Here is a 57671-nt window from a genome sequence, read left to right on the forward strand (position 1 = left end):
TTATAGAAGAAATGATTTATTTGTATAAAAGGCAAGATAGGCTGGAGCAGATGGTAGAGAAGTGGATAGGTACAAAAGAGATGGAAAGGTTTGATTAATCTTAGTTAAGGGGTGTTTTTCATGAAACGACGTCATATTCTATTACTTTGTTTTGTATTACTCTTTAGCCTGTTTGGGGGAGGGAGTAATCATCGTGCAGAAGCTAGCCAAACGAGCAAGAAAAAAGCGAACGTTAAACCCGGAGTAGAGGTCTTAATGGAAGACCATTTAGATTGGCTGGAGGGGAAACGTGTTGGCCTCATCACGAATCCAACCGGCGTAGACCATGAATTAAACAGTACAATTGACTTACTTTACGAACATCCTGACGTTAATTTAACTGCGTTATTCGGAGCAGAACATGGCATAAGAGGGGACCAGGAGGCAGGTGAGTATGTCGAATCCTATATCGATGAAGAAACAGGGCTGCCCGTTTACAGTTTGTATGGATCAACCTGGAAGCCAACCGAGGAAATGCTGGAAGAAGTAGATGTCCTTTTATTTGATATTCAGGACATTGGTTCTAATGTGTATACCTATATTTATACACTTGGATTTGCCATGGAGGCCGCAGGTGAGATGGATAAGGAATTAATCGTACTTGATAGACCAAATCCAATTGGTGGAGAGAGGGTTGAAGGGCCACTTCGTTCAGCGGATGCCGTGAGTTTTATGGGGAGATTCCTCCTGCCTGTCAGACACGGAATGACGCCAGGTGAATTGGCAACAATGTGGAACCATGAGTATAGCATGGGCGTTGATTTGAAAGTTGCTGAAATGAAAGGCTGGAAGCGGGATATGCATTTTGAAGATACGGGACTTCCTTGGATACTCCCATCACCAAATATTCCAACACAAGAATCCGCCTACCTTTATGCTGGAACTGAACTTGTCGATGACACAACGCTTTCTACTGGTCTTGGCACTACCAAACCATTTGAACAGGTAGGTGCACCGTGGATCGATGCTGAAGCGCTTGCTGAGGAAATGAAAAGTCGAGAATTAGCTGGTGTAAATTTCCGCCCAGCATACTATACACCGATGTTTGGTAAGTATGAAGGCGAGCGAGTAGCGGGGGTACAGGTCCATATAACGGATCCGTCCTCCATCAATTTGGTTGCACTTGGTTTAAATTTAGTCGATGCCATGAGAGATCAAAATCCTGAGGAATTTGAAATGACAGCAAGCTATACCAATCTAATTGGTGATCCGGAAGTACCTCAGATGATTCTAGATGACATGCCAGTATCGGAAATTATGGCATCGTGGAAAGAGAAACAACAGGAGTGGGTAAGCGAAGTTAGGAACCGATATTTAATGTATGGCCCTTATCCCAAGGGAGCGAAACCGTATAAAAAGCAAGCGGTTCTTGGGATCTTTCCACTTGATTTAACTGCAGCACCAGGGGAGCCTGTGGATTTAACAGTAAAAGGCTATGATAAAAACGGAGAAAAGATGACGATTGCACAAGAGGACGTGGATTGGGAGCTAGATGGATTGGACGGCAATATTGAGAAAGGCACATTTATAGCGGATCAGGATGGGTCGGGAATCGTACGTGCTTTTTATCAAAAGTTAAAAGCAGAACGTCCTGCTGTTATTTCAACGCCTTTGTTGGAAAACATTCGCTTCGGTCTCCAGTCAGGTTATTCTAGAGTTGTGCTCGACCTAAATAAAACAACAACCAATTATGAAATAGAAAGAGGAGAGGATCGCCTGTTTATAAAAGTTCCGTACGGAGGAATACAAGGACAGTTAGATCCGAACGGAGGGACGATCCAGATAAATAACAGTCCAGTGCTGTCCCAAATAGATTTTTATACGGAAGAGGATTTCATCGTAGTAGAGCTACATGTAGATGGAGACGTTGCCTACGAAACACCTGGTTTTTCATCTAGAATCGTAGTTGACCTGCAACATTAAAAAACCAAGCCTGAGCTACTAGATAGTTGCTCAGGCTTGGTTTTTGTTTTGGAGTTACTTTTTAAAAATTGGCTGATGCTGTGGCTTCAAATGTGTCGCTGTCGCTTCAGTTTTTAGCGTTCACGCTTCAGAATGCCTCTTCCATGCTTCGCTTCACGATTCTACTTATTCAAAATCACCAATTGAAATATATTTGGTTTCCAAGTATGGCTCAATTCCTTCAAGTCCACCTTCACGACCAAGTCCACTTTCCTTCATACCACCAAATGGGGCATGTGCTGCAGATGGGCCACCATCGTTCCAGCCGAGAATACCATACTCAAGCTGTTCGCTTAGATACGTACCTGTTTTATAATTGTTCGTGAAGTAGTAGGCAGCAAGGCCAAATGGTGTATCGTTAGCTATTTCAATGGCTTCGTCTATCTGCTTAAAGGTAGTAATTGGAGCAACTGGGCCAAAGGTTTCCTCATGCATAATATCCATGTCGGTTGTGACATTTTTTAAAATAGTAGGGTGGACGAAGAAGTAGCCTTTCTCTTGGTTTGCATCATATTCATCACCAAGTAGTACCTCCGCACCCTTTTGCTTCGCATCTTTTACATGGGCCACGATTTTATCATAGCCATCTTCATTAATAATTGGCCCGATCGCTACATTTTCTTCTAGACCATTGCCAACTTTAAGCTTTCTTGTTTCTTCGACGAGTTTTTCAGCAAATTCGTCTACTACATCTTCATGCACAATAATCCGATTTGCGCTGACACAGGTTTGGCCAGCGTTACGGAATTTAGTAGCAATGGTTTGTTTTGCCGCTAGATCTAAATCTGCATCTTTTGCTACGATAAGGGGTGCATGGCCGCCTAGCTCCATTGTTGCATTTTTCACAGTGCTGGCACTACCCTCGATTAATTTTTTACCGACTGAAGTGGAGCCAGTGAACGTAATTTTGCGCACATATCCACTTTCGGTAAACAGTTTGCCAATCTCACTTCCGGAACCAGAAACGTATTGAATAACATCCTCCGGGATTCCGGCTTCATGTGCAAGCTCAATTACTTTAATGCCGGATAGTGGCGTTTCTGATGCAGGCTTGACCACAAAGGTACAGCCAGCTGCTAAAGCAGGCGCAGCTTTTCGCGTCATCATTGCCGCCGGGAAATTCCACGGGGTGATCGCTGCAACCAGACCGATTGGTTCCTTCTGCACAATAATGCGCTTGGATTCCGTGTTAGCAGGGACGGTGCGTCCATAAATTCGTTTTGCTTCCTCTGCATACCACTCGATAAAGCTTGCCGCATAGGCTACTTCTCCTTCTGACTCTTTTAAAGGCTTTCCGTTTTCTAATGTCATAAGTTCCGCAATTTCTTGCTTGTTTTCATGTAATTTAGATGCCCAGGCATTTAAGAGGCGTGCACGCTCATGGGCATTAACTTTTTTCCATGAAGCAAAGCTTTCCTTCCCTTTACGCAAGGCTTCGGTTACTTCCTCTTCCGTGAATTTTTTTATTTCTTGAATGAGCTCCCCTGTTGCGGGATTCATTACTTTTATCATATCTGCCAAGATTATTCACTCCTTTAAAATTGTTCCTATCCTGTTAATTCCCTTTTTTAAGTAATCAAAAACAAAAAACAGCCCTAAGAAAAGGAGGACTGTTTGCTTATGTTTATAAGACACCACTATCCATCATGTCTACAACATCATCAATGGAAAATTCTTTGCCTTCTAATATGTTTTTCTTCTTTTCTTCAATGGATGAGGGTTGCATTGGTACCTTTAATGGCTGCTTTGATTCCTGCACAAGCGAAATGGTATAAACCTTCCCTTCCATTTTAAAAAGGGCATTATCTTTTTCGATAATTGTTTGTAAAAACTTTTCTTCGTTCTCATTTAACCGCTTCACTTCAGGCACCTTCCCTCTAAATAACTATATATAGTATTAGTTGTTTACCCCAGTTTAGATTTCCTTAAACCTTTTCTTTATACATTTCGTTAAAAACTTTTATTTCTGAGCGTGCACCGACCAATATGTTGAAATGCCATGGAAAGGAAAGAAGCAAACAGAGCACACATTATCTCTATATTTTCATTCTGACTTTGCTATAATGAATGCAGATAAAATAAGAGTGGAGGTTTATGGATGTATAATGCACCGATATTTTTACAACCCGTTTTACAGGAAAGAATCTGGGGAGGACAGAAGCTGCAACAACTCTACCAATATGAGCTTCCATCTGCACAGACAGGAGAGGCGTGGGTGATTTCTGCCCATCCAAACGGTCCCAGTATAATTCGGAATGGACCTTTAGTGGGAAAAACACTTGCAGATGCCTGGGAGAAGCATGGAGAACTTTTTAATAAAAATCAAGATAATGTGGAAGCGTACCCACTGCTAGTAAAAGTATTAGACGCTAATGACGATCTTTCTGTACAAGTGCATCCAGATGATAGGTTTGCTCGTGAGGAAGAAGGGGAGCCTTATGGGAAAACAGAGTGCTGGTATGTGCTAGAGGCAGAACCAGGCGCTGAACTAGTATTAGGCCATCATGCCAAAACAAAAGCAGAACTAGAAGATATGATAGATGAGGGGGAGTGGAATAACCTCCTGCAGTATATACCCGTTACAGCAGGCGATTTTGTCTATGTGCCAAGTGGGACAATCCATGCGATCGGCAAGGGTATTGTAATACTAGAAACACAGCAAAGCTCGGATATCACGTATCGGGTTTACGATTACGATCGAACGGATGCCAAAGGGAACACAAGAGAATTGCATTTAGATCGTGCAAAACAGGTTACTACCGTCCCTCATAAGACTCCTGAGTTGACGAAACAGAAAGAGCAAGACGAAGGGTTTCTTTCCACAAAGCTTGTAGAGGAGAAGTATTTTACAGTGTATCACTGGAAGCTTGACGGACAGGTACAGCGGAAACTGGACGTTGATTTCCTGCAATGCAGTGTGATAGCGGGGAAAGCGGAAATTACCATTCAAGGGGAGACCTTCCCAGTGGAAAAAGGAGAGCATTTTATCCTGCCAAATGGTGTGACAGACTATCAGATTTCTGGAAAAGCAGAATGGATTGTATCCCACACATAATTGTCGAACTCCCGTCACAAAAGAAGCGCCTACGTTTGATAAAATGGAGCAAAGAGATCGCTTAAGGGAGAACAGAAATGAATTTATCAGAACGCATGCAGGAAGCTGACTATTATATTTTTAATGTATATAAAGAGCTCGGTAAAGCAGAAGAGGAAATAGAGGAGCGTCGAGCAGCGGTTCAGCAAGAGCTTAAAGAAACAGGGACATATGTTCAGACGACAGAGGAGCTGGCACAAGGGGCCAAAATCGCATGGCGAAACAACAATCACTGTATTGGAAGGTTGTTTTGGGACAAGCTCGAGGTTGTGGATGCAAGACATGTAACATCTGAGGATGCTGTTTTTCAAACATTGTTTACCCATATAGAACAGGCGACGAATAACGGCAAGATTAAGCCTCGTATTACTATTTTTCCGCCTGAGCATAATGGAGACAAACCTGTGCAAATCTGGAATCACCAATTATTTCGCTATGCAGGGTATCAAACAGAGGATGGAATAGTGGGCGATCCTGCGTCGCTTGCTTTCACGGAGAAGTGTCAGCAGTTAGGCTGGCAAGGAGAAGGTACAGCCTTTGATTTATTGCCAATTGTGGTGCAGATAGGCAATGAAGCACCAACCTATAGAGAAATACCAGAGGAGCTTGTATTAGAGGTACCCATTCGCCATCCGGATTTTTCGATCTTTCATCACTTGGAAGTAAAATGGTATGCGGTACCCATTATATCAGATATGTTTTTAGAAATTGGTGGCATTCAGTACCCTGCAGCTCCGTTTAATGGCTGGTATATGGGAACAGAGATTGGTGCCAGAAACCTTGCAGATGAGAACCGCTATAATCTACTTCCACATGTTGCCAAACAGTTAGGTCTGAATACAAAGCATTTAAACACATTATGGAAAGACCGCGCACTTGTAGAGTTAAATGTAGCAGTATTGGATTCTTATAAAAAACATGGTGTAGCGATTGTGGATCACCATACTGCCGCAAAGCAATTTAAAGTGTTTGAGAACAATGAAAAAAAGGCCGGACGAACCGTTACAGGAAAATGGGCCTGGCTTATTCCGCCACTTTCGCCGGCAACAACGCATATTTTCCATAAACCGTTTGACAACACCGTCAACAAGCCAAACTATTTTTATCGAGACAAGGCTATATATGAATGATGAAAAGACAGCTGCCTGGCTGTCTTTCCTTATTTAAGAATATGAAGTAGAAATCGTACCATTGTTTTAAATAATATAGTAAGATGAGAATATTAAAACAGTTTTTGTGTATTAATACAAAATATCTAAGGTGAATGGGTGGGGGAAGATAATATGTTGGAATTATCAATCAACGAAGCTGAACGGTTAAGGATAGTGGCGCACGCACTATCATCTGAGATTCGATTGCAAATGATAAATTTGCTGAATTCTGGTAATATGAATATCCATCAGTTGGCCGAAGCACTTAACATACCGGTTTCTACTGCTGCCTCTCACGTGAAGGTGTTAGAACAATCCGCATTGATTCAAACAGAATTAAGACCTGCCAGCAGAGGGGCAATGAAGGTTTGTACGAGGAACTTCGATGACATACATATTCAATTAAACGAGAAAACGGGCTTTGATATCACAAATAAAAGTTATGAGCTGGAAATGCCTATTGGTCAATATACAGATTTTCAAGTTGCTCCTACTTGCGGAATGGCAAGTCAGGATGCGTTTCTTATACCAGAGGATGAACCTGTTCATTTTTATAGTCCTGAACGTTCTAAAGCGCAGATCATGTGGACTCGTAAAGGATATTTCGAATATAAGTTTCCGATTGTTATCCCCCATGGAGCAGTGGTGAAATCAGTGGATATTTCTATGGAGATATGCTCTGAAGCGCCGAACTATGATCATAATTGGCCATCGGACATAACGTTATGGCTCAATGGGATAGATATAGGAACATGGACAAGTCCAGGCGATTATGGGAACCGACCTGGAAAGTTAAACCCTGCCTACTGGACGGAGACAACAAGTACTCAGTACGGTACGCTCAAAACCTGGAGCATTACCGAAACGAAGACCATGATTGACAGTTTTCATCTATCAGAATGCGGGATAAAAGACCTTGCACTGCTAGAAAGTGAATTTTTATCGTTAAAAGTTGGAATAAAAGAAGACGCCGTTCATAAAGGCGGAATGAATCTCTTTGGTAAGGAATTTGGCGATTATGCTCAGGATATTAAATTAAAAATTGATTTTGTGTAACACATTATACAATATAAATAAAAATCGACTCTCTATTTTAGGAGTCGATTTTTTTATAACCAAAAGTGTGTATTGAATTGACAAATTTAATGTGGGAAAGTTTTTAACATCCAATCCTAAACCTAATTTATTATTTTAAATATTTATTGACTTTTCAGAAATGTAAGCGTATTATTTGTCTTAAGTTACAGAAAATCAAGTTTAATACATAATTTATGTATTAATGAAAGGAGGGCATTTAATGATAAAAAAGACTTTCCTATTGTTGAGTTTTTTCGTAATGGTACTAATGATCACCGCTTGCTCCGGTCTAGATAGACTCGTAAGTGGGAATAGCGCTGACGTTCCAGAGGGCGCTACAGAAATTGTGATGTGGAATTTATTTGCCGGAGGAGATGCCGCATACATGCAGGAAATTGTAGATAAATACAATAACAGCCAAGATACGTATTTTATTAATAACGTCCAACAGGAGTATGAAGAATATTATACAAAATTACTAACGAGTCTTGGTGCAGGGAAGGGGCCCGATATCGCTGTATCACATGCACATACCTTGCCAGAGTTGGTAAATCTGGATGTGGTGGAAAAGTTGGATAGTTTGGCAGAAAAGGTTGGGATTGACTGGACTGAATATAACAAAAATATTTTGGAAAGTACCATGTTTGATAACCAGCATTATGCAATTCCAATTGATACACATCCACATATCTTCTACATCAACAACGAGCTTGTAGGAGAGGCGGGGCTCTTGAATGATGATGGGACTTTGAAAATGGACAAAACACCTTCTGGTTACCGAGATTTTTTTAATACATTAAAAAATGAGTTGCCTGAGGGTAAGTTCCCGTTTGCCTTTGTGACAGCTGGGGTGGATAGCTTTCGCCATTGGTGGTCGTACTATAGCCAGCTTGGCGGGGAACATATCGTGACAGAAGATTTAGAAAATCCGACTTACGTTCTAGATACAGAGAAAGCAATTGAGGCAGCAGAATACATGCTTAAATTCTGGTATGAAGATAAAGTTATTCCATTAAATCTGGCTGACTTTTATAGCGATTTTCAATCAGGCAAAGCTGCTACGATTGCGACAGGTGTTTGGTCAACTGGTACGTGGGAAAATACAGAGGATTTGGAGATTACTGCCATGCCACTCCCAAATATCTTTGGTGAGAAAGGAGCATGGGGTGGTTCCCATACGCTTGTCATTCCTTCCTATGAAGAGACAGACCCAGTAAAACAAAAGGGCGCTTTAGAGTTTATGAACTATGCAGCGGATGAAGGTGCGATCTGGGCAAAGGCCGGCCATATCCCCGCAAAGGATACAGTAGTGGAATCCGAAGCATTTCAGGAGATGCCCTATCGAGAGGATTACGCACAGACTGCTGACTACATTAATTTTATGGATCGGACCATTTATGCAAGAGCAATTAACGACATCATGGTTCGGAATCTAGATTTAATTTGGACGAAAGAGGTAACACCTGAAGAAGGATTCCAACTTGTTGAAACTGAGGTAAAAGATTTAATTGCCGATTAATTTCACGCTCGTTCCAATTATCATTTCGGAAAAATGAAGTGTAATGAGGGGGTTTAGCTATGAACAAAAAAGCATGGATTCAGGATATGAAAGCGATACCATTTTTGCTTCCGTTTTTACTCGCTTACTTAATCTTTACTATTTTCCCTATTTTCAAGGGACTGGAAATGAGTCTTTATGATTGGAATCTCGTCCGAAAGATGGAGTTTGTTGGATTAGAAAATTACGTGGAGATGGTGCAAGATCCAAATTTTTGGCAGACATTATGGAATACGACGTTATTTGTTATGTTGACAACTCCTACCATGGTACTTCTTGCGCTTGGATTGTCCCTATTGGCTAATTTAAATACAAAGCTTAAAACATTTTTTCGTGGCTCTTTTTTCATTCCGAGCATTCTCTCGGTTGCCGTCATTTCTTTTTTGGCGATCTTTATGCTGCAACCATATACCGGTCTCGTAAATACCGTACTCCAGAGTATAGGGATTAATGCCGAGCCATTTTGGATGGCGGACAAAGGGCTGGCTTGGGTTAGTATTGTTGTGGTGACACTTTGGTGGTCTGTAGGATTTAATATGATCTTGTTCCTTACCAGCCTGCAGGATATTCCAGATGCCCTCTATGAGGCAAGCGAAATTGATGGAGCGTCAAGGTGGAAGCAATTCCGCTATATTACCTTACCGCAACTAATACCAATTGGGCGGGTAGTAATCTTATTGCAAATCCTTGCCTCGTACAAAGTATTTGCTCAAATTCTGTTGATAACCGGAGGAGGGCCAGGTGGAGCAACACGACCACTAATTCAGTATATCTACGAAATAGGTTTTACACAGAATAACCTTGGATATGCGGCCACCATGTCTTATGCACTGTTTTTCATCCTGCTTATATTATCGGTTATTCAATTAAAAAACCAGAGAATGGAGGAAAAATAAATGGCTGCAAAGACTACCTCAAATAGCAGGAGAGCGCTTGATCGAAATCGAGATCCGTTTCTTAAAGGGAAAATAACGATAGGGATCGTTGTCTCCATTTTATTTATTGCACCGATTATATGGATGCTCTTTGTTTCGATAAAACCGGATGGATTTTCTACATCTACACCAATTGAATGGTTTCTTCCACCGTATACCATATCAAACTATATTACGATTATTATGGATAGTTTGATACTGCGCTGGTTGTTTAATAGTTTCTTTGTAGCATTTGTTACAACCATTCTAACATTAATTATTACATCACTAGCGGCGTTTGCTATTTCGCAAATGAAGTTCCGATTTAAGAATTTTATCTTTATTTTCTTTTTATTGGGGCTGATGATACCAGGAGAGGCTACTATTATTCCTCTATATGAAATAGTAAAAAATATGAACTTAATTGATTCCTATAGTGGCCTGATTTTACCAATGATCGCATCGCCGCTCGGCGTAATCATTTTAAAGAGTTTTTTTGACAATGTGCCTAAAGAAATTATTGAAAGTGCTATTATCGATGGCTGCTCTTACTTTAAGTTGTTTTATAAAATTGTCCTTCCATTGGCAAAACCAGCAATTGCAGCGATTGGTATCTTTACCTTTATTGGTTCGTGGAATAACTTCCTATGGCCTTACCTTTCCATATTATCTGAAACGTTATATACATTGCCTGTAGGATTACCAGTATTTAATTCTACCTATTCACAGGCATATGTTTTACCTATGACGGCGAATGCAATTGCCTCGATCCCAGTCATCATTGCATTTTTGCTTTTTGAAAAACAAATTGTTAAAGGGATTAGCTTTACAGGAATAAAAGGTTAAAAAAGAGGAGCGTGTAAATAATGAAAGAAGCAACGATGAAGCCAGGAAAAACGTATCAACGAACAGAATATCCTCGTCCCCAATTTCAAAGGGATGCCTGGATGAATCTAAATGGAAAATGGAAGTTCGCTTTCGACGATGAAAACACAGGTGAGCAGGGAAAGTGGTTTGACGAATATAACTATTCCTCAGAAATTGTTGTGCCGTTTACGTATGAAACAAAAGCAAGTGGGATTGGGGAGGAAGCCTTCCACCCATATGTATGGTATAACCGGGTGTTTTCGATTCCAGAAGAGGAGAAAGGCAAGCGGACGGTTTTAAGATTTCAGGCCTCTGATTATATAACGAAGCTGTGGGTGAATGGTTCCTATATTGGTCAACATACTGGAGGCAACGCTGCTTTTTCCTTTGATATTACAAAAGCAGTGGACAGTGCGAGCGAGAATGAACTTACTGTTAAAGTTGAAGACAGTCAAAGCTGTGTCCAACCGAGGGGGAAACAGAGGTGGATTAATGAGAACTTTGGTTGTTGGTATGTGCAAAACACAGGAATATGGCAAACCGTATGGCTGGAATTTCTTGAAGAAAATAGCTTAGATCATGTGAAGATAACCCCTAAATTCGATTCCAATTCGGTAATATTTGATTATACATTACATGGAGAATTACCAAGGAATAGCAGGTTGGAAACCGTGATCTCCTTTAATGGAAAGCAAGTCAAACAGTTTACTGCGGTTCTTGATCGAAGCACTTCTCGCTTTGAAGTAGATTTGGCGGCTGATATACATGAGTGGAAAGTCCTGCATTGGTCACCAGAACACCCGAATCTTTATGATGTTAAGTTTTGTTTATATGTGGATGACGTGTTAAAGGATGAAGTGTTTTCCTATTTTGGCATGCGTAAGATATCGATTAAAGACGGCAAGGTCTTGCTTAATAATGTACCAATCTACCAAAAGTTACTACTGGATCAAGGGTATTGGCCGGATACCATGCTGACCCCTCCTTCTGATGAAGCGATACTTGAAGATATCGATAAAACGCTTGCGATGGGATATAACGGAGTGCGCAAACACCAGAAGATTGAAGATGATCGATTCCTGTATTGGTGTGATAAGAAAGGTTTGCTCGTGTGGTCAGAAATGGCTGCCACCTACGAGTTTTCCGATCAAGCTGTAGAGAATTTTACAAAGGAATGGCTGGATATTGTGCAGCAACACTATAATCATCCCTCCATCATAACTTGGGTGCCATTTAATGAATCATGGGGCGTTCCACATATTTTCAAGGATAAACAACAACAAGCATTTACGGAGTCCATCTATTATTTGACTAAAACATTAGACGCAGAGCGGCCGGTAATCGTGAACGATGGTTGGGAACACACTGTTTCTGACATTATTGCTCTCCATGACTATGAAGAGTCAGGTAAGACATTATATGAGAGATATAAAGATATGGATGCAATTCTACAAAATAAGATCCCGCATAACAATCATCGCTACGCATTTGCTGAAGGGTATCAATACAAGGGGCAGCCTGTCATGATAACGGAGTATGGTGGCATCGCTTTTCAGGATGAAAGTGGTTGGGGATACGGGAATCAAGTCTCGACTGAGGAAGAATTTCTTAAGCGCTATAAGGAAACAACAGACGCTATAAAAGCTATCCCGGAGATCAGTGGCTACTGTTATACGCAAACAACCGATGTTCAACAGGAGATCAACGGCTTGCTAAAGGAAAACAGGGAACCGAAAATAGCCATGGAAAAAATCAAACAAGTAAATGATGCAACATAATAGGTATGGGAGGACATAGCATGTCAAAGAATAAACCTAATATTGTACTGATTTTAGCAGATGATTTAGGGTTTTCTGATCTTGGTTGTTTTGGGGGCGAGATTCAGACACCCAATCTCGATCAACTGGCTACTGGAGGCCTCCGTTTTACACAATATTATAATTCAGCACGCTGCTGTCCGAGCAGGGCCTCTTTGCTAAGTGGCCTGTATCCACACCAAGCGGGTGTTGGGGAAATGGATGAAGACAGAGAAACACCAGGCTACCGTGGTTATTTAAAGGATCAGTGTGTCACGCTTGCAGAAGTATTAAAAGACAGTGGTTACCATACGTATCTTTCAGGAAAATGGCATGTTGGGGAAAGGGGACCGATTGAACGCGGATTTGATGAATTCTATGGCTTATTTGGAGGCTTTACTAGCTTCTGGAACCAACCGGATTACATCCGACTACCAAAGGAGCGTCCAAAGCGAGAGTATCCAAAAGATGACTTCTATGCAACGGATGCTATCACAGACCATGCCTTGGATTTTATTCAAGATTCACGCCAGGATGAAGAACCCTATTTTCTTTATTTGTCATACAATGCACCCCACTTTCCTTTACAGGCGCCTAAGAAAGAGATAGCGAAATATGAACAGGTATATGAAAAAGGCTGGGACCATATTCGAGAAACACGTCTAGCTCGTATGAAGGAGCTTGGCATTGTTTCATCGGACACGTCACTGACACCTCGTTCAGAGTATTGGGATCGAGATCGCGAAATTCAAGGAGTCAATCCTGCCTGGGATGCCATAGATCCGGACAGACAGAAGGACTTGGCAAAAAGAATGGCAATCTACGCAGCAATGATCGATCGAATGGATCAGAATATAGGAAGAGTGATAGACGATCTAAAGGAAAAGGGAGAACTGGATAACACTCTTATATTATTTTGTTCCGATAATGGGGCTTGTGCAGAGTGGGATCCATGGGGTTTTGATGATTGGATATCAACCTCTAATTTCTTGCATCGCAAAGAGGATTTGGATCGGATGGGGCAGCAAGATTCCTATCACAGTTACGGATCTGGTTGGGCCAACGCATGTAGTACTCCGCTTCGTTTATACAAACATTACGGACATGAGGGAGGTATCAGTACACCACTAATAGCACACTGGCCAGAAGAAGTAACTCGTATAGGTGAAATCGATCATCGTCCAGGGCATTTCATTGATTTTATGGCAACGTTTGTAGATATTAGTGAAGCATCTTACCCACAAGTGTACAACGGCCATAACATCCTCCCTATGGAAGGTGAGAGCATGTTGCCCGCATTTTATGGTGAAGCAGCCGAAGAGCGGATCTTCTGCTTTGAGCATGAGCAACACTGTGGTATACGTAAAGGGAAATGGAAATTATCAAAGATTAAAGAAATGGATTGGGAATTATACGATATGGAAAACGACCGAACCGAGCTTCATAACCTCCGGGATACTTACCCGGATTTGGTGGAAGAAATGAAAAAAATCTGGGATGAATGGGCAAATCGTACTGATGTATACCCTCGTTTTAACTAAGTTTAAGGAAGATCCTTTTAATAAAGGATCTTCCTTTTTTGTGTTTAACAAGCTAATAGATTAATTCAATCCTCAGCGAGTAAATCTCCCATCCTCTCGTAAAATTAAAAAAACGCTTGTAAAACGCTTACAGTTATCTTATACTAAACCTAAATCGATTTAGTAAACCGGTTTAGTAGATATTAACCAATTAGGAGAATGAAAAATGAAAACGATAACGATGGCGGATGTTGCTCAACATGCAGGTGTTTCCAAGAGCACAGTCTCTCAATATGTGAATCAACGTTATGATTATATGGGGGAGAAGACAAAGGAACGCGTGGAAAAGGCCATAGCAGAACTAGGATATAGTCCAAATATTATAGCCAGAAGCTTGAAGCAGAAATCGACGACCACGATCGGCGTTATCGTAGCCAACATTCTTCACGTTTTTTCTACACAGGTTATTCGAGCCATTGAAGACTTTTGTAATGAAGCGAATTTCCATATTATCGTCTGTAATGCGGATGACGATCCTATTAAAGAAAAGAAATATATGGACATGCTGCGTGCCAAACAGGTAGATGGCATTATTGTTTTTCCGACTGGTGGAAATCTAGCATTATATCAGCAGCTTGTGCGAGATAATTATCCAATCGTCTTTGTTGATAGAATGGTCCCAGAAGTTGAGGTTAACACCGTGTTACTAGATAACGAAAAGGCTGTCAGAATGGGGGTTAACCTGCTTGTGGAAAAAGGGTACCAACGAATTGGAATGGTTACCCCGCCACTTGAAGAAAGTGTTACCCCGAGACTGGAAAGGGTCAGTGGATTCAAGCAGGCCTTAAAAGCCAATAATCAAAACTTCGATCCGAATTTGTTGGTCAGTGAGGAAATTGAAAACATCAGAATAAAGCTTGATGAATTGTTGCAGCAACCACAAAGGCCTGACGCAATTTTAGCAGTGAATGACCGTGTGCTCTTTGAGATTCTTCATTATATAAAAGAAAAGAAGTTGAGCATACCTGATGATTTGGGCGTGATTGGTATTGACGATGTCACATTCGCTAGCTTCTATAGTCCAACCCTAACTACGATAGCGCAGCCTGCATTCGAAATGGGGAAAAAGGCTGCCGAGCTATTGTTGAATCGGATTCAAAATAAAACACAGGAAATAGAAACAAAAATATATCGATTTAAACCACTATTAATGCAGCGAGATTCTTGCTAACAACTTTTGGGAGGATGTTTAGGATGAAAAATATTATCGAAACGATTGGCACAGAAATTAAGACAGTTTTAGAGAATGTTAGTCCAGAAGAAACGAAGGAATTAGCCGATAATCTGGAAAAGGCTGATCGCATATTTGTTGCAGGTACTGGTCGTTCTGGACTAGTTGGCAAAATGTTTGCCATGCGCATGATGCACAGTGAATACCCGATCTATGTTGTTGGCGAAACAATTACACCAAGTATTGCCACAAATGACCTTTTGTTGCTCATATCAGGCTCAGGATCTACAGGTTCCCTAAAGCAATATGGCGAAAAGGCAAAAGAAATAGGTGCACAGGTAGCCCTTGTTACGACAAATAAGGATTCAGCAATAGGAAAGCTAAGTGATGTGACCGTAACGATTCCTTCGGCAACGAAGAAGCGGCTTCCTCAAGAACCAACTACCATCCAGCCGCTTGGAAGTCAATTTGATCAATCTGCCCATTTATTGCTTGATGCCATTGTCGTCTATTTGCTAGAAAACAAACCTGCTGGCCAGGATAATACAAAACTTAATCAAGTGCACGCCAATTTGGAATAGAGAGGGTTGAATGTATGAACATTTTAGAGCAAATCAAACAACATAAGATAGTAGCGGTTATTCGACACGCGGATGAACAAAATATCGTTCCAATTCTTAATGCTTTAGCTGCTGGAGGGGTTTTTGCAGTAGAAATCACTGCGGAGACACCGAATGTACAGCGCATTATCGAGGTTGCTGTAAAGGAAGGACCAGATGATATGATCATCGGTGCAGGTACCGTTCTCGATCCGGAAACAGCACGAACCGTCATTATGGCGGGGGCACAGTTTATTGTTTCTCCAACGTTAAATGTAGAGACATTGAAATTAACGAATCGCTATCATATCGAAACAATACCAGGTGTGTTAACACCTACTGAAATTCAAACAGCGTATGAGCATGGGGCAAACATGGTGAAAATCTTCCCTGCAGATACTTTCGGGCCTGGTTATATAAAGAATATCCGCGGACCTCTCCCACATGTGGAAACAATGGTAACAGGGGGAATCAACCTAGACAATATGAACGAATACCTAGCAAATGGAAGCGCTGCAGTGGGGATTGGTAGTAATTTAGTTAATGCGAAGGCGTTAACAAATGAAGAAGCCTATACGGAATTGACGGAACGGGCAAGAGCATTTGTTTTACGTAAGGAAGCTTAGCCAGAAGCTGTAAAGACGTTGCTAACATTTTGCTAAAAGAAGAGCGAATGCGCGTAATTCTTCAGGAAAAAGAGTACGAATCCTACAGGAGAATGGTGCCATGAATGAAGAAGGTAGACACTATTCTCCCTAAATGAACAAGGGGTGTATGGAATGCGAAACAAGAGATCTTTTTTAATCTTAATTGTAATCGCTGCCATTTTGACATTGGCTGGCTGTGCAAATGAGGCTAGTGGTAGTGAAGACGGTAAAATAAAAATTATTGCAGCACATAACCAAACGGCACCAGAAAACCCATACCAAACAGGCATGCTTAGATTCAAAGAAGTAGCCGAAGAACTTTCCAACGGATCGATTGAGGTGGAGGTGCATGCTGGAACGATTGGTACAGAAGAGTCAGAGCTTGTAGAAAAATTAGAACTTGGAGCGGCTGACGTGGTACTCGCATCACCTGGTTTCATGACACAAACGGGAATTAGAGAAGTCGATCTATTTTCTGCTCCATATCTGTTCAAGGATTACGAACATTGGTTAAACGTGGTGGATGGTGAAGTTGGTCAGCAAATGGGTGAACTAATTAATGAAAAGTCCAATAACTCTTTCAAACTATTAGGCTATTGGTCTGCTGGGGTTAGACATTTTTATGGGAAAGACCCGATTGCATCTACGGAAGACCTAAAAGGTGTTTCGATTCGAACACAGACATCTGGTGTAATTGGGGACTTCTGGAAAGAGCTTGGCGCAATCCCATCAAGTATTTCTTGGGGAGAGCTATACCAAGGGTTACAACAGGATGTAGTAGATGGTTCGGAAAATGCGTACCCATTCTTCGTACAGCAGTCCCATCATGCTACACCAAATGGGAAATTCATTACGGAAACAGCACATGATTTTACAACAAGGTTCTTATTAATTAACGGAGAAAAATTTGATGACTACTCACAAGAGCATCAGGACATTATTATGAAGGCCGCTGAAGCATCGGTTAAGGCGGAAAGAGAAGCGACAAATCAACAGGACGTGGATTATAAAGAAAAGGCAATAGAGGAAGGCGCTACGGTGAATGAAATTGATAGACAACCATTTATTGATATCGCCACACCGATTATAGATAAATTTGCTAAAGAAATTGAGGTAGAAGATCTGTTACAACAAATTAGAGCTGCAGAGTAAATGTGGGGAGGTTTGGAGATGAAACGTTTTGTTCAGGCACTGGAGAAAATACAAATCACATTAGGCATCATATTTTTATGCATGTTTTTCCTTGTGATCTTACTACAAATTGCAACAAGGTATATGGGCGTATCTGTCATCTGGACGGAAGAGGTGGCCAATTATACGTTTATCTGGGCAGTATTTATGGGGGCAGCTGTCATGGTGAATCGGAGAGAGCATTTTAACTTTGACATGCTGCGAACAAAGTTAAAAGGAAAAAAACGACTTTCTATAAGCATTATTAGTGACCTCGTTTTAATTGGATTCCATATCGTTTTATTCTTGCTTGGCATCCAAATCGTCATGGAGTTTTGGAATTACACATGGGCAACCCTTCCTGACATGAAGATGGGATATGTATGGCTATCCATCCCTGTCATGGCTGGGACGATGCTGCTTTATTCCATCACACATCTGATAGAACATATGAAAGCATGGAAAGCGAAGGAGGTAACGGAATAATGGGATTTCTTTTATTAGGAATGTTTATCGTACTGATGTTGATTGGCGTTCCAATCGCATTTGTTATTGGGATTGTCGCCTTAATTGGTATTTTCGGTATTCCGTATACACCGGAAGCAACGGTTGCGATGAAGATGGTAAATGGACTCGATTCCTTCGTCTTGCTCGCAGTACCTTTATTTATTTTGGCAGCGAACTTAATGAATTCTGGAAAGATCTCCGAAAAATTAATTCAGCTTGCACTTGCAATGGTAGGAAGAGTTCGTGGTGGTCTTGCTCACGCAAATATTTTAGTATCCATGATGTTTGCTGGAGTATCCGGTGCATCACAGGCCGATACGGCAGGTGTAGGGAAAATCCTTATACCAAGTATGTTGAAAAATGGCTATGACAAGGAGACTGCGGTTGGCGTTACTGCTGCATCTTCTACAGTAGGGGTGGTCATTCCACCTAGTATTCCGATGATCATATTCGCTGGGCTAACAAATGCTTCGATTGGTGGGCTTTTTCTCGGAGGAATCATACCTGGAATTTTAATCGGTCTATCTATGATGGTATTCATCTACATTATTGCGGTAAAACGTAATTACCCGAAAGCAGAGAAAACGGAACTTAAGGCATTTAGTAAGCTAGCTTTGGAAGCGCTCCCGGCACTCTTTACGCCTATCATTATCATTGGTGGCATTATTTCCGGGTTTTTCACTGCAACAGAGGCCGCAGCAGTAGCTTCCCTTTACACGCTTTTTATCTGCATGTTCTATTATAAAACATTAAAGCTAAAGCATTTACCGAAAATTCTGATGGATACATTGGCATTAAGCTCACTTTCCTTATTTGCACTAGCTGCAGCAAGCGCTCTTGGTGAATTAATGAGCTACTATCAGCTCGGAACAATGGCACAGGAGTTTTTCACAAATAATATCGGTGCGAAATGGCTATTTATCGTTGTCATTATTGCATTCTTCCTATTTGTGGGTACGTTTATGGATGCAATTCCTGCCATGATCCTGTTTGTTCCAGTTATTCTACCGACAGCAGTTGAGTTTGGAATCGATCCAATTCACTTAGGATTAATTGTGGTTATCACGCTTGCTATCGGACTCATCACACCACCATATGGACTATGTTTGTTACTGGCAGCGAAAATTGGAAACATGTCGACTGAACGCTCTTTCGTTGCGGTTTTACCGTATATTGCTATTGTTCTTGTCGTGCTGGTGTTTATCGCGTTCTTCCCAGACATTGCATTCTTTATTCCAAAACTCATTAACCCATCATTATTTTAAAAATACTTTCGATACTGGTTTAGAGAGATTGGGACAAGCACGATCTGGTTGATATGCCATATAACAGGGTACATTAGTTTGATAGATAGTAAAACAGTGATAAACAAAAGGAGCCGATGATATGGATACAAATAAGAAATTAGTAGCGGAAAAAGCGGTTGAAGAGATTAAGGATGGCATGACAGTGGGACTTGGTTCTGGCTCGACAGTATATTGGATGCTCCAAGCATTGGGAGAGCGGGTAAAGGACGGACTTGAAATAGTAGGTATTCCCACTTCACAGAAAACAGAAAAGCTAGCAAAAGAACTAGGTATTCCATTAGCAGATTTTTCTTCAGTAGATGGTATTGACCTCGCGATAGATGGGGCAGATGAGGTAGATCCACATCTGAATTTGCTTAAAGGAGGCGGTGGCTCACTAGTTCGGGAGAAAATCGTCGACATTTTAGCAAAGCGACTGATCATTATCGTTGATGAGACAAAGGTTGTGGATTATTTAGGCACGTTCCCCTTGCCAGTTGAAGTCGTACCATTTGGATGGGAGACGACAAGTAAACGGATAGCGGAATACGGCTGTCTCCCGCGTCGAAGAGAACAAAACGGAGAAGCATTCATTTCAGACAATGGGAATTATATATTAGATTGCGATTTTGAAAGCATTGAAAAGCCCGCCGAACTACATGAAAACCTGAAGATGTTAGTCGGCGTGGTGGAAACAGGACTCTTTATTAACATGGCGGACGTCGTAATGGTCGGCCATGCCGGGATGGTGGACGTACTAACAAAAGCGTAATGCGTAAGTCGAGGGGGAGAAAAAATGAAAAAAGATGTTATAACGATCGGGGAAGCAATGATTGCATTCAATCCATCTTCCACTGGACCGATGAAATTTGTGAATGGCTTTGAAAAAAATATAGGTGGGGCAGAGCTCAACGTAGCGATAGGCTGTGCCCGTCTTGGACTCCAAACAGGTTTTATGAGTAAGCTCGGAAATGATGAGTTTGGAAAATATATCTACAATTTTGCCAGAGGAGAAGGGATCGACGTATCGCAAATCGGATTTGTTGATGGCTACCCAACCTCTCTAAACTTTAAAGAAATAATGGAGGATGGCAATGTCCGAACCTTTTACTACAGAGACAAATCTCCTGTACTAGAAATGGAACCAGAAGATTTAGATGAAAGCTATTTTGCATCAGCACGGATTCTCCATTTAACAGGGATTTTTCCGGCAATAAATCCAAAGAATATGGCGATTTTTGAGCGGGCAATCGAGTTAGCAAAGAAGCACGATGTACTTATTTCATTTGATCCAAATATTCGTTTGCGGATGTGGTCAAAAGAAGAAGCTCGGGAAACACTTTCAACCATTCTGCCACATGTCGATATTCTTCTGGCAGGAGATGAAGAAATGGAAATCATCATGGGAGAGAATGACCCAGAAACGATTATTGAAAAGGTGAAAACACTTGGTGTCTCCTACATCGCTGTTAAACAGGGAGATAAAGGAGCAGTTGTTTATCACAATGGGGAACTCATTCACGCACCGGTAGTTAAGGCTTCAAAAGTAGTGGACACCGTTGGAGCGGGCGATGGCTTTGATGCGGGGATGCTTTATGGAATCCTGCAAGGCTGGCCATTAGAGAAAATTGCAACCTTTGCGGCAACGATCGGTTCGATGGTCGTTAGTGTAAAAGGGGATAATGAAGGGCTGCCTTATTATGAAGATGTCCAAGCTAGAATGGGAGAAATTGAACGAATTGAACGCTAGAAAGGATGTGGAGTATGAAGTTACAGCTTGCTTTAGATCGTTTAAGCCGAGAGGAATGCTTTCGAATACTGGAAGAAACGAAAGAGTCAGTTGATATTATTGAGGTAGGCACAGGGGTTATTAAAGAATATGGAATGGAAATTGTACGTCAGGTACGGGCGAGGTATCCTGATAAAACAATCGTAGCAGACATGAAAACATGCGATGCTGGCAAACACGAGGCAAAACAGGCATTTGAGGCTGGGGCAGACATTACGACGGTTATGGCATTTTCTGGCGACCTTACGATTGCCGATACATTGCGCGTAGCAAAAAAGCATGGAAGTCGGATTATGATTGACCTTCTAGAGGTTGATAAAGCAGAAAGAGTGGAAGAATTGGTTGGTTTAGGCGTCGATTTAGTAAGCTTACATGTCGGCAAGGATAAGCAACAGGAAGGAAGTTTTGATACAAGTCTTTTTGCTCTAGTTAAAGATCATAATATCGAGGTAACAGTAGCTGGTGGGATAAATGCAGAGACATTACCTGACATTATAGAAGGAAAACCAGATACTGTCATTGTTGGAAGTGCGATTACCAAGGCAGAAAACCCGCGTGAAGCAGCAGACCAACTGAAAGAGCTGTTACCACAAAGATAGGGTAAGGAGCGGATGGAATGAGAATCGGAACAGTTGGCACAAGCTGGATTACAGAATCCTTTATTGAAGCAATAAAAGAGGTCGATGGAGCAGAGCTATGTGCTGTTCATTCAAGGGCAGAAGTAAAAGCTGAAAACTTTGCCCGAAAACATGGTGCAGCATATTACTATACGGATTTACAGGAAATGGCTGAAAGTGACCATTTGGATTGTGTATATCTTGCTTCTCCTAACTCGCTTCACTTTAAGCAGGCTGTGTTATTTCTGGAACAGGGCAAGCATGTGATTTGTGAAAAGCCGATGTTTACCAGTCTAAAAGAATTTGAGGAAGCTCATCGTGTTGCAGAGGAAAATGGGGTTCGTTTATTCGAGGCAATGCGCAATCTTTATACACCAAACTTTCAAAAGGTAAAAGCAGAGTTTTATGATGTGGGGCAGCTGCGAAATGTGCTCCTTCATCGGATGAAATATTCCTCTCGCTATGATGATCTACTAGCAGGAAAGGAACCAGCCATTTTTTCAGCGAAATTTGCGGGTGGTGCACTGGTTGACCTAGGTGTCTATCCTATTGCAGTGGCTGTCGCGTTGTTTGGAAAACCGCTTGATGTGCAGTATACTCCAGTCATGCTCTCTAGTGGTGTGGATGGTAGCGGGACCTTAGTGCTAACATATCCTGGGTTTGTGTGCACCATCCTCTGCTCAAAAATTTCTACCTCCTATTTGGAATCGGAAATTCAGGGTGAGGCAGGAACCATTAGCATTGATGATATTGGCGCCTTTTCTAATATCCATTACAAGCCACGTTCGAAAGGGGAATGTACCTGGAACGGAGCTACTCAGCGGGAAAATGTGATGGCCTATGAACTTGAAGCGTTTCTGGATTGTATGCAGGAAGGTGATTCACCAGCCTATGAAGAAATGAAGGCGATTAGCCGAGAAGTACTTGCCATTACCGAAACAGCACGAAAACAAGCTGGGATTTATTTTGAAGGAGAGGACTAGCATTGCTAGTCCTCTTTAAATCTATTGAAGTAGCAGCAAAGTCGAGCGAGAATCCAGCAAAGTCGAGCGGGGAACCAGCAAAGTCGAGCGAGAAGCCAGCAAAGTCGAGCGAGCAGTCAGCAAAGTCGAGCGAGAAACCGCAAACTCGTGTGACTAACCTCCTAAATCCCACGCCTCCAGCCCAGGTATCCCTTCCAAATTCTCCACTAATCTATTGCGAATAATCAAAATCGGAAGTTGACTAGTTACCTAGAGTTGATTATCATGAAAGTAATTGAATAGGAAAAAGATGGGTTGGGCTATACCGAGGTATAGCTCATTAAAAGGGAAGTCCGGTGCAATTCCGGTGCGGTCCCGCCACTGTAAATGAGAGTTTTCTATTGCATACCACTGTCACTTGATGGGAAGGTCATAGAAAATGAAGATCATGAGCCAGGAGACCTGCCTGTTTTTTTACACCATTCAAACCTACGCGGATAGGGAGGTGTGTCAGCGGATTTTACAGCTAGAGCTTTGTATACATAATTGTTTAATACGCTACGTCACGCATGCATCTCTTCGGGAAGAGGTGTATTTTTTTGTACATTGAGAAAGTATAAAATTTCAGCAAGGAGGCAAACACGACGCAGTTGAAATTTTGATGTGACAAGTATAAGAAAAACGTACATATTCCCTAAAGGGCAAGCGAATGCGAGTTTTTCTCATGAGTTCATCGGGGCGATAGCGACGTTTATCAATAAAATAAGGAGGTTGGCATATGAAGAATAGAATGGTAAAATACGCTGCATTTTTACTTAGTTTATTACTCATCGTCGGTAATTTAACATTTATACAACCAGTTCAAGCTACAACTATGGATAATGCTGTTACGATAAAGGCAATTGATGAAAACGGTGAAGAAGTGTTTGGATTAACGGCCATAGAAATAGACGAAGGCGACACTGCCTTTGAAGTATTACTGGAAGCCGGCGAGAAAGAAGACAAGGAAATACAATATGATGAGTATGATTTCGGAAACTATGTAACTGGCATCGGTGAAGTGCTGGAAACCGATACCCACTCCTGGTCCTTCAATGTAAACGGGAAGGCAGCAGATGTTGGTGCATCCTCTTTCGAAGTAGAGAATGGAGATAATGTTTTATTTGCATTAAGGGATTTGGAGGACTTTTCACCTGAAGTGTCGATAAATGTGACAGCCACCGACATTAATGATAACGCTATCATAAATAAAGAAGTGGCCATTGCGACAGGGTCCAGTGCTTATGATGCATTGTATCAGGCGGCAGCACAAGAGGACCTGAGCCTCGATGTTTCCGTAGATGATATGTATTTTACTTTTGTAAACAACGTTGGAGAAACAGAGCTTGGGCCGAATGATTATTGGAATGTAGCGGTGGATAATGAGGCACTTTCTACAAGTATTGCTGACCACACAGTTCAGGAAGGTCAAGAGGTTCAATTGCAGGTTACTACATATGAATCTCCTGAAGATGTAGAAGTAGAGGAAGAAACACCATCAGAGGAAGAAGATGCTCCAGCTGAAGAAACCGAAGATGAATCCAAAACACCTGCAGATAAGGAAACACCAGCAATCAACGAGAAGCAGGTTCAAGCAAACGTTGATGATATTCTATCCTACATGGATGCAGCATCTATTGAACTAAGCTATGGTAGTGAATGGTGGGTTTGGGGTGTTGCCCATACGAATCGGGAAATCCCTGATAGCTATGTAGAAAGCATTGAGGCATTAGTGAAAGATAACGAGGGAGAATTTCGTAATCTATTTGAACTTGAAAAAATAATTATCGCGCTTAGTGCTGCTGGAAAAGATGCTTCTGATATAAATGGCATAAATTTAATTGACAAGTTGGCAACTCACTCTTGGATGGAGGAGGGGGATCCGGCAATTAATGCGGCAATCTATGGATTGCTCGCGATAGATAGTGCGGAATTTGCTGTGTTAGAAGATTTCCGTACCATGCTGATCACAAGTATTTTAGATAAAGAGCTAGAAGATGGAGCCTGGTCTTTCTTTGGAAGTAATCCAAGTCCAGACATTACCGGAATGGCACTAGCCGCGCTTGCTCCTTATAAAGAGGATCCAAAAGTGAAAACAGCAATTGATCGCGCTGTAACGTATCTATCAGAAAGTCAGGATGCTGAAGGTGGCTATGATATTGCGTTCAATGGCGGCGATTCTAGTGAGTCTGTTTCACAGGCTATCATTGGATTAGCAGCAGTTGGAGCAGATCCAACATCCCCGTCGTTTACTAAAGAAGGTGGCAACCTTTTACAGCATTTGGTTAAGTTTAAACAGGAGGATGGCGGATATAGCCACCTACTTGATGGTGGGTCTACTGATATGTCCACACAGCAGGCATTATTAGCATTTGTCGCTTATCAAAAGCTAGTAAACGGAACTGGTTCGGTTTATCAATTCTCCGCACCAGTTGAAGAAGAACCACCTAATGAACCTGAACAGCCAGAGGATCCGAAAGATACAGAAAAACCGGAAGCGGATCCTAATCAGCCAGGAACAGATGACGAACCAAAGGATGAAGATCCGAAACCTGAAAAGGGAGACAATACTTCAGATAAAGGGAAAAACAATGAAACAAATGAACATGTAAAGCAACTTGAAAACGCGGGTGATAAACAAACAAATGCATCTGGTGAAAAACTGCCGAATACATCAACTAATACTTTTAACTTCCTAGCAAGTGGTTTAGTGCTTCTGCTTATTGGGGGAGCCATTTTCTTGATGTGGAGAAAACGTCAAGCAAACGAAAGTATGTAAGACAAAAGATCGGGTAATCGATGAATGGTTACCCGATTGTATGTTTAGCCAAGGAGAGAAAAACGCATGAGAAGATATACAAGTCTGTTGTTCATGATTGGTCTTATCGTTTTCATTGCTTTTGGCTGTGCAAAGGATGAAGTAACCCCTGCTAATGGTGAGCAACCTGTAGCAGCTTCTGAAATACCAGAAAAGGAAATCATGCTTCAGGAAAAACAACCAGTAGGAACAGACAAAGCGAAGCAGGAAACCGAGCCAAAAGAGGAAAAGACATCGAAACAAACGAACGCTGATTCCTCCGAAGAAAATTCGGATCAGGAAGAGAAACAGGATAGCGGTTCAAGTAGCACAGATACCAACGCAAACTCCAGTTCAACTTCCAACAAAGCAGAAGCACCTGCTGCTCAGAAAGAAGAGCCTCTTACAGAGAAACAGCAGGATAGCAAGGTAGAAGAAGAAACGAAAAAAACGAAGCAGAATGAGACACCAACAAAAGCGAAAGAGAAACCTGATAAAAGCAAGGAAAAAGAAGAAAAGCAGGATCCCCCCAAGAAGCCAGAAGAACCAGCCTCCTATGTGACGTTCTCAGTTGACGCGCGGGATATAAAAGGTCAAATTGTTCCGCAAACAAGGGTGGAATGGAAGGAAGGGGATACCATACTTGATATTACTCGAAGGATCTTAAAGCAGAAGGGAATCCAATTTAGCGTAACGGGTTCTAACTCCACTGCATATGTTCAAGGTATTGATAACTTGTATGAATTCGATGAAGGGCAAAATAGTGGGTGGATGATCCGTCTTGATGGCGCGCTGATTAAACAGAGTGCCGGGGCAACACCTGTACAGGATGGCCAAGTAATTTACTGGTTTTATACCACAAATTATCTGGAAGAAAGTGGGGCGGAAGGATGAGCACAAGGGGTGTTTGGTCCTTTCATCCAGCTGTGATGCTTGCCTATTATGTCGTTGTCATAATTGGTTTCATGCTCTCCCAACATCCTGTCTTTTTGGCAGTAGGCGTAGGATTTCTACTTGTCTTTCATTTTCTTATAGATAAAGGAAAGCAATTGAAAACCTGGTCAACTATGATTCTTACATTGGCAGTATTTATTCTTGTATTAACCCCCGTATTTAACCGGAGAGGGAATCATATTTTATTTTATTTATTTGGCAATCAAGTCATGCTTGAGGCGATAATACAAGGGATTATGCTGGCGTTAACCTTGGTAGGTATCTTGCTAGTGTTTATAAGTCTGAATCAAATCATTAGCCAAGACCGGTTTTTATACTTATTTGCTCGCATTTCCCCGCAATGGGCGCTGTTAAGTATGCTTGCTGTCCGTTTTGTACCATTGTTAAAAAAACGCTTAAAGGAAATAGAAGAGATACAGAAGGTTAGGGGATTCTCTGTTACAAAAGGGAGCATAAAAGAACGAGGAAAAAACGGCATGTTATTTTTACAGGCCCTGTTAACAGGCTCACTTGAGCAATCCATCCAATCGGCTGATTCCATGTCAGCAAGGGGATATGGTCAGCAAAAACGCACCCATTACCAAGCCTTTACCATGAAAAACAAGGATTGGTACGCATTGACATTTATACTGGTAACAGGATCTTGCATGGTTTTTGGATGGTGGCTTGAAGATAGCGTCCTGTCTCTATTGCCTGTCCTTGAGACATCCCAACTTGAACAGAGGGAATGGGTCTTTATCGCCAACTGGACCCTGTTACTCGCTTTTCCGCTGTGGTTAGAAGGGAAGGAAGTAGCAAAATGGAAATTTTATCTGCAAAAAATATAAGTTTCACCTATCCACTGGAAGAAAAACCAGCATTAAAAGAAGTGGATTTTCACATACATAAAGGAGAGTTTGTGGTGCTTTGCGGTGCATCAGGTAGTGGCAAAACAACCTTATTACATCTTCTTAAACAAGAAATAGCCCCACATGGAAAGCTGGAGGGGAGCATTTTTTATAAAGGAACCCAGCTTGAGAAGCAAAACAAGCCACCAGATGACATTGGCATTGTTTTTCAGGACCCGGAAAATCAGATCGTGATGGATAATGTTATGGAAGAGCTGTTATTTGGTATGGAAAATAAAGGCTATCAGACGGAAGACATGCGCAAAAAAGTTGCCGAGATGACGCACTACTTTGGACTAACTCACCTGCTAGATAAAAAAACAAGTGAGCTTTCAGGAGGGGAAAAGCAAAAAGTGAATTTGGTGTCCGTTCTTTTACTGGAACCAGACCTCTTATTGCTTGATGAACCTACAGCACAGTTAGACCCAATTGCAGCCAAAGAGTTTATCCAAACGTTAACACAGTTAAACCGTGAATTTGGCATCACTATTTTAATGGTGGAACATCGCCTAGAAGAACTATTTGCTGCAGCCGACAGAGTCCTTGTTCTAGAAGAAGGGGTAAAGAAGATAGATGCTCCGCCCCGTGAAGCTGTCGCAATGTTGCATATACATCCTATTTTAAACTATTTTTTACCAAGTGCTTCTAGATTGTTTCTACACTTTCAACCAGAGGTAGCTCCAAGAAGCATCCCTACCAATGTAAAGGAAGGTAGAGATTGGCTTTTGGCAAACAACATAACAGCTGACTCGGATATGGAAGCAGAGCAAGAGGCAACTCCTATATTTACTCTAAAGGAAATCGATTTTCAATATAACAAAGACACAGCACCTGTCCTACATAATCTGTCCCTGTCTGTGAACAAAGGAGAATTGCTCGCTATTCTCGGGGCAAATGGGACGGGAAAATCAACGTTACTTAAAGTCATGGCCGGCATTCTACGACCGCAACATGGAAAAGTGCTTTATGATGGAAAAAAACAGAAAAACCTGGTGAACATGGCTATTCGTTATTTACCGCAAAATCCCGCCCTTTATTTCCTTGAGGATACGCTAATGGCGGAATACAGCCAGATTGTAAAGAAGCACCCAGTTGAGAATGGAGAAGCGATAATTGCTACACTGCTAGATACATTTGGCCTCAAAGGTATTGAGGAAAGGCATCCTGCTGATTTAAGTGGTGGTGAATTACAAAAAGCAGCTTTACTCGGCACACTGCTCGAGGATCCAAAGATCTTGTTAATTGATGAGCCGACAAAAGGCCTTGATCCTTATTCGAAAAAAGTGTTTGGAACATTACTAGGAGATCTTAGGAAGCAGGGTTTGACCATTGTAATGGTGACCCATGATGTTGAATTCGCAGCAAATTATGCAACACGTTGTAGCATGCTTTTTCAGGGGGATATTTCGGTTACAGAGGGTACCAGAGCCTTCTTTAAGGGAAATACCTATTACACAACGGTAATGAATCGAATGACCAGAAAATCCGCAGCACCACTAGCTGTAACATTAGAGGAGGCAAAAGAGAATTGGCGCGTTCAAAGAAAATCTTAATTATCCTAAGTGTCGCTGTATTGCTTTTGCTCTGTTGCTTTCCTTTAATCATTTCAGAACATTATATGATCGTTAGTCTGCTTATCATGGGCATTTCCTTTCTACCCTTTATGTATCGTTTTTCTAAACAGAAATTGACGAGCAGAGAGCTTGTCATGCTTGCGATCCTTGGAGCAATTGCAGCGGTGAGTCGGGTACCATTTGCTTCATTACCAAGTGTTCAGCCAACCACATTCGTCATCATTGCTGCAGCGATTGTCTTAGGCCCGCAAAGTGGATTCGTTATTGGTGTGTTGGCAGCGATTGTTTCCAACCTTTTCTTAGGCCAGGGCCCGTGGACTCCTTGGCAAATGTACGCCTGGGGCATGATTGGATTGACCGCAGGACTGTTGCGCAACACGCTGTTCATGAAACATATGCTAGGTAGATGTGTGTATGGATTTGGGGTCGGTTTTCTATTCGGCTGGTTTATGAATCTTTGGTTCGTCGTAAGCATGATCAACCAAATAAGCTGGACAGAGATTCTTTTATATTACAGTGCAAGTTTTTATTTTGATTTGGCCCATGCGCTTTCAAATGTAATTTTCTTGTTTCTATTCAGCAACGCTTGGATTAAAATTATAAAGCGTTTTAAGACCAAGTACGGTTTATTCGAATAAAGTGTACCTTCATTAAATGGTGGTTTTACTACCAGGTAAGGCGGATAACCATGTATGTTTTTGCCCTGTCCGGCAATAACTAAGGGTAACCGAATCTTTAAAAAGGGCTGATGATATGTGGAAACGTGGCATGATGCTGGCTGGGGCTTTCTTCATCCTCCTAAGTGGAGAAATTTCCTATGCAAAAGTTGATGATGGAACAGTAACCCCAGAAGAGGAAAAGGAACATAATTGGCAAGCGCAGGATACATATACAGAAAAGGTAGACGGGGGCGAGCATGAATTCACCTATTGGAAGAATTTTATGCGTCATACGCGCACCTGTCAGATCATCCATCATATCAAAGTGGTCGTATATTATTGCGATGTCCATGATGAAACAAAGACAGAGAGCACGTTAATTAAAACAGAACATAGTGGAAGGCATAAATAAGTTTACAAGCAAGGGAGGCAGCATACGACTGCTTCCTTTTTTTGTGTTTCAGGGAAAAATCACTCCTCAAGAAGCTTGTATATAATCAATTGTTAATTTTCAAACAAATACAAATTATGGTATGATAAGGGTCAAAATAACAGCAAATTTAAGGGGGATTTTTATGTGGGAGACGCTGCTACCTTGGTTTACGGCCCTGTATTTTCTCTTTTTCCTGATAACAATTGTGATGGCAATATGGAGTATTAGAAGAAAACGACTGGAAGACTTAGCCTATCCTGCATTGGCCATGGCATTTATCACCCCTATTGCAACGTTGTTATATCTCATTGGAAGACCTGAAGGGTCAAATGAGTTGGAGTACTTCTTGCAAAACGTAGTGAAAGGCGATGTCATGGCAATTTTTGTACTTGCACTTTATAGTTACTTGATCTTTTGGTGGGTGGTAACGACAATGAAGTGGAAATCCTCGAAAGCAGTAAATATCAACAAGGAGGCCAACTAATGGAGGTTGCAGCAAATCAAACAGATTGTATATGTGTAGTGTTTGTTTTTCAAAAAACAGAACAGACCGAAGAAGTGCATCTTAATTCTGCTCAATTAACAGCATTACTTAACGCAAAACAGGTTTGGATTGAAAGATTTAGTTCCAACCTAAAAATAGATAGTACTGTCTGGTCCTATGGTAATAACAAAGTTTCTTTCCAAATCTATTTGAAGTAGTAGAGGTTGTTCAAAAAATTCGGTTAAAATGACGCATCGGTACTGATGACCTTCGACTAAATTCCGACACGTCCGTCCTGTGTCGAACGTCGAAATCACCACATCCTGTGGAAGCTCGTTGGCTTGCTTTTCCGTTCCTCACGTATTAAAAGATTTCACTGAACTTCTGTTAAAACCGTCCACGTCCTGTGGACAACACAGAAGTCAACACATCCTGTGTAAGCCCGGTACTCAAAGCTACGACTTCTCGAACTTCGACGCACAGGACGTGTTTGTGTCGGCGTTGCAATAGGACGTTGCGATCTTAGCCGACCTCGGTCCTTTTTATCCTCTTTTTTGAACACGCACTATAAGTAAAAAGAGATTCACTGAGGGGGATTATTTATGCTTTATAATCAAGCGTTGCGAACGATTACGACAGAGCGGCTTGTGCTAAGGTTGTTTGAACAGACTGATGCAGAAGTGGTAGCAAAGCTCTGTAATAACATGAACATCTACCAAAATACATTATATCTTCCATACCCGTATTCCTTAGAAGACGCGCTAGCCTGGATGGAACCTCATCTTGAACGTTTTGTGGCAGATAAATCTTATGAGTTTGCTGTTACAGATAAGGAAAATGGGCAGTTATATGGCGCGATCGCACTTTCAAACCATCACGTACATAAAAACGGTGAAGTGGCCTACTGGATTGGGGAGCCCTTCTGGGGAAAGGGGTACGCGACGGAAGCTGCCCAAGCTATCATCCAATTTGCCTTCGAGGAAAAACACTATCATAAAGTATTTGCACGGTACTTTGGGACAAATCCAGCCTCTGGAAGAGTGTTGCAAAAGGTAGGGATGAAGCAGGAAGGAATACTGAAAGACCATGTGAGAAAAGAAGACCGCTATGAAGATCTTGTTTATTATGGAATTATTCATGAAGGAGATATGGAGGGTAATTAATGTTAATAGTAGGAGTTTTATTAATCCCATTATTTCTTATTTCTCTGTACATTATTTTCAAATTCACTTGGGGAAAAGAAGGGAAAGGAGAACGAGGAGAAGAGATTTTAAATAAGTCAAATAGAGTCACAGTGCCAATTCTTCCAATTGGCTGGCTACTGTTGGAGATTTCGCACTCTATATTCGATATTTCGTATTCGTTGTACCGTGATTCACTGTGGGTATTGGTGTTGATAAATTTTATCGTTCATGGTTTGGCAATCTACTTTTATAAGAATAATAAGCACCAAGCAAATGAGTAGAGGATTAGATTATAATAATAAAGGTCGTTATTTCAGTTGACCTCTCCATACTACAAAAACTAGGAGAATGCTATGAATAATCGAATGAAGCCACAAGTTATCGCTATTGCAGGAGTTTCAGGTGGCGGCAAAACGACGATCGCTAAATACTTACATAGAAAATTTAAAAATCTAAGTGTGGTGAAAAAATGGCATATATTTTTCGTATTATGACACAAGAAGAAGCCGAAAATATCGCCTTTAACTGGCATTATGAAGGAGATTATTCTTTTTATGATATGGAAGCAGATGAGGAAGATATGGAAGAGTTTTTAAATTCAGAGGCTCGTGGGGATTCTACGTTTGTTGTGGAAAAGGAGGAGGACTTAGTTGCTTTCTTCTCCGTTAAGAAGGTAAACGAGTCCACCATTGATATTGGGTTAGGGATGAGGCCTGATTTAACTGGTAAAGGGATGGGAAATGCCTTTCTGAAGGCAAGTTTAAAATTTGTCGAAGGCTCTTATAGCCCTGACCGAATTACATTATCTGTGGCAACATTTAACCAAAGAGCTATTAATGCATATAGAAAAATCGGCTTTAGAGACATGGAGACATTTATGCAAGCTACAAATGGAAGTACATATGAGTTTTTAAAGATGAGTTACACTTGTGCGTGATCATATGCGTTTTGGAGAATAATTGACGTATTTTCAACCTTGACTTCATGGTTCCGTTTCTATTGATCAATTAAATGTTTTCTTCTTCAAGATCGTCGTCAGGATCTGCATTTACTTAGAAAAATGTAGTTAGCGCACGCTTCAAATACCAGTTCCTGCTCACCATTTTTACTTTTCTTCAGCTTCGAAAATTTCCTCTACCGCCTTCATTTCATCATCCTGCAAAAGCATATACAATGTATCACCAGTTTTTAAGGTTAAACTCCCACTTGGTGGAACCGTATTCCCCTCTCGAAGAATCAACGTGATATTGACTGTTTCAGGCAAATGTAAGTCCTTTATTTTCTTGTCTGTAGCATTACTGTGTTCCGTTATTTGGTATTCAGCCACTTCAAGCTCTGTTTTCCCAACAGACAAGAGATCCATTGTGTAGATCGGATTTGTATTGGGAGTTGACACAAGTCCTAGCTTTGACGCAACTTTAGGAATGGTAGTCCCTTGAATAAGTGTGGATGTCAGCACAACAAAGAAAACAATATTAAAGTACAAGGCACTGTTTTCCAGATCTGCAAGTAAAGGAAAAAGTGCAAGTACGATTGGTACGGCTCCGCGCAGGCCAGACCAGGATAAGAAAAGTTTCTCTTTGAATTTAAACTTCATTCCTGTAACAGAGAGGAAGGCGGCTACCGGCCGGGCAATGAACATTAAAATCAAGGACAGAAATAGCCCTTTTACCATAATACTAAAGCTGAATACATCACTTGGTGCAACAAACAATCCCAGTATGACGAACAATCCAATTTGAGCAATCCAGCTAAAGCCCTCATTAAATCGCAAAATCGGACTTCGTTGTTTTAATTGCGAATTTCCAATTACAAGCGCGGTTACATATACAGCAAGTAAACCACTCGCATTCAAGAGGGAACCGATACTGTATGCTAAATATGCAAAGGATATGGCAAGTAATGGGTATAGTCCACTCGAGGATAGTTTGATCCGGTAAAGAGATTTGCTGGCAATTTTCCCAATTAACAGACCAATGAGCAAGCCTCCGCCCATCTGCAAAATAAATTGCCCAATAAACTCCAGAAGCCCCGTTCCTTCTTGGTTCACAACTGAAATTAAAGCTGTAGTAAGGAAAACTGCCATGGGGTCATTGGCGCCAGATTCCCCTTCCAAAGTAGCTTCCAATCGATTGGAAATATTTTTACCTGCAAGCATGGCGAATACGGCTGCAGCATCGGTAGAGCCAACAAGTGCACCCATTAGAAATGCTTCGGCCCAGTTTAAATCAAATAGAAAATAAGCTGCCACCCCAACCAGGGCACTTGTTAGTAGCACACCAACTGTGGCAAGGGATATAGCAGGTGCAGCCACAGGTCGAATCGTTTTCCACTGTGTCTGCATCCCACCATCAAACAAGATAATGACGAGGGCCATCATCCCGACAAGCTGTGCAATTTCTGGGTTACTAAAATTTATAATTCCCAGTATGTCACTGCCGGCAATCATTCCAAATAAAATAAAAAACAGAAGAGATGGAGCATTTACTTTAACGGAAAATTGTACCGCCAGAATACTGCAAATTAATAAAAGTGAAACGATAAGTATAAATAAATTTGAGTTATAGATTTCTTGTATCATAGCTCTCTCCATGTTCTATGTTGTTTTAATAACTTATTTATACCCTTTTTCATTCAGATTGACACTTCAGTAAAGGTTTGCGATTTTCTGACTAGTTCTTATACAATGAAGGTAGAATACTACAATTTTCGAGGAGGATATGCATGATCACAAGCTTGCAGGATACCGTAACATTGAACAATGGTGTAAAGATGCCGGGATTTGGCCTTGGTGTATACAAAGTAGAGGACGGGAAAACCGTGGTCGATGCTGTGAAGGCGGCATTGCAGCATGGATATCGTAGTATTGATACAGCGTCCTATTATGAAAATGAAGAGGGCGTTGGTCAGGCGATAAGAGAATCTGGTGTACCGAGAGAGGATATTTTTGTTACATCAAAAGTTTGGAATGATGAACAAGGCTATCATAAAACGAAGCAAGCCTTTGAGAGAAGTGTACAGAAACTTGGTTTAGATTACCTGGATTTATACCTAATTCATTGGCCAGCTAGAGATCTCTACACTGAGACCTGGAGAGCAATGGAGGAATTGTATAACGAAGGGAAAGTGCGCGCGATTGGTGTGAGTAATTTTCATCAACAACATCTCGAACACTTACTCGAAAATGCAGCAGTAAAACCTGTTGTAAACCAAGTCGAATACCATCCGCACCTTACACAGACAGCCCTTCAGTCGTATTGTAAAAAAGAAGCCATTCAACTGGAAGCATGGGCACCATTAAAAAGAGGTCGCTTGCTTGAAGATCCAACTCTTGCGGAGATTGGGCATAAGTATGGGAAGACTCCAGCACAGGTTATTTTACGCTGGGACATTCAACACGACATTATTACCATTCCTAAATCAACGAATCCAGAACGAATTGCAGCCAATGCAGACGTGTTTGACTTTTCGTTGACTGATGAGGAAATGCGTCTCATTGATGCGATGGATTGCAATGATCGAACAGGGAAAAACCCCGACAACATCTAATTTTTCAGCTTAAAAGAGCAGAGTACATCTGGTGAATCCAAAGATGTGCCCCTGCTCTTTTTATGCCTTTTTCTTTCCACTTTCCAACAGGTAACTTAGTGCCCCAAGAGCCACCCCTAATACAGCACCGCCAACAACTTCAATAGGCATATGACCCAACATCTCTTTCAGTTCTTTTTCCTGTTTTTTGTAATTGATATCTGGATGTTTGTCAGCGAAATGCTCTACTTGTTCGTATAAATCATTTACGGCAATTGCTGTTTGCCCAGCTTGCCAGCGAATCCCCATTGCATCGTACATAACGATTAGTCCGAAGATACTACAAATCCCAAAATCCATCGAAGAAACCCCATTCTTCATGCCCACATATGTAGTAAGGGAAGTAACAGCAGATGAATGGGAACTAGGCATGTCACCAGATCCAAACGTTTTTTTCCAATCCCATTGTCCTGTCTCCACATAGTGAAGGGGGACTTTTAATAATTGAGCAGCTCCAATACCTAACAAAGCAGTCGTCAATCCACGATTTAACATAAACTCACCTCCATCTTAAGTTGGACAGTAGAAGAATATTTATTCATAAATTCTAGGTCGAATCATGTCTGAAATGTTTAAAAGCCATTCATTTTTCTTCGATTTCCATACCTTGTTTTCCCGAAATTTATTAGAAAATAACCTGCCGACAAAAACTATCTCTGAAGCATTTTATTTCTACCATCAAAAAAATTCTCTTTCACAAAAACAAAAAAATACATTGAACTATTAGAAAATTAGGCATATAATGTTTCGAAAGAAAGGTAGGGATACTAGATGGATAAAGATTTGCGAATTAAAAGTAAAGTTTTCAGTGAAGGTGCAATGAAAGCACCAAATAGAGCAATGCTTCGTGCAGTTGGTGTGACCGAAGAGGATTTCAAAAAGCCGATGATTGGGATTGCGAGTACGTGGAGTGAGGTTACGCCTTGTAATATACATATTAATGATTTAGCGCTGAGTAGTAAAAAAGGTGCTCGGGACGCTGGCGGGGTCCCCCTCATTTTCAACACCATCACGGTTTCGGATGGAATCTCCATGGGGACTCAGGGGATGCGTTACTCCCTACCGAGCCGGGATGTCATTGCCGACTCAATTGAAACAGTCGTTGGGGCAGAAAATCTTGATGGTTTTGTCGCGATTGGTGGATGTGATAAAAATATCCCAGGCTGTATGATCGCAATTGCTAATGCTGAGCTACCAGCCGTTTTTGTATACGGAGGTACGATTGCACCAGGCCGACATAACGGTAAAAATATTGACCTTGTCTCCGTGTTTGAAGGTGTTGGGAAGCATAATAATAACGCCATTGATGACAAAGAATTGCATAACATCGAGTGTAATGCATGTCCTGGTGCGGGAGCTTGTGGTGGGATGTATACTGCCAACACGATGGCTTCGGCAGTAGAAGCGATGGGAATGTGTCTTCCAGGAAGTTCCTCAAACCCAGCAGAGTCCGCTGAAAAGCATGCAGATTGTGAAGATGCTGGAAAAGCTGTTTATCACTTGCTCGAAAAAGGAATTTACCCGAAAGATATTATGACAAAAGAAGCATTTGAAAATGCAATCACTGTCGTTATGGCTTTAGGTGGCTCCACGAACGCGATTCTGCATTTGCTCTCTATTGCGCATGCAATGAAAGTAGATTTGACTATTGATGATTTTAATAGAATTCAAGAAAAGACACCACATCTTGCTGACCTAAGACCGAGTGGAAAATATGTTATGCAGGACCTGCACAGAGTTGGCGGAGTACAAGCTGTCATGAAGTTATTGCATGAAAATGGCTACTTGCATGGGGACTGTCTAACCGTTACCGGAAAAACCATTGCCGAAAATCTAGAGGACGCACCATCGTTGTCTGAAGGCCAAGAGGTTATTATGCCGTTTAGTAACCCGAAAAGGGCAGATGGTCCGCTCATCGTACTCAAAGGGAATCTGTCCCCAAGCGGAGCTGTAGCGAAGGTTTCTGGCGTGAAGGTTAACCGACATACAGGGCCAGCACGCGTTTTTGATACAGAAAAAGAAGCGACAGCGGCAGTTATGGACAACCAGATTAACGAAGGAGATGTCTTGGTAATCCGCTATGTTGGACCAAAAGGTGGGCCAGGCATGCCTGAAATGCTCTCGATTTCTGCTATTCTTGTCGGAAAAGGACTTGGTGAAAAAGTAGCACTGCTTACAGACGGCAGATTTTCCGGAGGGACCCACGGCCTTGTCGTAGGGCATATCTCACCTGAAGCCCAGGCTGGTGGCCCAATCGCATTCCTCAAGGAGGGCGACATGGTCACGATCGATTCTGATAAAAAGGAAATTAGCATGGAAGTAAGTGCTGAAGAACTTGAAGAACGGAAGAGCAATTGGACAGCACCACCGTTGTACAAGCGAGGAATTCTAGGGAAGTATGCCCACAATGTTTCCTGCTCTTCCAAAGGTGCCGTTACCGATTTTTTAGATAAATAGTTTGATAAGAAGCTCCCCCCAATAGCTGGGAGGAGCCTTTTTTGAGAACGACTTGGTATTGGCTAAGAGTGTGCACCATCGCTTTTGAGTGTTGTAACATCGACAGAGAGCACCGCAACATCACCTTCCAGCACCATAACCAAACTAACTCCGATTCCCACACAAACACTACCCCCAACAAGATACGATCATCACACCAATATATCACTATATAAAAACAAATAACCCCAAATAACGGCATGAAGTCTAAAAACAACCGACAGCAATATATTAATTAAACAAAATTTAACTTTTAACCGGAACCACAATAATTCAACCAATATATTGCAATGTAACGTAATTGTAACATTCTAGATGTTTCCCTACCTGACAAGCATGAAAGCGCATTCAAATTAACAGAGTTATCTAAACAAATAAAAAACTTCGAAAAAGCTGTTGACTGTTGATTTAAAACGGTATATGATTATCCGCAATATCAAATATTCAAACTTTATTGAACAAAGCAACAAAATGACTATCAACTTTTAAACAAAACAACACAAAACTATAGGTTAACTCGATGACGGGAGCAAAGGAACAAACGCAATGTATTCACAGAGAGCTGGGGTTGCTGGAAGCCCAGAAGTACATTTTGTTCTGACATCTTCCCTGAGTGCCGCGTTGAACGGAATGATTCCAAGTAGGCACGGTCAGGTACAGTGTATGTGCCTGTTATCAATTAGACTGTTTATCAGTCTTAAAGGTAGTATTCGTGAGGATGCTATAAAACCTGGGTGGTACCGTGAAAAGATGGCTCTTTTCTCCCCAATAATTCTGCTAATTTGCGCAGTTTTAGGGGAGAGAAGGGCCTTTTTTTGATAGTAAAGCAAATGGGGGAGGCATGTAGTAGTGAAACTTGATGTAAAACAGGAACCGAAAAGTGAAACAGAATTTATGACAGGTGCAGATTTGTTCATCCAGACTTTGGTTGATGAACAAGTGGACACCATATTCGGATATCCTGGCGGGGCTGTTCTGCCAATCTATGATGCGGTGTACAGAAGTAAGGCAGCTTTTAAACACGTCCTTTCCCGGCATGAGCAGGGATCAATCCATGCAGCGGAAGGATACGCGAGAGTAACAGGGAGGCCAGGTGTTGTGATTGCAACTTCCGGGCCTGGCGCAACAAATCTTATTACGGGGATAACGGATGCCATGATGGATTCCTTACCACTCGTTATTTTTACCGGACAGGTGGCCAGTGGTGTTATTGGAACGGATGCATTTCAGGAGGCAGATGTACTGGGAATTACAACACCAATAACGAAATACAACTATCAGGTGAAAACGATCGAGGAATTACCACGAGTTGTCAAAGAAGCTTTTCATATCGCTTCTACTGGCCGTCCCGGTCCTGTAGTAGTGGATATTCCAAAAAACATATCAGCTGAAGTAACGGCTGGGTCTTATCCGAACACTTTTTCACTGCCAGGTTACCAGCCAAATGTGAATCCGAATCCATTACAAATTACGAAGCTAGCGGAGGCTTTAAGTCATGCTAAGAAGCCGCTCATCCTAGCAGGAGCAGGAGTACTCTTTTCAAAAGCCTCAGCAGAATTAAAGGAATTCGCTGAAAAATACGAGCTGCCTGTTGCCAATACATTACTCGGTTTGGGAAGCTTTCCAGGCTCCCACCCCCAAATGCTTGGAATGGCCGGGATGCATGGAACCTATGCAGCAAACATGGCTTTATATGAATGTGATGTATTGCTAAACATTGGAGCACGATTTGATGACCGACTGACTGGGAATTTACAGCATTTCGCTCCACATGCCAAGGTTGCCCATATTGACATTGACCCAGCTGAAATCGGCAAAAATATTCCAACTGCTATCCCAGTCGTAGCGGATGCCAAGGCTGCATTACAAGCACTATTAACAAAGGACATTAAAACAGACCATGAAGATTGGCAAAAAGGATTACAGCACAACAAACTGACATTTCCACTCTGGTATGACCGATCAGATGAGTTGCTTTCTCCGCAGTGGCTTATCGATCAAATTCACAAAATTTCGGAAGGGGACGCGATCATTACAACAGATGTGGGGCAGCATCAAATGTGGACGGCACAGTATTATTCCTTCGATAAGCCAAACAAGTGGGTTACATCAGGCGGACTTGGCACGATGGGATTTGGTTTCCCAGCAGCAATTGGCGCACAGCTCGGTGCACCAGATGAATTGGTTGTAGCAGTGGTAGGAGATGGTGGTTTTCAAATGACCTTACAAGAGCTTTCCGTCTTGAAGGAACAGCAGCTGCCAGTAAAAGTCATCATCGTAAACAACCAGGCATTAGGGATGGTAAGACAGTGGCAGGAAAGCTTTTACGAGGAACGTTACTCAGAATCACTTTTCATCGAGAACCCGGATTTTGTTAAACTTGCTGAAAGCTACGGAATCAAAGGCATACGAATAGAAAAGGAGACAGACGCACCCGAAATGCTAGAAGAGGTTTTCTCCTATAACGGGCCAGTAGTTGTAGATTGTCGGGTTGTCCAAAAGGAATGTGTCTATCCGATGATTGCACCAGGAAAAGGGCTCCATGAAATGATTGGGGTGAAGAGATGAAGCGCATCATTACAGCCACTGTGCAAGACCGGAGCGGGGTGCTAAACCGCATTACCGGCATGCTGCATAAACGGCAATTTAATATTGACAGTATCTCAGTTGGGAAATCAGAGACTGAGGGCATTTCGAAAATGACATTTGTTATTGAGGTAAGTGATCATCAAAACCTCGAACAACTGACAAAACAGCTGAACAAACAAATCGATGTGATCAAAGTATCGGACATTACCGACAAAGCAATTGTTGCCAGAGAGCTTGCCCTCATCAAAGTAGGAAGCAATGGGCATCAGCGGGCTGAAATTCAAGGGATCATCTCCCCGTTTCGGGCTTCGGTAATAGATGTAAGCAAGGAAAGTATGACCATACAGGTAACGGGAAAACCCGACAAAGTGGAAGCACTTATTGAGCTGCTCCATCCATACGGCATTAAGGAGTTGACCAAAACAGGCGTCACCGCATTCTTAAGAGGACATCAACCTAAAACTGTAACAGATTTACATGCCACGCCATTATAAAATGAAACGTCATTTGGTGTGTTGCCAGTTAAGACGGGATAAAAACTTGAGGAGGAATATAAAATGACAAAAGTACGCTATGAAAATGATATTCAAACAGAGGTATTGAAAGACAAGAAAATCGCGGTAGTTGGCTATGGCTCACAGGGGCATGCCCATGCGTTAAACCTAAGAGAAAGCGGCTATGATGTCGTTGTTGGGCTAAGACCAGGAAAATCACAACAAAAAGCAGAGGAAGATGGCTTTGATGTCCATTCTGTAGCAGAAGCTGTTAGCCAGGCAGATGTGGTAATGGTTCTATTGCCTGACGAACATCAGACAGCCGTTTACACAGAAAGCATTAAATCTAACCTGCAGCCAGGAAATGCCATTGCTTTTGCTCATGGCTTTAACATTCATTTTAGCCAAATTGTTCCTCCAGAAGATGTGGATGTTTTCTTAGTAGCACCAAAAGGACCAGGACATCTCGTACGTAGAACCTATGAGGGGGGCGCTGGTGTTCCAGCATTGTTCGGTGTATATCAGGACGTAACAGGAAATGCTGCAGAGCTGGCACTAGCGTACGCCCAAGGAATTGGTGCAGCAAGAGCGGGTGTGCTGGAAACAACATTCCAAGAAGAAACCGAAACAGATCTGTTTGGTGAGCAGGCAGTATTGTGCGGCGGCCTTACAAGCTTAATCAAAGCAGGGTTTGAGACTTTAACAGAAGCAGGCTATCAGCCAGAAGTTGCTTACTTTGAATGTCTGCACGAAATGAAACTTATCGTGGACTTGATTTATGAAGGTGGACTTGAAAACATGCGCTATTCTATCTCTGACACAGCACAATGGGGTGATTTTGCTTCTGGGCCAAGAATTGTCGATGAGGATACAAAAGCTCGGATGAAAGAAGTTCTTACAGACATCCAAACTGGTGAATTTGCCAAAGGGTGGATTTTGGAAAACCAAGCAAACAGACCAAAATTCAATGCAATTAATAAAAAAGAAAACAACCACCAAATCGAAAAAGTTGGAAAGGAGTTACGTGATTTAATGCCTTTTGTTAAGCAACCACTTCAAGCAAAACAATCTAAGCAAAAGGATGTGAAAGAGCATGTCACGAATTAAAATTTTCGATACAACCCTTCGAGACGGCGAACAGTCACCTGGTGTGAATCTGAATCAACTAGAAAAACTGGAGATCGCCAAACAACTAGAGCGATTTGGAGTGGATAGGATGGAGGCAGGGTTTCCTGCTTCCTCCAAAGGAGACTTTCAAGCTGTTAAAGCCATTGCTGACACGATAAAAAACACCTCGGTTACAGCTTTAGCTCGTACCGTCAAGTCAGATGTCGATACAGCATGGGAAGCGTTGAAGGGGGCAGAATATCCAAGCATCCATCTATTCTTGGCTACTTCCCCGATTCATATGACGTATAAATTGAAAAAGACTCCAGAACAGGTGATGAATACGGCAGTCGAAATGGTCACATATGCGAAAACGAAATTCCATGATGTTCAATGGTCAGCAGAGGATGCTTCCAGATCGGATTTAGATTTTTTGGCGCAAATCATTGAACGTGTCATCAACGCAGGCGCAACCGTGATCAATTTGCCAGATACAGTTGGATATACGACGCCAGCTGAATATGGGCGGATGTTCCAGTATATAAAAGAAACTGTGCCAAACATTGACCAAGTGCACCTATCTTGTCATTGTCATAATGACCTCGGTATGGCAGTTGCCAATTCACTAGCCGCTGTGGAAAATGGTGCGACGCAGATCGAAGGAACGATCAATGGAATTGGGGAGCGGGCAGGCAATGCCTCCTTAGAAGAAGTTGCCGTCGCGTTAAAGGTTCGCTCTGATTTTTATCCTTATACGACAGGATTAAAACTGGAAGAAACAAAACGAACAAGCGACCTTGTAGCAAAATTAACGGGTATGTATGTGCAGGCAAATAAAGCAGTAGTAGGGCGCAACGCCTTTGCTCATGAATCTGGCATCCACCAAGACGGTGTTTTGAAGCACGCTTCAACCTATGAAATTATGACACCTGAAATGGTCGGTGTAAAAGCAAATAACCTGGTTCTTGGCAAACACTCAGGACGACATGCGTTTAAGGATAAAGTCAAAGAGCTCGGCATGGAGCTTAGTGAAGAAAAGCTTAAAAGTGCCTTCGATGCATTCAAGCAATTAACCGATCACAAAAAGGAAGTAACGGATGATGATCTGTTTACGATCCTCATGGAGGTTCAAACAGATACGACTTCTGTTAACAAGTACCAGCTCGAAATGTTCCAGGTTCAATATGGTACAGCGAATATTCCAACTGCTACCGTTTTGTTGCACACCCCTGATGGAAGAGCAGTTCAAACAGCTTGCACCGGACAGGGAAGTGTCGAAGCTGTATACCGGACATTGGATGAGTTAATTTCTGAGAATCTTAAACTTATAGATTATCAACTTAGTTCTGTAGGCGGGGGAAAGGACGCCTTGGCCGAATCACATGTCCAGCTTGAGGTGAATGGGCAAGCGGTAAACGGAAGAGGAACAGCACAGGATGTCATCGAAGCATCTGCCAACGCCTTTTTGAACGCGGTCAATCGTTATATCGTCAGACAGCATTCACAAGAAAGCAATGTGGTCGCATCGGAAACGTAAAATAGAATGGAGGAGAAGCGTATGAATAAACAAATTATCCTGCTACCAGGTGATGGTATTGGAAAAGAAATTATGGAGTCAGCGAAGTATGTGTTAAATACAGTGGCAAGCGAATTTGGTCATCGTTTTACCTTCCATTCCCATGCAATTGGCGGGGATGCTATCGATCAGTATGGAACCCCGTTACCGGATGATACGATCAATGCGTGCGAACAAGCAGATGCTATTTTACTAGGAGCTGTTGGTGGGAAGAAATGGGAAGCACTTCCAGGCAATATCCGACCAGAGCAAGGTTTACTCGGCATTCGAAAAAAGCTGGGCCTTTTTGCTAACTTAAGGCCAATTCAAGGGTTCGCACCACTTCTTCATGCTTCCCCACTAAAAGAAGAAGTGGTGAATGGAAGTGATATTCTAATTATCCGCGAATTGACGGGTGGTCTTTACTTCGGAAAACCGAGTGAACGAATCAAAGACGGGAAGGCAGTCGTTGACACCCTTTATTATGAACGCAGTGAAATGGAACGGATTGTCGAAAAAGCATTTGAAAGTGCAAGACTTAGACGTAAACACCTTACCTCTGTTGATAAAGCAAATGTTTTAGAGTCTAGTAGACTTTGGAGAGAAGTAGTTAATGAGAAAAGCAAGGAATATCCTGACGTAACAGTTGAGCATATGCTTGTGGATGCTGCTGCCATGAAGCTGATTACAGCACCAACCCAATTTGATGTCATCGTAACCGAAAATCTATTTGGCGATATTTTAAGTGATGAAGCATCCGTGTTAACCGGATCGCTCGGCATGCTACCATCAGCAAGTATTCGCTCAGACGGAGTCGGGTTGTATGAACCAGTTCATGGATCAGCACCAGACATTGCCGGAAAAGGGATCGCGAATCCACTTGGCATGATCCTTTCCGCTGCTTTAATGCTAAGACATTCCTTGCAAATGGAAGAAGAGGCAAATGAAATAGAAGAAGCGGTTAGAGCATGCCTTGAACAGGGCTACCATACAGCTGATTTGTCAGTAAAAAATGGCAAGCAGGTTGGAACCAAAGAAATGACAGAGGCTGTAGTCGAAAACATCACGACAAAAAGTGTTTCCGATAGTATTTGCAGTACCTATGCCTAAGTCGAGGAGGTGGCATAATGGATAAACCAAAAACAATTATTGAAAAAATTTGGCAAAAACATATTGTGCATCAGGAAGAGGGAAGACCAGACCTGTTATATATTGATCTCCACCTTGTTCATGAAGTTACATCGCCGCAAGCTTTTGAGGGGCTACGTTTAAATGGACGTAAGGTGCGTAGACCGGATTTAACGTACGCAACGATGGATCATAATGTTCCAACTAAAAACAGGGACAGCATGAAAGATGAGATTGCTAAAAAACAAATGCAGACATTAAAAGAGAACTGTGATGCGTTTGGGATTCCACTCGCTGATATGCAGCATCCTGACCAGGGAATCGTGCACGTAATCGGGCCGCAACTAGGCCTTACACAACCAGGTAAAACCATTGTTTGCGGGGATAGCCATACCTCGACACATGGTGCATTTGGTGCTTTGGCCTTTGGAATCGGCACAAGCGAAGTAGAACATGTACTGGCAACGCAGAGTATTTGGCAAGAAAAACCAAAGACCTTAAATGTCCATGTAGAAGGCGATCTTGGCCCTGGTGTAACAGCTAAGGATTTGATTCTAGCTATCATCGCGAAGTTTGGTGTTCGTTTCGGCACAGGCCATGTAATGGAATATACCGGTGAAGCAATCCGTAATTTGTCTATGGAAGGTCGCATGACGGTTTGCAATATGTCGATTGAAGCAGGAGCGAGAGCAGGACTAATTAGCCCTGATGAAACAACAGTAAATTTCCTAAGAGGGAAAGAGTATGTGCCAGATGGCGAAGCTTTTGATCAGCTGGCAGATTCCTGGTTGGCATTAGCTACAGATGAGGGCGCAGAATATGATCACCGCGTGGTCATCCATGCAGATGAGATAGAGCCTCAAGTTTCCTGGGGAACCAACCCAGGCATGTGTGTTCCAGTAAGTGGTAAGACGCCTGATTTAACACAGGTTGAATACAAAGAAGATGTAGCACGTGCCCTGGATTATATGGGACTCGAAGAAAATCAGCCGATTACCTCCATTAACATTGACCATGTTTTCATTGGTTCTTGTACGAACTCTAGGTTAAGTGATTTACAAAAAGCGGCTTCGATTGTTGCTGGGAAGAAGGTAAGTGAAAACGTGCGGGCCATCGTCGTACCAGGTTCCTTCAGCATAAAATTACAAGCCGAAAAAGAAGGACTGGACACGATCTTTAAAGAAGCTGGATTCGAATGGCGGGAAGCAGGATGTAGCATGTGCCTGGCAATGAATGATGATGTTGTGCCACCAGGCGGAAGGTGTGCCTCCACCTCTAACCGAAATTTTGAAGGTAGACAAGGAAATGGTGCCCGTACTCATTTAGTAAGTCCAGAAATGGCTGCAGCAGCTGCGATCGAAGGCCATTTTGTTGACGTCAGAAACTATACAAGTGTACCGAGCTAGGAGGTGGGTCGAAATGCAGGCATTACAGGAGCATGAAGGATTAGTCTATCCATTAAACCGAACGAATGTAGACACAGACCAAATTATACCGAAGCAATTTTTAAAGCGAATTGAACGCACTGGTTTTGGGCAGTTTTTATTTTACCATTGGCGCTATGATGATGATGGGCTGAAGCGTCAGGATTTTTCCTTAAATGATCCAGCTTACGATGGTGCTTCTATCCTTGTGGCTGGTGAAAATTTCGGCTGCGGCTCTTCGCGTGAGCATGCCCCATGGGCCTTGTTGGATTATGGCTTTCAGGTTGTGATCGCCCCAAGCTTTGCGGATATTTTTTATAACAACGCATTGAAAAATGGCATTTTACCGATTCAGATGGAGAAGGATCAAGTTGATGCCTGGCTCGCACAAGCGCAACAATCCGAATTAGTATTAAAGGTTGTATTGGAAGAGCAAAGCATCACGGATCGGACAGGAAAGAAAATATCCTTCGAGATTCCGTCATATCATAAAAAGAAGCTATTAAATGGCTGGGATGATATTGCGTTAACCCTGCACCACGAGGAGAAGATTGTAGCATTCGAAAAGCAATAGCTGATTCCAGGTCTAAAAATTTCAAGGAGTGTGAAACCATTGGGGATTGCTTAACAGGTGAAAAGGTTCATACCGCATTAGGAATTTTACGTCCTATTGTTCACCGAACACCGATCATTACGTCAGAAACTACAAATCGCATCGTAGGAAAAAACGTTTATTTTAAAATGGAAAACCAGCAAAAAACAGGGGCATTTAAATTTAGAGGGGCAACCTTTAAGTTGATGCAGTTATCGAAGCAGGAACGAAACAAGGGTGTTATCACTGCGTCTGCAGGAAATCATGCCCAAGGAGTCGCTTACGCAGCAGCGAAGCTCGGAATTAAGGCAACCATTTTTATGGCAGAAAAAACACCTTCAGCTAAGGTTCAGGCAACGAAAAACTACGGAGCAGAAATTGTTTTGACAGGGGAATCATTTCAGGAAGCCTATGATGCCTCACTGAAAAGGCAAATGCAAACAGGAGCTGTCTATATTCATCCCTTCGATGATTATGATGTCATGGCAGGTCAGGGAACGATCGCCATGGAAATGCTAAAACAAGAAGACCGGCTTGATACCATCTTGGTCCCAATTGGCGGGGGCGGGTTAATTAGTGGCATCGCAGTTGCTGCAAAATATGTAAACCGAAACATTAAAATTATTGGCGTCCAGGCAGAGGGCGCGTCGGCAATGTATGATAGCTTTTATAAAGGAAAAGACGTTAGGCTGCAATCCGTCAACACCATTGCAGAAGGCATTGCAGTTAAACAACCCGGTAAGCGCACCTTACCCATTATTAGAGAATACGTAGATGATATCCTCACCGTGACGGATGAGGAAATTGCCTCCGCCATTGTTTATATGCTGGAGCGAAACAAAACCTTAATGGAAGGCGCAGGAGCTGCCGCTATCGCAGCATTGTTTGCACACCATCAACATATCAAGTCTAGACACCTAGGAGTTGTCGTCAGTGGTGGCAACATGGACATCAGCACCATGGCGAAAATCCAACATATGGCAGAGAGGCTGCATCACCCCGCATAAAAAGAGACGTCCTCCAGTGTGAGGGCGTCTCTTTTTGGGTGCTGTAAAGTTATAGAAATGCGAAGTCGCGTGGGAGTGGAGAGAAGTTGCGTGAGAATAGAGTGAAGTCGCGTGGGAGAAGAGGCAAGTCGCGTAGGAGTGGAGAGAAGTTGCGTGAGAGTAGAGTGAAGTCGCGTGAGAGCAACACCAAACCAAAGAGACGCGACGCGAGTCCAAAGAGACGCAACGCCTTCCCGAGGAGGCGCGGCGCAAGTCCAAAGAGAAGCACTGACATCCCGAAGCGACGCAACACCACCCAAAGAGACGCACCGCCTTCCCGAGGAGACGCACCACCTCCCCGAAGCGACGCACCCCCCAAAAAAAAAGCGACGCACCCCTCAATACCTAAGTCGCCAGGTTACTTGCTTACAACTTCTGACCATAGTACTTGTCCAATGAAAAACCGCGACCAAGTATTTCCGAAGCATTAATGAAAATAACGAATGTAGTTGGCTCTTCTTTTTGTAAAATACGTTTCAGTTGCACAGCTTCTTGCTGTTCTGTCACGCAAAGAATCATCGTCTTATCCTGATTGGAATAGCCACCAACAGAGCGCACCTTGGTAATCCCCCTGTCGATTCCATCTCGAATTATTTGCTGAATTTTCTCTTCTTCTTCTGTGATAATCATAATTAATTTTGTAGCAGAGGTACGTAGCTGGACAATATCAATTGTTTTACTTGTAATATAAATTGCCATTAAGGCAAACAATGTGAGCTCAAGGCTGAACACAACAATAGAAGCAGTGACAACAAAGCCATCGACAATTAACTGAGAATAACCACTTGAGATCCCTGTGAATTTTTTTACGATTTGGGCGATGGCGGCCGTTCCACCAGTAGAGCCATTCCCTTTATAGACGATGCCAAGGCCTGTACCTAGGACAATTCCTCCATAAATCGCACCTAATAGTGGATTTGTAACGGTATACGGAATATCAGCGGAAAGCCAGATGATAAACGGTACCCAAAACGTGCCAATCAACGTTTTCCAGCTAAAGCTTTTTCCAAGTGCAATCCAGCCGATAATGAAAATTGGAATATTGATAAGCAATTGTGTATAAGCAGGACTTAATTCATACATTTCAAATAAGATGGTACTAATCCCTGAAATTCCACCTGCAGCTAGCTTTGAAGGTAATAAAAAGACATTATAACTTAACGCAACGAGTGTAGCACCAATAATAATTTTCAGCGCATCATTCACCGCACGGTTTTTATGTAATATGTTCATATACGATCTCCTTCATATAAAGTGAACCTTCAATCAGTGGGGCGGGCATTCTTCCCCCACTGATTGTTAGTTGAACGAATCGGGGTGTTAGCGTCCGTTTTCTCCCACTTAAGCACCACGGTTTTGTCTCATGTTTTGAAGTGGGAGTCTTACGGACGGTTGCACCGGGATAAAAAACTGATGACTGATCTATTCTATCATTATGCTGATAGAGAGTAAATCACACGTGAGATGAAGGAGGGAGAAATGCGCAACGCTAGAAAGACTCTTACCAAAAGAAAAAAGACTACCAACTAGGTAATCTTTCAAGTAAGAATTTATCGTGCAACAGCCTCTGCTCGCTGCATCTTCCGTACCACCGCTTCCGTGAAATCCCTTGTCGTACGCGGTAGCATGGTCCGTAGCATCGTGTTCACCATCGGTCCAATTAGTCCCTTGGCCGTGATGTGCAGATAGCCGGTCATTTTAACTGTCGAATTTGTTAATTCCTCTGCGTGGAAATAGCCATCGCCGGAAAAATTCTCGTTTATTCCTTTGAGAGTAAAGGAGATACGAGCAGGCTCCTGCCATTCCTGAATGTCAATTCTAAGGCACACCGTCTTATGTACCACGCCTGCATCCCCGCGAAAAGTCCACGTTGACTGCCTCTCATTAAGGATTTTATGTTCCACATAACCCGGAACCAAGGTTGCCCAATTCGTAATATTACTAATAAACGACCATGTATTACGAATGGGAAGATCTACTTCCAGCTGATGAACTCCACTCGGCATTGCTGTCCCTCCCTGATGTTAATAACACACTTTACTATCCTATGTAGGAGGGGAATTTTTAGAAGTTGTTTATAAAAAATACTTGGAGCAAAGTGAATCAAGAGCACTCCAAAGTGAATCGAGAGCACCTCAAAGTGAAACCAAAGCACCCCACAGTGAAACCATAACACCAATTAAACATCTACACAATTCAACTTCCTCAACTTGAGAACACGTTAAAAAAGGTCTATGCTATTAATGGATAGATTGCTAACAAGAGGAGTTTGCCTAATGAAAATAAAAGCTTACGGGCTACGTATCGCCACAATAATTTATGCTATTTTACATTTTTTAACTTACTTTTTCCCATCAGACATCCTGTTAACTGTCCTAGCTATCAGTGGCTTTGCTATTTTATTGTTTGCCTTTCTGCATTTTGGACTGAAGGGTTTCAAGCTGCCACTCATGCTATTTCTTATCGGATTGGTTGTACTCTCATATGCAAACAATTTTACCCTTTCCGACATCTATGCTGGTTTTTTACAAATGCGGGACATTATTGGACTGCTTATTATCGTCCCAATGATCAGCTGGGTTTTGCGTGTAGAGGCCTATATGGAGGCAATTCTTTCACGAGCACATCATGCGATTAACACGAGCAGAAAATTTTATTTTTCTGCCATGGTATTTACGCAGGTGATATCTTATTTCTTACTTTTTGGAGCCATTCCCATGGTGTATCAGTTTATTAATGATATTTTAAAGGGTGAAAAAGGGGAGGGCTGGGAAAATTTCAAAGGGACCGCTGTGCTCCGATCTTTTGCCCTTTCTACCATGTGGGTTGTCAGCATACCGAGCTTTATATTTGCAGTTGAAACGATGAAGGCTTCGCTTTGGCTTGCCATTATCCAAGGGATGGTCATCGCTGCGCTTGGTATAGGGATATCAGTTGTTTTCTCCATCAGGGATGAAAAGAAATATGGCCTTGACATCACAACCGTTTTACAAGGGAAAATCGCTGGAATTTTGCAAAGCGCTTCATCTAAGAAGGTTAGTCGGAAACTTGTTATGGAATTTTTGTTTTTATTCGTGACGTTATTCGGCACTATTTTTGCATTGCATGGGTTCTTTGGGCTTGAGTTAATGATGACCATCCCCATTGTCATTTTCTTTTGGAGCTTGTTGTATTACGCAATAAAACGGCGACCAGGTAAATTCATGGAAGAAGCGCACCATTACACAAAAGAAGGAATGCTGAAACAATCCTATCAGCTTAGTATCATGCTGGGAGCGGGTGTGCTGATCTCAGCTCTAAACCAGACGGGATTCGGCACATCTATTGTAGATGGTGTTTATTACTTGCAGCAGCATATTCCGTTTCTTAATTTCCTTTATTTGCTGCCATTTATCGTTATCTTACTCGGGTTCTTAGGGCTAGGTCCCCTGACCGTTATGGTTCTAGTTGCCGGGATTCTCGAATCCATTGCTCTGCCATATCCACCAGAACTCATCGTGCTTGCGGTAACATCAGGTAGCGTTATTTCTATCTTGCTTTCCCCACTTATTATGCCGGTTATTGTGCTTAGCGCATCCAACGGGTTGAATGGGTTTAAAAATGGGATTAAGTTTAATTTGGGGTATGCCATTGTGTTTTATATCCTTGTGCAATGCTATATCCAGACCATGATTCATGTGATTTAGAAAAACAATAGGTTTAGGAGGACAAATTTTAATATTGGTCCTCCTATTGTGATTAATTTCGAAACATTTTAACTTTGTAGCCGTATTAGGTTATGAAGGGAATTAACCAATAAAGGTGGGTGTTCCATGGAAAGTCAAAGAGTGAAGAACGTAGTAAATAGTATTGAAGAAATAAGTAACAATGTTGATGAACAGGTTGCCACAGAACTTGAATTAGAAAAATTTAATCGAATCATAAACAGATTAGATTCTTTCTCAAATGAATGTGAAGAGTGTGAACAGTATTTTACTGACTTAGAGTCCCATATTAAGGACCTTTTGGAAAAGAACAGCACGATCACAGAAGATGATATTAAACATCACAAACAAAAAATAAATAACAGCAGTACTCACCTTATGAAAAAACACAATTTAGTAACAAGCGGCTTTTATTTCAGCGTATATATGCCCATAGGAACAAGCTTAGGTGTCGTATTTGGGCTCCTTATATTTGAAAATATTGGGATAGGATTACCACTTGGTGTTGGACTTGGTGTCGCCATCGGCGCAGCATTAGATGCAAATGCCAAGAAAAAGGGGCTGGTTTTGTAACTTATAAGGACTGCGATTACCAAGGAATAGAAGGAATTATAAATGGAAAAGACTTCTCATATGGTTACATTTGAAAAGACTATAAATGTCGTTAATCAACTAACAGAAGAGGATGCGAAGTGAAACTAGAAGTAGTAGATAGAATATCAACTTTATATCACCGTATACCCGAATTAAATAAGTTAAGGAAAAAACATATAGAAAATGAATAACTGTCCCTCAAGCCTGCAACGAACCACAGAACATCTCTAGTTATATCCAATATTCAATTCACCCAATGTAAATCCCTGGTTAAATTGTCCCGATTTAGTAATAGGATAAGCTTTCTATCTCATATCAACTAGTAAGGGCATTCTAGAAAAACTCCCACTTGCTCGTCTTTTAGTAAATGCACTCGTTGTGCTTATACTTGGAAGTTTGCTATGTCGACTTTGGCCTAAGATTTTACATTTTCCTAAAGTAAATATGAGGAGGTTCTCTTGTGAAAACACTTGGTAGAATTACGGTTTCCTTATTGTTTATTTTGTTAATTGGGTTACTTCGTGACACGATCCAAGCACAACCTCTTGAACAGCCCATCCCAGATCCTGTGTTAGTAGAAGAAGGCGGAGCGTATTCTCTAAATGGCAAGGCTAGTAATGGAAATGACGAGATACCAGGGGAATGGTATGCAGGTGATACACCAACAAACCTGATCGCAGATGCTCCTGTATTGCTATTCGTTCCCGGACTGAATAATGTTGCACAGATTTTCTGGGAAGATAATGATATGTACCAGACGGCCTTGGAAGCGGGTTATCAGACCGCATTTATTCAGCTGTATGATGCTGGTGGGGCTTCCGCGGATATGTGGGACAATGGTCAACTCCTAGCCGAAAAAATTGAAGAAATTGCGGCACATTTTTCGAATAAACCAATCACCATTATTGCGTACAGTAAAGGTGGTGTGGATGCACAGACGGCTCTTACCTATTATGGTGCTGGGCAATATGTGGAAAATGTGATTACCCTTTCTAGTCCACACCATGGTTCACAGCTTGCAGATCTAGCGGATAGTAGTTGGGCTGGCTGGCTTGCTGATTTGATTGGCGCTCAAGGGGAAGGAACCTCAGCAATGGAAACAGGGTATATGGCATACTTTCGTTCGATAACAGATGCAGAACCTACCGCGTCAGCTCATGATTATTATACAATTGGCGGGACAAATTGGGGCTCTATGTTTTCGTCTACCTGGTTTGGTGGGATGTACTTAAATAGCTATGGGGACAATGATGGAGTAGTGACGACAAGTAGCAGCCAGCTCCCAGTAGGGCAGTTGCTCGAAATCGGTAACTGGAACCATACAACCGTACGATCTGGCGCAACATTTTCCATATTTGAAGATGTTATTGCAGGGAACAGCCTGAGCAGTCTAACGCAGAATACTCCTATTTATGAAGAGGCAATCGAAGCGAAGGGAGCCCGCAATCAATGGGTTACAGGTGGAGAATTGGGAAATGGGACGGAGGAAAAGGTCCCTCTATTCATGGATGAAACAATCAAACAGACATCGTTTCAGCTCCTAACAGCAGAGCCGTTATCTAGAATAGAACTAACGAATCCTTCCGGTAAAACAGTGCAAGTGAAGCCAAAAGTAACGGAGAACAAGGAAGGATATTTCATCAACGCAATCGACCACCATTTTTCACTCGCAGATTTACAGGTAGGGAAATGGGAGCTTCGCTTGAAAAGCGCCCAAGCGAATGCGTACCTTCTTATTGCCGATTATGACGAAAAAGCTTTTGTAACTGTGTCAGCAGAAAACCTTGTAGAAACAAGCCATATCCCATTTGCTGTCACAACCGATCCTATGTATGTGAAACCCGAAACAGTAAAGGCAACCTATTACATTAAGGAGTCTGGTGCAGCTCCTGAGCTAGTTACCACCTATGAAAATAACACAAGTCTGTCACAGACAATTCCGTTGCAAAAAAAGAATCAAAGCTATGTCATTACCACAGAAGTGGAAGGCACCACCAAACAAGGGAATACATTTAAACGGACGTTCATTAATTCAGTATACCGTGCCGATTAGCAAAAAGGTCCTGTAGTTTCTCATGCAGGGCCTTTTCAATTAGAGCTAGGGAGCAATTATGTGGTTGGAATTTTGAAGAAGTCCCACTATAAATCGCTAAAAGACTAATGAATGCTCGTTTTTCTAACAAGAATAGGAAAGTTTATGAATTTCAGCTCCATATCGTTCCTTGACAAGAACGGCCACGTCCAGCTCCAGCGCCCAGAGACTAGGCGACTTCACGTATCGCCCTACAATAAGTCATCATCGGCTCGTGACCTCACCGTGATTCCTTTATCTCAGTTGATTCGTTCCACTCACTACGTCTCTAAACGGGCTCTTGCGCTTTTGTTACATACATTTTAGGAGGTTTATAATTCAGAATATGAATGAGTTGTCGAGACATATAGGTGGTGGAAGCAGTAAAGTCGTCCTTAATCCAATCCAAAATCAGTCCCCAAATACCATAGGCGCGAAAAGTCGTAAATAAATGGTAATTGATGTGGTCCTCCTGTGGTGTTAAAAGCTTCAAATCCTCGTTAAATAGCTGAATAATTGTATGAATGAACCTGTTTTCAAAACCAGGAATTGCCTCCGAATGATTCCATAGTTTATAAAAGTGAGCATGCTCTAATATATAGTCAAATAACTGGATTTCAGAGACGGTTAGGTGAATCATGTTCAAGTGGTCCTTATTGAGGTAAGGGGCACGAAATGCTGTCACGAGCCCATCAAATAATTCTGTTTCAAGCTCTTCAACTAATGCTTCCTTGTATGGAAAGTGACGATAAAAGGTTGCCCGATTATAATCTGCATGATCCACAATATCTTTAACCGTAATGGAATGATATGCTTTCACTTCCATTAGTTGAATAAATGATTTCATTAACGTGCGTTTCGTTCTACGAATTCTTCGGTCTGCTTTTTTTAATTCTTGCATGACAACTTTCCCTCCTCAAAAACAACGAAAAACAACAAATTAACCAGAAACGTTGAAAACGCATACACTTGAGCGATTATTGCGGATTGAACCATGTAACCTATGACTTTTATAATAAGACAAAAGAACTTCTTTTCTTGCTTGTGGGAGTGCAACCCGATAAAAAGGCTTAATAAGAATATTCTAACATATTTTCCTGCGAGTGGTCTTGGAGAATTTCTATGAAGGAGGAAACGACATGGATTTTAACGACAAGGCAGTTGTCATAACAGGTGGTGCTGGTGGAATTGGAAAGGTTACAGCAAAGGCCTTTGCTGACAAAGGGGAAATATTGTACTTGTAGACATGAATGAAGATGCATTGGCGAGTACAAAGGAAGAGCTGAAACTTGGTGATGATAGAATACTAACAGTTAAAGCAGATGTGACAAATGAAGAAGATGTTGCACGGTATGTCGCAGAGACAACGGAAAAATTCGATAGTCTAGATGTCCTTTTCAATAATGCTGGGTTTGAAGGCCCTTTCGTATCGATAAAAGAAAGTGATTATAAAGCCTTCCAAAAAGTCATGGAAGTCAACGTCTACGGTGTATTCCTTGGCATGAAGCATGCCTTAAAAGTCATGGAAGAACAGGGAAGTGGATCGATTGTCAATACAATTTCCAATGCAGGATTTATTGGTAGCGCAGGAATGGCGCCTTACATTGCCTCCAAGCATGCTGTTGTCGGCTTAACCAAAACAGCAGCACTAGAACATGCTGGTACTGGAGTTCGGATCAATGGAGTGGCCCCAGCTGCGATCGATACCCAAATGCTGGGAAATATTGAAAAAAACATGTCACCAGATAATATAGAGAACGTGCGAAAACAAATCCAGGCAAGTGTGCCAATGAAACGCTATGGTTTGCCAGTAGAAGTAGCCCAGGTCGTATTATTCCTCGCCTCAGATGAAGCCTCTTTCGTAACAGGTGCAACCTATCCAGTAGACGGCGGATCACTTGCAACCTAATTTAATTAATATCAGTGCTCTTCTACGAATAGAATGTATGGATACCATGTTCGTGGAGGAGCGCTTCTATGAAGAAAGGAATTGTCCTTGTTGTTGCAGGAGTCGTCTTAATTACGATTATCGTGCTCTTAGTTCAGTTGTTTTCACCAAAAAATCAAGCTGAACGGGCTGTAGAGAATTTTTATGAGTATGAAAAGGCAGGCGTTTATTCTCTTTCTTGGGAATTGTTCCATCCTTTCATGCAGGAAAAAATGGATAAGAAGGAATATCTCCAGGTAAGAGGAGAATTATTTATGGGCTATCTTGGTACAGAGGACTTCAGTTTTACATTGGAAAAAACCAAAAAACTGAAGGATTGGGCCATGGATGAAACAAGCAATTCTTTTGCTGTTGTATATAGAGTACAGGTTAACCAACAGTTCAAAGGAGATTTTGGTAATTTCACTATCGTTCAACATGTATATGCAACCGAGGTAGATGGACAATGGAGGATTCTATGGAACTATAAAAAAAACTAGAACAATGACAAGAATTAAATAAAGCAATAAAAATAGAGAACATTGAAGATAATACGATCTATCCTTTCTTACTGCTTCGCAAATACACTCGCTCTCCGCGGGGGGGAGTGGTGAGCCTCGGGCCAACAGGACGTTGGTCACGAAGGCGTTGCCCCAGGATGTGGCGCTTTTAGCCTTTGTTCCTTAAGTAGGCCTCACCTATGCCTTTCCTCCCGTTGGAGTCTTCGTGTGTTTTCTTCGCTGATAGAATCACTTCGCCAGCTGTCTTCAAAGTATCTGCAGTGTAATACGTAAAATAACACTATAATCATCCAAACAATAACCTTAGTCCTCGCCTAATCCACCCGATACAAAAAGATCTCCCATGGTAAGTCAGCCTTTTCAAATTCGCTTTCCAACGTTAGTCCAAGCTCGACGTAGTTTTCAATTGGCACCGCGGAAAGAATATAATCTCCACCGAGTTCTTTTAAAGCAGTGGTGTTAATATCCAGTTTCTCAATAGGATCATTACGGTCCTTTGTAAACAAGTAATTTTCCCCATGTTCTGCTACGTACATGTATAGTCTTCCGCCCCATGTATCGAAATAGTTTTCAAGAGATGGGCTTTTTTCAAGCTCCCCGGCAACAACCTCCCTGAATGCTTCCTTATACTCCAGAGGAAAGCTGTTATTATAGGTGTCTAATGTGTAAAACCCGTTATATTGAGCAATTGTTGGATGCATGCCAATGCTGACAACCCGATAAGAAGACGGGTCTTCTCCGATATACTCTTTTACCTCCTCAAACAAAGGTTCTGCATAAAATTCTTTAAAGGTTGGTGTATCAAATTCGCTATATTTATTCTCTTCATTAAGAGGGAAGAGATGATAGCATTGAGCGACAATCAGCACAATCGCGATGATCTTTCCAAGACGCATATGCTTCCAGATAATCGCAAGCGCTAGCGCAAAGCAAATATACCAAATAGCTGGGTCAAAGAAATGGATCCGAGCAAAATTAAACGTGTTTGCCACCATCACATTATCCTTCACGATACGCCATCCTTCCCAGTACCAAAAG

Annotated in this window: 55 protein-coding genes and 1 riboswitch (2 of these 56 running past the window's edge); of the genes, 47 read left to right on the forward strand and 8 right to left on the reverse strand. The window is 41.9% G+C overall.

Features of this window, described 5'->3' with window-relative positions:
- Both K3T81_RS10025 and K3T81_RS10030 read left to right on the forward strand, forming a co-directional pair.
- Positions 1–98: the final stretch of a PTS lactose/cellobiose transporter subunit IIA gene (locus K3T81_RS10025; RefSeq protein WP_238019750.1), read on the forward strand. Its footprint begins 265 nt before the window's first position; the window shows 98 of its 363 coding nt (coding positions 266–363); the start codon falls outside the window, past its left edge; its stop codon occupies positions 96–98.
- Positions 99–120: 22 nt separating this feature from the next.
- Positions 121–1962 (forward strand): exo-beta-N-acetylmuramidase NamZ family protein, encoded by a 1842-nt coding sequence (locus K3T81_RS10030; protein WP_238019752.1) that lies wholly within the window; start codon positions 121–123, stop codon positions 1960–1962.
- A gap of 165 nt (positions 1963–2127) precedes the next feature.
- Here K3T81_RS10030 and K3T81_RS10035 read toward each other — a convergent pair whose 3' ends face one another.
- Both K3T81_RS10035 and K3T81_RS10040 read right to left on the reverse strand, forming a co-directional pair.
- A complete protein-coding gene (locus K3T81_RS10035) occupies positions 2128–3522 on the reverse strand; it encodes an NAD-dependent succinate-semialdehyde dehydrogenase (RefSeq protein WP_238019754.1) in 1395 nt (464 codons plus the stop codon).
- A gap of 103 nt (positions 3523–3625) precedes the next feature.
- Positions 3626–3862, reverse strand: a complete 237-nt coding sequence (locus K3T81_RS10040) for a hypothetical protein (protein ID WP_147380280.1) — start codon at positions 3860–3862, stop codon at positions 3626–3628.
- Between the two features lie 237 nt (positions 3863–4099).
- Here K3T81_RS10040 and manA point away from each other — a divergent pair, with 237 nt between their 5' ends.
- From manA to K3T81_RS10190, 30 genes are all read left to right on the forward strand, one after another.
- Positions 4100–5056: a mannose-6-phosphate isomerase, class I gene (gene manA, locus K3T81_RS10045; RefSeq protein WP_238019756.1), complete on the forward strand. Its 957-nt coding sequence runs from the start codon at positions 4100–4102 to the stop codon at positions 5054–5056.
- Positions 5057–5133: 77 nt separating this feature from the next.
- Entirely contained in the window at positions 5134–6225 is a 1092-nt protein-coding gene (locus tag K3T81_RS10050; RefSeq protein WP_238019758.1) for a nitric oxide synthase oxygenase, read from the forward strand.
- A 153-nt stretch (positions 6226–6378) separates the two neighbouring features.
- Positions 6379–7302 (forward strand): ArsR/SmtB family transcription factor, encoded by a 924-nt coding sequence (locus K3T81_RS10055; protein ID WP_058950595.1) that lies wholly within the window; start codon positions 6379–6381, stop codon positions 7300–7302.
- Between the two features lie 241 nt (positions 7303–7543).
- Complete coding sequence (locus tag K3T81_RS10060; protein ID WP_238019760.1) at positions 7544–8842, forward strand: extracellular solute-binding protein; 1299 nt, start codon at positions 7544–7546, stop codon at positions 8840–8842.
- A 59-nt stretch (positions 8843–8901) separates the two neighbouring features.
- Entirely contained in the window at positions 8902–9777 is an 876-nt protein-coding gene (locus K3T81_RS10065) for a carbohydrate ABC transporter permease (RefSeq protein ID WP_238019762.1), read from the forward strand.
- Entirely contained in the window at positions 9778–10641 is an 864-nt protein-coding gene (locus tag K3T81_RS10070) for a carbohydrate ABC transporter permease (RefSeq protein ID WP_036575560.1), read from the forward strand.
- 20 nt (positions 10642–10661) lie between these two features.
- The gene (locus tag K3T81_RS10075; protein WP_238019764.1) at positions 10662–12440 is read left to right on the forward strand and encodes a glycoside hydrolase family 2 protein; all 1779 of its coding nucleotides are present in this window, start codon (positions 10662–10664) and stop codon (positions 12438–12440) included.
- 20 nt (positions 12441–12460) lie between these two features.
- The gene (locus K3T81_RS10080) at positions 12461–13999 is read left to right on the forward strand and encodes an arylsulfatase (RefSeq protein ID WP_238019765.1); all 1539 of its coding nucleotides are present in this window, start codon (positions 12461–12463) and stop codon (positions 13997–13999) included.
- 205 nt (positions 14000–14204) lie between these two features.
- The gene (locus K3T81_RS10085) at positions 14205–15209 is read left to right on the forward strand and encodes a LacI family DNA-binding transcriptional regulator (protein WP_238019766.1); all 1005 of its coding nucleotides are present in this window, start codon (positions 14205–14207) and stop codon (positions 15207–15209) included.
- 23 nt (positions 15210–15232) lie between these two features.
- Positions 15233–15790 (forward strand): 6-phospho-3-hexuloisomerase, encoded by a 558-nt coding sequence (gene hxlB, locus K3T81_RS10090; RefSeq protein WP_106897542.1) that lies wholly within the window; start codon positions 15233–15235, stop codon positions 15788–15790.
- A 14-nt stretch (positions 15791–15804) separates the two neighbouring features.
- Entirely contained in the window at positions 15805–16434 is a 630-nt protein-coding gene (locus K3T81_RS10095) for a bifunctional 4-hydroxy-2-oxoglutarate aldolase/2-dehydro-3-deoxy-phosphogluconate aldolase (RefSeq protein WP_238019767.1), read from the forward strand.
- A 153-nt stretch (positions 16435–16587) separates the two neighbouring features.
- Entirely contained in the window at positions 16588–17607 is a 1020-nt protein-coding gene (locus K3T81_RS10100; protein WP_238019768.1) for a TRAP transporter substrate-binding protein, read from the forward strand.
- Positions 17608–17625: 18 nt separating this feature from the next.
- On the forward strand, positions 17626–18111 hold the full coding sequence (locus K3T81_RS10105) for a TRAP transporter small permease (protein ID WP_238019769.1): 486 nt from the start codon (positions 17626–17628) through the stop codon (positions 18109–18111).
- Complete coding sequence (locus K3T81_RS10110; RefSeq protein ID WP_238019771.1) at positions 18111–19397, forward strand: TRAP transporter large permease; 1287 nt, start codon at positions 18111–18113, stop codon at positions 19395–19397. The genes K3T81_RS10105 and K3T81_RS10110 overlap by 1 nt, the downstream gene beginning before the upstream one ends.
- A 121-nt stretch (positions 19398–19518) precedes the next feature.
- Complete coding sequence (gene rpiA, locus K3T81_RS10115) at positions 19519–20190, forward strand: ribose-5-phosphate isomerase RpiA (RefSeq protein ID WP_238019774.1); 672 nt, start codon at positions 19519–19521, stop codon at positions 20188–20190.
- Positions 20191–20214: 24 nt separating this feature from the next.
- Positions 20215–21168: a sugar kinase gene (locus K3T81_RS10120; protein WP_238019778.1), complete on the forward strand. Its 954-nt coding sequence runs from the start codon at positions 20215–20217 to the stop codon at positions 21166–21168.
- 14 nt (positions 21169–21182) lie between these two features.
- The gene (gene hxlA, locus K3T81_RS10125) at positions 21183–21806 is read left to right on the forward strand and encodes a 3-hexulose-6-phosphate synthase (protein ID WP_238019780.1); all 624 of its coding nucleotides are present in this window, start codon (positions 21183–21185) and stop codon (positions 21804–21806) included.
- A gap of 17 nt (positions 21807–21823) precedes the next feature.
- The gene (locus K3T81_RS10130; RefSeq protein WP_238019783.1) at positions 21824–22807 is read left to right on the forward strand and encodes a Gfo/Idh/MocA family protein; all 984 of its coding nucleotides are present in this window, start codon (positions 21824–21826) and stop codon (positions 22805–22807) included.
- Between the two features lie 274 nt (positions 22808–23081).
- A riboswitch (cobalamin riboswitch) is annotated at positions 23082–23270 on the forward strand.
- Between the two features lie 294 nt (positions 23271–23564).
- Complete coding sequence (locus K3T81_RS10135) at positions 23565–25604, forward strand: DUF4430 domain-containing protein (protein WP_238019785.1); 2040 nt, start codon at positions 23565–23567, stop codon at positions 25602–25604.
- Between the two features lie 66 nt (positions 25605–25670).
- Entirely contained in the window at positions 25671–26516 is an 846-nt protein-coding gene (locus tag K3T81_RS10140) for a DUF4430 domain-containing protein (RefSeq protein WP_238019787.1), read from the forward strand.
- Positions 26513–27403 carry an energy-coupling factor transporter transmembrane component T gene (locus K3T81_RS10145; RefSeq protein WP_238019789.1) on the forward strand — a complete coding sequence of 297 codons (891 nt, stop codon included), beginning with the start codon at positions 26513–26515 and terminating at the stop codon, positions 27401–27403. The genes K3T81_RS10140 and K3T81_RS10145 overlap by 4 nt, the downstream gene beginning before the upstream one ends.
- A complete protein-coding gene (locus K3T81_RS10150; protein ID WP_238019791.1) occupies positions 27376–29016 on the forward strand; it encodes an ABC transporter ATP-binding protein in 1641 nt (546 codons plus the stop codon). Before K3T81_RS10145 ends, K3T81_RS10150 begins: the two co-directional genes overlap by 28 nt.
- Positions 28992–29675, forward strand: coding sequence for an ECF transporter S component (locus tag K3T81_RS10155; RefSeq protein ID WP_420830818.1), 684 nt, complete (start codon positions 28992–28994; stop codon positions 29673–29675). Before K3T81_RS10150 ends, K3T81_RS10155 begins: the two co-directional genes overlap by 25 nt.
- 115 nt (positions 29676–29790) lie before the next feature.
- Entirely contained in the window at positions 29791–30108 is a 318-nt protein-coding gene (locus K3T81_RS10160) for a hypothetical protein (protein ID WP_238019793.1), read from the forward strand.
- Between the two features lie 163 nt (positions 30109–30271).
- Positions 30272–30613: a hypothetical protein gene (locus K3T81_RS10165; protein WP_238019795.1), complete on the forward strand. Its 342-nt coding sequence runs from the start codon at positions 30272–30274 to the stop codon at positions 30611–30613.
- Positions 30613–30831 (forward strand): hypothetical protein, encoded by a 219-nt coding sequence (locus K3T81_RS10170; protein ID WP_238019797.1) that lies wholly within the window; start codon positions 30613–30615, stop codon positions 30829–30831. Before K3T81_RS10165 ends, K3T81_RS10170 begins: the two co-directional genes overlap by 1 nt.
- Positions 30832–31215: 384 nt before the next feature.
- Positions 31216–31776 (forward strand): GNAT family N-acetyltransferase, encoded by a 561-nt coding sequence (locus K3T81_RS10175; RefSeq protein WP_238019799.1) that lies wholly within the window; start codon positions 31216–31218, stop codon positions 31774–31776.
- Positions 31776–32078 (forward strand): hypothetical protein, encoded by a 303-nt coding sequence (locus K3T81_RS10180; protein WP_238019801.1) that lies wholly within the window; start codon positions 31776–31778, stop codon positions 32076–32078. Before K3T81_RS10175 ends, K3T81_RS10180 begins: the two co-directional genes overlap by 1 nt.
- A 72-nt stretch (positions 32079–32150) precedes the next feature.
- The gene (locus K3T81_RS10185) at positions 32151–32291 is read left to right on the forward strand and encodes a hypothetical protein (RefSeq protein WP_238019803.1); all 141 of its coding nucleotides are present in this window, start codon (positions 32151–32153) and stop codon (positions 32289–32291) included.
- Positions 32267–32734 carry a GNAT family N-acetyltransferase gene (locus K3T81_RS10190; RefSeq protein WP_058950572.1) on the forward strand — a complete coding sequence of 156 codons (468 nt, stop codon included), beginning with the start codon at positions 32267–32269 and terminating at the stop codon, positions 32732–32734. The genes K3T81_RS10185 and K3T81_RS10190 overlap by 25 nt, the downstream gene beginning before the upstream one ends.
- Positions 32735–32902: 168 nt before the next feature.
- Here the strand turns inward: K3T81_RS10190 and K3T81_RS10195 are convergent, their stop codons facing one another.
- Positions 32903–34378, reverse strand: coding sequence for a potassium/proton antiporter (locus K3T81_RS10195; RefSeq protein WP_238019805.1), 1476 nt, complete (start codon positions 34376–34378; stop codon positions 32903–32905).
- Positions 34379–34521: 143 nt separating this feature from the next.
- On the opposite strand from K3T81_RS10195, the gene K3T81_RS10200 reads away from it, so the two are divergent.
- Positions 34522–35346: an aldo/keto reductase gene (locus K3T81_RS10200; RefSeq protein ID WP_238019807.1), complete on the forward strand. Its 825-nt coding sequence runs from the start codon at positions 34522–34524 to the stop codon at positions 35344–35346.
- A 60-nt stretch (positions 35347–35406) separates the two neighbouring features.
- Here the strand turns inward: K3T81_RS10200 and K3T81_RS10205 are convergent, their stop codons facing one another.
- Positions 35407–35880: a divergent PAP2 family protein gene (locus K3T81_RS10205; RefSeq protein ID WP_238019808.1), complete on the reverse strand. Its 474-nt coding sequence runs from the start codon at positions 35878–35880 to the stop codon at positions 35407–35409.
- A 276-nt stretch (positions 35881–36156) separates the two neighbouring features.
- Between K3T81_RS10205 and ilvD the strand changes: the two genes are divergently transcribed.
- From ilvD to ilvA, 9 genes are all read left to right on the forward strand, one after another.
- Positions 36157–37842, forward strand: a complete 1686-nt coding sequence (ilvD, locus tag K3T81_RS10210; protein ID WP_106897519.1) for a dihydroxy-acid dehydratase — start codon at positions 36157–36159, stop codon at positions 37840–37842.
- Between the two features lie 888 nt (positions 37843–38730).
- On the forward strand, positions 38731–40449 hold the full coding sequence (gene ilvB, locus K3T81_RS10215; protein ID WP_238019809.1) for an acetolactate synthase large subunit: 1719 nt from the start codon (positions 38731–38733) through the stop codon (positions 40447–40449).
- Positions 40446–40964 (forward strand): acetolactate synthase small subunit, encoded by a 519-nt coding sequence (gene ilvN / locus K3T81_RS10220; protein WP_106897516.1) that lies wholly within the window; start codon positions 40446–40448, stop codon positions 40962–40964. Before ilvB ends, ilvN begins: the two co-directional genes overlap by 4 nt.
- A 63-nt stretch (positions 40965–41027) precedes the next feature.
- Positions 41028–42071 (forward strand): ketol-acid reductoisomerase, encoded by a 1044-nt coding sequence (ilvC, locus tag K3T81_RS10225; RefSeq protein ID WP_106897515.1) that lies wholly within the window; start codon positions 41028–41030, stop codon positions 42069–42071.
- On the forward strand, positions 42058–43608 hold the full coding sequence (locus K3T81_RS10230) for a 2-isopropylmalate synthase (RefSeq protein WP_238019810.1): 1551 nt from the start codon (positions 42058–42060) through the stop codon (positions 43606–43608). The genes ilvC and K3T81_RS10230 overlap by 14 nt, the downstream gene beginning before the upstream one ends.
- Positions 43609–43629: 21 nt before the next feature.
- Positions 43630–44736 carry a 3-isopropylmalate dehydrogenase gene (gene leuB, locus K3T81_RS10235; protein ID WP_238019811.1) on the forward strand — a complete coding sequence of 369 codons (1107 nt, stop codon included), beginning with the start codon at positions 43630–43632 and terminating at the stop codon, positions 44734–44736.
- Positions 44737–44753: 17 nt separating this feature from the next.
- Positions 44754–46160 carry a 3-isopropylmalate dehydratase large subunit gene (gene leuC / locus K3T81_RS10240; RefSeq protein WP_161464302.1) on the forward strand — a complete coding sequence of 469 codons (1407 nt, stop codon included), beginning with the start codon at positions 44754–44756 and terminating at the stop codon, positions 46158–46160.
- 13 nt (positions 46161–46173) lie between these two features.
- On the forward strand, positions 46174–46752 hold the full coding sequence (leuD, locus tag K3T81_RS10245) for a 3-isopropylmalate dehydratase small subunit (RefSeq protein ID WP_161464301.1): 579 nt from the start codon (positions 46174–46176) through the stop codon (positions 46750–46752).
- Between the two features lie 38 nt (positions 46753–46790).
- Positions 46791–47777 (forward strand): threonine ammonia-lyase, encoded by a 987-nt coding sequence (ilvA, locus tag K3T81_RS10250; protein WP_261796576.1) that lies wholly within the window; start codon positions 46791–46793, stop codon positions 47775–47777.
- Between the two features lie 405 nt (positions 47778–48182).
- On the opposite strand, the gene K3T81_RS10255 is transcribed toward ilvA, so the two are convergent.
- Together K3T81_RS10255 and K3T81_RS10260 are read right to left on the reverse strand one after the other, a co-directional pair.
- Entirely contained in the window at positions 48183–49049 is an 867-nt protein-coding gene (locus K3T81_RS10255) for a YitT family protein (protein WP_238019812.1), read from the reverse strand.
- A gap of 317 nt (positions 49050–49366) precedes the next feature.
- Entirely contained in the window at positions 49367–49822 is a 456-nt protein-coding gene (locus K3T81_RS10260) for an SRPBCC family protein (RefSeq protein WP_106897508.1), read from the reverse strand.
- 270 nt (positions 49823–50092) lie between these two features.
- Between K3T81_RS10260 and K3T81_RS10265 the strand changes: the two genes are divergently transcribed.
- From K3T81_RS10265 to K3T81_RS10275, 3 genes are all read left to right on the forward strand, one after another.
- Entirely contained in the window at positions 50093–51502 is a 1410-nt protein-coding gene (locus K3T81_RS10265; RefSeq protein ID WP_238019814.1) for a hypothetical protein, read from the forward strand.
- A gap of 126 nt (positions 51503–51628) precedes the next feature.
- Positions 51629–52093, forward strand: coding sequence for a glycine zipper domain-containing protein (locus tag K3T81_RS10270; RefSeq protein ID WP_238019816.1), 465 nt, complete (start codon positions 51629–51631; stop codon positions 52091–52093).
- A 481-nt stretch (positions 52094–52574) separates the two neighbouring features.
- Entirely contained in the window at positions 52575–54167 is a 1593-nt protein-coding gene (locus K3T81_RS10275; RefSeq protein ID WP_238019818.1) for an esterase/lipase family protein, read from the forward strand.
- 307 nt (positions 54168–54474) lie between these two features.
- Here K3T81_RS10275 and K3T81_RS10280 read toward each other — a convergent pair whose 3' ends face one another.
- On the reverse strand, positions 54475–55086 hold the full coding sequence (locus K3T81_RS10280) for a TetR/AcrR family transcriptional regulator (protein ID WP_238019820.1): 612 nt from the start codon (positions 55084–55086) through the stop codon (positions 54475–54477).
- 360 nt (positions 55087–55446) lie between these two features.
- Between K3T81_RS10280 and K3T81_RS10285 the strand changes: the two genes are divergently transcribed.
- Both K3T81_RS10285 and K3T81_RS10290 read left to right on the forward strand, forming a co-directional pair.
- Positions 55447–56094 (forward strand): SDR family NAD(P)-dependent oxidoreductase, encoded by a 648-nt coding sequence (locus K3T81_RS10285; RefSeq protein ID WP_338044634.1) that lies wholly within the window; start codon positions 55447–55449, stop codon positions 56092–56094.
- Positions 56095–56162: 68 nt separating this feature from the next.
- Positions 56163–56612, forward strand: a complete 450-nt coding sequence (locus tag K3T81_RS10290; protein WP_238019822.1) for a hypothetical protein — start codon at positions 56163–56165, stop codon at positions 56610–56612.
- A 335-nt stretch (positions 56613–56947) separates the two neighbouring features.
- On the opposite strand, the gene K3T81_RS10295 is transcribed toward K3T81_RS10290, so the two are convergent.
- A protein-coding gene (locus tag K3T81_RS10295) for a DUF6044 family protein (protein ID WP_238019824.1) crosses the window boundary here: on the reverse strand, positions 56948–57671 show its 3' portion. 974 nt of this gene lie beyond the right edge of the window; the window shows 724 of its 1698 coding nt (coding positions 975–1698); the start codon falls outside the window, past its right edge; the stop codon is at positions 56948–56950.

Source organism: Oceanobacillus jordanicus, from assembly GCF_022095695.1.
GTDB lineage: Bacteria > Bacillota > Bacilli > Bacillales > Amphibacillaceae > Oceanobacillus_B > Oceanobacillus_B jordanicus.

Coding starts and splice junctions, on each gene's coding strand:
- K3T81_RS10030 (WP_238019752.1), top strand. CDS start 121: ATGAAACGACGTCATATTCTATTACTTTGTTTTGTATTACTCTTTAGC.
- manA (WP_238019756.1), top strand. CDS start 4,100: ATGTATAATGCACCGATATTTTTACAACCCGTTTTACAGGAAAGAATC.
- K3T81_RS10050 (WP_238019758.1), top strand. CDS start 5,134: ATGAATTTATCAGAACGCATGCAGGAAGCTGACTATTATATTTTTAAT.
- K3T81_RS10055 (WP_058950595.1), top strand. CDS start 6,379: ATGTTGGAATTATCAATCAACGAAGCTGAACGGTTAAGGATAGTGGCG.
- K3T81_RS10060 (WP_238019760.1), top strand. CDS start 7,544: ATGATAAAAAAGACTTTCCTATTGTTGAGTTTTTTCGTAATGGTACTA.
- K3T81_RS10065 (WP_238019762.1), top strand. CDS start 8,902: ATGAACAAAAAAGCATGGATTCAGGATATGAAAGCGATACCATTTTTG.
- K3T81_RS10070 (WP_036575560.1), top strand. CDS start 9,778: ATGGCTGCAAAGACTACCTCAAATAGCAGGAGAGCGCTTGATCGAAAT.
- K3T81_RS10075 (WP_238019764.1), top strand. CDS start 10,662: ATGAAAGAAGCAACGATGAAGCCAGGAAAAACGTATCAACGAACAGAA.
- K3T81_RS10080 (WP_238019765.1), top strand. CDS start 12,461: ATGTCAAAGAATAAACCTAATATTGTACTGATTTTAGCAGATGATTTA.
- K3T81_RS10085 (WP_238019766.1), top strand. CDS start 14,205: ATGAAAACGATAACGATGGCGGATGTTGCTCAACATGCAGGTGTTTCC.
- hxlB (WP_106897542.1), top strand. CDS start 15,233: ATGAAAAATATTATCGAAACGATTGGCACAGAAATTAAGACAGTTTTA.
- K3T81_RS10095 (WP_238019767.1), top strand. CDS start 15,805: ATGAACATTTTAGAGCAAATCAAACAACATAAGATAGTAGCGGTTATT.
- K3T81_RS10100 (WP_238019768.1), top strand. CDS start 16,588: ATGCGAAACAAGAGATCTTTTTTAATCTTAATTGTAATCGCTGCCATT.
- K3T81_RS10105 (WP_238019769.1), top strand. CDS start 17,626: ATGAAACGTTTTGTTCAGGCACTGGAGAAAATACAAATCACATTAGGC.
- K3T81_RS10110 (WP_238019771.1), top strand. CDS start 18,111: ATGGGATTTCTTTTATTAGGAATGTTTATCGTACTGATGTTGATTGGC.
- rpiA (WP_238019774.1), top strand. CDS start 19,519: ATGGATACAAATAAGAAATTAGTAGCGGAAAAAGCGGTTGAAGAGATT.
- K3T81_RS10120 (WP_238019778.1), top strand. CDS start 20,215: ATGAAAAAAGATGTTATAACGATCGGGGAAGCAATGATTGCATTCAAT.
- hxlA (WP_238019780.1), top strand. CDS start 21,183: ATGAAGTTACAGCTTGCTTTAGATCGTTTAAGCCGAGAGGAATGCTTT.
- K3T81_RS10130 (WP_238019783.1), top strand. CDS start 21,824: ATGAGAATCGGAACAGTTGGCACAAGCTGGATTACAGAATCCTTTATT.
- K3T81_RS10135 (WP_238019785.1), top strand. CDS start 23,565: ATGAAGAATAGAATGGTAAAATACGCTGCATTTTTACTTAGTTTATTA.
- K3T81_RS10140 (WP_238019787.1), top strand. CDS start 25,671: ATGAGAAGATATACAAGTCTGTTGTTCATGATTGGTCTTATCGTTTTC.
- K3T81_RS10145 (WP_238019789.1), top strand. CDS start 26,513: ATGAGCACAAGGGGTGTTTGGTCCTTTCATCCAGCTGTGATGCTTGCC.
- K3T81_RS10150 (WP_238019791.1), top strand. CDS start 27,376: ATGGAAATTTTATCTGCAAAAAATATAAGTTTCACCTATCCACTGGAA.
- K3T81_RS10160 (WP_238019793.1), top strand. CDS start 29,791: ATGTGGAAACGTGGCATGATGCTGGCTGGGGCTTTCTTCATCCTCCTA.
- K3T81_RS10165 (WP_238019795.1), top strand. CDS start 30,272: ATGTGGGAGACGCTGCTACCTTGGTTTACGGCCCTGTATTTTCTCTTT.
- K3T81_RS10170 (WP_238019797.1), top strand. CDS start 30,613: ATGGAGGTTGCAGCAAATCAAACAGATTGTATATGTGTAGTGTTTGTT.
- K3T81_RS10175 (WP_238019799.1), top strand. CDS start 31,216: ATGCTTTATAATCAAGCGTTGCGAACGATTACGACAGAGCGGCTTGTG.
- K3T81_RS10180 (WP_238019801.1), top strand. CDS start 31,776: ATGTTAATAGTAGGAGTTTTATTAATCCCATTATTTCTTATTTCTCTG.
- K3T81_RS10185 (WP_238019803.1), top strand. CDS start 32,151: ATGAATAATCGAATGAAGCCACAAGTTATCGCTATTGCAGGAGTTTCA.
- K3T81_RS10190 (WP_058950572.1), top strand. CDS start 32,267: ATGGCATATATTTTTCGTATTATGACACAAGAAGAAGCCGAAAATATC.
- K3T81_RS10195 (WP_238019805.1), bottom strand. CDS start 34,378: ATGATACAAGAAATCTATAACTCAAATTTATTTATACTTATCGTTTCA.
- K3T81_RS10200 (WP_238019807.1), top strand. CDS start 34,522: ATGATCACAAGCTTGCAGGATACCGTAACATTGAACAATGGTGTAAAG.
- K3T81_RS10205 (WP_238019808.1), bottom strand. CDS start 35,880: ATGTTAAATCGTGGATTGACGACTGCTTTGTTAGGTATTGGAGCTGCT.
- ilvD (WP_106897519.1), top strand. CDS start 36,157: ATGGATAAAGATTTGCGAATTAAAAGTAAAGTTTTCAGTGAAGGTGCA.
- ilvN (WP_106897516.1), top strand. CDS start 40,446: ATGAAGCGCATCATTACAGCCACTGTGCAAGACCGGAGCGGGGTGCTA.
- ilvC (WP_106897515.1), top strand. CDS start 41,028: ATGACAAAAGTACGCTATGAAAATGATATTCAAACAGAGGTATTGAAA.
- K3T81_RS10230 (WP_238019810.1), top strand. CDS start 42,058: ATGTCACGAATTAAAATTTTCGATACAACCCTTCGAGACGGCGAACAG.
- leuB (WP_238019811.1), top strand. CDS start 43,630: ATGAATAAACAAATTATCCTGCTACCAGGTGATGGTATTGGAAAAGAA.
- leuC (WP_161464302.1), top strand. CDS start 44,754: ATGGATAAACCAAAAACAATTATTGAAAAAATTTGGCAAAAACATATT.
- leuD (WP_161464301.1), top strand. CDS start 46,174: ATGCAGGCATTACAGGAGCATGAAGGATTAGTCTATCCATTAAACCGA.
- K3T81_RS10255 (WP_238019812.1), bottom strand. CDS start 49,049: ATGAACATATTACATAAAAACCGTGCGGTGAATGATGCGCTGAAAATT.
- K3T81_RS10260 (WP_106897508.1), bottom strand. CDS start 49,822: ATGCCGAGTGGAGTTCATCAGCTGGAAGTAGATCTTCCCATTCGTAAT.
- K3T81_RS10265 (WP_238019814.1), top strand. CDS start 50,093: ATGAAAATAAAAGCTTACGGGCTACGTATCGCCACAATAATTTATGCT.
- K3T81_RS10270 (WP_238019816.1), top strand. CDS start 51,629: ATGGAAAGTCAAAGAGTGAAGAACGTAGTAAATAGTATTGAAGAAATA.
- K3T81_RS10280 (WP_238019820.1), bottom strand. CDS start 55,086: ATGCAAGAATTAAAAAAAGCAGACCGAAGAATTCGTAGAACGAAACGC.
- K3T81_RS10290 (WP_238019822.1), top strand. CDS start 56,163: ATGAAGAAAGGAATTGTCCTTGTTGTTGCAGGAGTCGTCTTAATTACG.